Annotated in this window: 44 protein-coding genes; 30 read left to right on the forward strand and 14 right to left on the reverse strand. The window is 50.8% G+C overall.

Going from position 1 to position 47,764, the window contains the following annotated elements:
* The first annotated feature begins 123 nt into the window (after nt 1-123).
* Together RBR60_RS11065 and RBR60_RS11070 are read left to right on the forward strand one after the other, a co-directional pair.
* Nucleotides 124-3,387: a UvrD-helicase domain-containing protein gene (locus RBR60_RS11065; protein ID WP_320356716.1), complete on the forward strand. Its 3,264-nt coding sequence runs from the start codon at nt 124-126 to the stop codon at nt 3,385-3,387.
* 213 nt (nt 3,388-3,600) lie between these two features.
* Nucleotides 3,601-4,029 carry a lytic transglycosylase domain-containing protein gene (locus RBR60_RS11070; protein WP_320356802.1) on the forward strand — a complete coding sequence of 143 codons (429 nt, stop codon included), beginning with the start codon at nt 3,601-3,603 and terminating at the stop codon, nt 4,027-4,029.
* Nucleotides 4,030-4,102: 73 nt separating this feature from the next.
* Here the strand turns inward: RBR60_RS11070 and RBR60_RS11075 are convergent, their stop codons facing one another.
* Nucleotides 4,103-5,164 (reverse strand): branched-chain amino acid aminotransferase, encoded by a 1,062-nt coding sequence (locus RBR60_RS11075; RefSeq protein ID WP_320356718.1) that lies wholly within the window; start codon nt 5,162-5,164, stop codon nt 4,103-4,105.
* Between the two features lie 388 nt (nt 5,165-5,552).
* On the opposite strand from RBR60_RS11075, the gene RBR60_RS11080 reads away from it, so the two are divergent.
* On the forward strand, nt 5,553-6,371 hold the full coding sequence (locus RBR60_RS11080; protein WP_320356720.1) for a YkgJ family cysteine cluster protein: 819 nt from the start codon (nt 5,553-5,555) through the stop codon (nt 6,369-6,371).
* A gap of 78 nt (nt 6,372-6,449) precedes the next feature.
* Here the strand turns inward: RBR60_RS11080 and dapA are convergent, their stop codons facing one another.
* Nucleotides 6,450-7,496: a 4-hydroxy-tetrahydrodipicolinate synthase gene (gene dapA, locus RBR60_RS11085; protein ID WP_320356722.1), complete on the reverse strand. Its 1,047-nt coding sequence runs from the start codon at nt 7,494-7,496 to the stop codon at nt 6,450-6,452.
* A gap of 477 nt (nt 7,497-7,973) precedes the next feature.
* On the opposite strand from dapA, the gene RBR60_RS11090 reads away from it, so the two are divergent.
* The 6 genes from RBR60_RS11090 to RBR60_RS11115 all read left to right on the forward strand — a co-directional run bounded on the left by RBR60_RS11090 (nt 7,974) and on the right by RBR60_RS11115 (nt 14,417).
* The gene (locus RBR60_RS11090; protein WP_320356724.1) at nt 7,974-8,606 is read left to right on the forward strand and encodes a tetratricopeptide repeat protein; all 633 of its coding nucleotides are present in this window, start codon (nt 7,974-7,976) and stop codon (nt 8,604-8,606) included.
* A 120-nt stretch (nt 8,607-8,726) separates the two neighbouring features.
* Complete coding sequence (locus RBR60_RS11095) at nt 8,727-9,863, forward strand: hypothetical protein (RefSeq protein ID WP_320356726.1); 1,137 nt, start codon at nt 8,727-8,729, stop codon at nt 9,861-9,863.
* Between the two features lie 275 nt (nt 9,864-10,138).
* Nucleotides 10,139-11,458: a dissimilatory-type sulfite reductase subunit alpha gene (gene dsrA, locus RBR60_RS11100; protein WP_320356728.1), complete on the forward strand. Its 1,320-nt coding sequence runs from the start codon at nt 10,139-10,141 to the stop codon at nt 11,456-11,458.
* An 18-nt stretch (nt 11,459-11,476) separates the two neighbouring features.
* Entirely contained in the window at nt 11,477-12,625 is a 1,149-nt protein-coding gene (gene dsrB, locus RBR60_RS11105) for a dissimilatory-type sulfite reductase subunit beta (protein WP_320356729.1), read from the forward strand.
* 77 nt (nt 12,626-12,702) lie between these two features.
* Complete coding sequence (locus tag RBR60_RS11110) at nt 12,703-12,963, forward strand: dissimilatory sulfite reductase D family protein (protein WP_320356731.1); 261 nt, start codon at nt 12,703-12,705, stop codon at nt 12,961-12,963.
* Between the two features lie 56 nt (nt 12,964-13,019).
* Nucleotides 13,020-14,417: a cobyrinate a,c-diamide synthase gene (locus tag RBR60_RS11115; RefSeq protein ID WP_320356733.1), complete on the forward strand. Its 1,398-nt coding sequence runs from the start codon at nt 13,020-13,022 to the stop codon at nt 14,415-14,417.
* Nucleotides 14,418-14,665: 248 nt separating this feature from the next.
* Here the strand turns inward: RBR60_RS11115 and RBR60_RS11120 are convergent, their stop codons facing one another.
* From RBR60_RS11120 to sfsA, 4 genes are all read right to left on the reverse strand, one after another.
* Nucleotides 14,666-15,136: a cytochrome c3 family protein gene (locus tag RBR60_RS11120; protein WP_320356735.1), complete on the reverse strand. Its 471-nt coding sequence runs from the start codon at nt 15,134-15,136 to the stop codon at nt 14,666-14,668.
* An 84-nt stretch (nt 15,137-15,220) separates the two neighbouring features.
* Nucleotides 15,221-15,964, reverse strand: a complete 744-nt coding sequence (gene tatC, locus RBR60_RS11125; protein ID WP_320356737.1) for a twin-arginine translocase subunit TatC — start codon at nt 15,962-15,964, stop codon at nt 15,221-15,223.
* A complete protein-coding gene (locus RBR60_RS11130) occupies nt 15,954-16,190 on the reverse strand; it encodes a twin-arginine translocase TatA/TatE family subunit (protein WP_320356740.1) in 237 nt (78 codons plus the stop codon). Before RBR60_RS11130 ends, tatC begins: the two co-directional genes overlap by 11 nt.
* Nucleotides 16,191-16,327: 137 nt before the next feature.
* Complete coding sequence (gene sfsA / locus RBR60_RS11135) at nt 16,328-17,041, reverse strand: DNA/RNA nuclease SfsA (RefSeq protein WP_320356741.1); 714 nt, start codon at nt 17,039-17,041, stop codon at nt 16,328-16,330.
* 83 nt (nt 17,042-17,124) lie between these two features.
* Here sfsA and RBR60_RS11140 point away from each other — a divergent pair, with 83 nt between their 5' ends.
* From RBR60_RS11140 to RBR60_RS11155, 4 genes are all read left to right on the forward strand, one after another.
* Nucleotides 17,125-17,592, forward strand: coding sequence for an NfeD family protein (locus RBR60_RS11140; RefSeq protein ID WP_320356743.1), 468 nt, complete (start codon nt 17,125-17,127; stop codon nt 17,590-17,592).
* Nucleotides 17,589-18,575 carry an SPFH domain-containing protein gene (locus tag RBR60_RS11145; protein ID WP_320356745.1) on the forward strand — a complete coding sequence of 329 codons (987 nt, stop codon included), beginning with the start codon at nt 17,589-17,591 and terminating at the stop codon, nt 18,573-18,575. The genes RBR60_RS11140 and RBR60_RS11145 overlap by 4 nt, the downstream gene beginning before the upstream one ends.
* Nucleotides 18,576-18,584: 9 nt before the next feature.
* Nucleotides 18,585-19,400: a sugar phosphate isomerase/epimerase family protein gene (locus RBR60_RS11150; protein ID WP_320356747.1), complete on the forward strand. Its 816-nt coding sequence runs from the start codon at nt 18,585-18,587 to the stop codon at nt 19,398-19,400.
* A 174-nt stretch (nt 19,401-19,574) separates the two neighbouring features.
* On the forward strand, nt 19,575-20,345 hold the full coding sequence (locus RBR60_RS11155) for a PP2C family protein-serine/threonine phosphatase (protein ID WP_320356749.1): 771 nt from the start codon (nt 19,575-19,577) through the stop codon (nt 20,343-20,345).
* Nucleotides 20,346-20,584: 239 nt separating this feature from the next.
* On the opposite strand, the gene RBR60_RS11160 is transcribed toward RBR60_RS11155, so the two are convergent.
* Complete coding sequence (locus RBR60_RS11160; RefSeq protein WP_320356751.1) at nt 20,585-22,063, reverse strand: YcaO-like family protein; 1,479 nt, start codon at nt 22,061-22,063, stop codon at nt 20,585-20,587.
* A gap of 616 nt (nt 22,064-22,679) precedes the next feature.
* Here RBR60_RS11160 and RBR60_RS11165 point away from each other — a divergent pair.
* The 8 genes from RBR60_RS11165 (at nt 22,680) to RBR60_RS11200 (ending at nt 29,493) form a co-directional block, all read left to right on the forward strand.
* Entirely contained in the window at nt 22,680-23,279 is a 600-nt protein-coding gene (locus RBR60_RS11165) for an RsbRD N-terminal domain-containing protein (protein WP_320356753.1), read from the forward strand.
* Between the two features lie 278 nt (nt 23,280-23,557).
* The gene (gene dsrM / locus RBR60_RS11170; protein WP_320356755.1) at nt 23,558-24,550 is read left to right on the forward strand and encodes a sulfate reduction electron transfer complex DsrMKJOP subunit DsrM; all 993 of its coding nucleotides are present in this window, start codon (nt 23,558-23,560) and stop codon (nt 24,548-24,550) included.
* Nucleotides 24,551-24,553: 3 nt separating this feature from the next.
* Nucleotides 24,554-26,161, forward strand: coding sequence for a sulfate reduction electron transfer complex DsrMKJOP subunit DsrK (gene dsrK / locus RBR60_RS11175; protein WP_320356757.1), 1,608 nt, complete (start codon nt 24,554-24,556; stop codon nt 26,159-26,161).
* Nucleotides 26,162-26,164: 3 nt separating this feature from the next.
* Nucleotides 26,165-26,569, forward strand: coding sequence for a sulfate reduction electron transfer complex DsrMKJOP subunit DsrJ (gene dsrJ, locus RBR60_RS11180; RefSeq protein ID WP_320356759.1), 405 nt, complete (start codon nt 26,165-26,167; stop codon nt 26,567-26,569).
* Nucleotides 26,569-27,393, forward strand: a complete 825-nt coding sequence (gene dsrO / locus RBR60_RS11185; RefSeq protein WP_320356761.1) for a sulfate reduction electron transfer complex DsrMKJOP subunit DsrO — start codon at nt 26,569-26,571, stop codon at nt 27,391-27,393. Before dsrJ ends, dsrO begins: the two co-directional genes overlap by 1 nt.
* A gap of 7 nt (nt 27,394-27,400) precedes the next feature.
* Entirely contained in the window at nt 27,401-28,549 is a 1,149-nt protein-coding gene (gene dsrP, locus RBR60_RS11190) for a sulfate reduction electron transfer complex DsrMKJOP subunit DsrP (RefSeq protein ID WP_320356763.1), read from the forward strand.
* A 183-nt stretch (nt 28,550-28,732) separates the two neighbouring features.
* On the forward strand, nt 28,733-28,888 hold the full coding sequence (locus tag RBR60_RS11195; RefSeq protein WP_320356765.1) for a rubredoxin: 156 nt from the start codon (nt 28,733-28,735) through the stop codon (nt 28,886-28,888).
* 176 nt (nt 28,889-29,064) lie between these two features.
* The gene (locus RBR60_RS11200; protein WP_320356767.1) at nt 29,065-29,493 is read left to right on the forward strand and encodes a peptidylprolyl isomerase; all 429 of its coding nucleotides are present in this window, start codon (nt 29,065-29,067) and stop codon (nt 29,491-29,493) included.
* A gap of 93 nt (nt 29,494-29,586) precedes the next feature.
* Here the strand turns inward: RBR60_RS11200 and lpxC are convergent, their stop codons facing one another.
* Nucleotides 29,587-30,453, reverse strand: a complete 867-nt coding sequence (lpxC, locus tag RBR60_RS11205) for a UDP-3-O-acyl-N-acetylglucosamine deacetylase (protein WP_320356769.1) — start codon at nt 30,451-30,453, stop codon at nt 29,587-29,589.
* 120 nt (nt 30,454-30,573) lie between these two features.
* Between lpxC and RBR60_RS11210 the strand changes: the two genes are divergently transcribed.
* Complete coding sequence (locus RBR60_RS11210; RefSeq protein ID WP_320356771.1) at nt 30,574-32,103, forward strand: YifB family Mg chelatase-like AAA ATPase; 1,530 nt, start codon at nt 30,574-30,576, stop codon at nt 32,101-32,103.
* A 665-nt stretch (nt 32,104-32,768) separates the two neighbouring features.
* On the forward strand, nt 32,769-33,044 hold the full coding sequence (locus RBR60_RS11215) for a hypothetical protein (RefSeq protein WP_320356773.1): 276 nt from the start codon (nt 32,769-32,771) through the stop codon (nt 33,042-33,044).
* 173 nt (nt 33,045-33,217) lie between these two features.
* Here RBR60_RS11215 and RBR60_RS11220 read toward each other — a convergent pair whose 3' ends face one another.
* Both RBR60_RS11220 and RBR60_RS11225 read right to left on the reverse strand, forming a co-directional pair.
* Nucleotides 33,218-34,165, reverse strand: coding sequence for a universal stress protein (locus RBR60_RS11220; protein WP_320356775.1), 948 nt, complete (start codon nt 34,163-34,165; stop codon nt 33,218-33,220).
* Between the two features lie 255 nt (nt 34,166-34,420).
* Nucleotides 34,421-35,662: a diguanylate cyclase gene (locus RBR60_RS11225; protein WP_320356777.1), complete on the reverse strand. Its 1,242-nt coding sequence runs from the start codon at nt 35,660-35,662 to the stop codon at nt 34,421-34,423.
* 361 nt (nt 35,663-36,023) lie between these two features.
* On the opposite strand from RBR60_RS11225, the gene RBR60_RS11230 reads away from it, so the two are divergent.
* Both RBR60_RS11230 and feoB read left to right on the forward strand, forming a co-directional pair.
* A complete protein-coding gene (locus tag RBR60_RS11230) occupies nt 36,024-36,260 on the forward strand; it encodes a FeoA family protein (protein WP_320356779.1) in 237 nt (78 codons plus the stop codon).
* Nucleotides 36,257-38,404 (forward strand): ferrous iron transport protein B, encoded by a 2,148-nt coding sequence (gene feoB, locus RBR60_RS11235; protein ID WP_320356781.1) that lies wholly within the window; start codon nt 36,257-36,259, stop codon nt 38,402-38,404. Before RBR60_RS11230 ends, feoB begins: the two co-directional genes overlap by 4 nt.
* A gap of 218 nt (nt 38,405-38,622) precedes the next feature.
* Here the strand turns inward: feoB and RBR60_RS11240 are convergent, their stop codons facing one another.
* Nucleotides 38,623-39,444: a mechanosensitive ion channel family protein gene (locus tag RBR60_RS11240; protein ID WP_320356783.1), complete on the reverse strand. Its 822-nt coding sequence runs from the start codon at nt 39,442-39,444 to the stop codon at nt 38,623-38,625.
* A gap of 293 nt (nt 39,445-39,737) precedes the next feature.
* On the opposite strand from RBR60_RS11240, the gene RBR60_RS11245 reads away from it, so the two are divergent.
* From RBR60_RS11245 to RBR60_RS11260, 4 genes are all read left to right on the forward strand, one after another.
* Complete coding sequence (locus tag RBR60_RS11245; protein ID WP_320356785.1) at nt 39,738-40,745, forward strand: ABC transporter substrate-binding protein; 1,008 nt, start codon at nt 39,738-39,740, stop codon at nt 40,743-40,745.
* 36 nt (nt 40,746-40,781) lie between these two features.
* Nucleotides 40,782-41,588, forward strand: a complete 807-nt coding sequence (locus RBR60_RS11250; protein WP_320356787.1) for an ABC transporter permease — start codon at nt 40,782-40,784, stop codon at nt 41,586-41,588.
* Complete coding sequence (locus RBR60_RS11255) at nt 41,585-42,361, forward strand: ABC transporter ATP-binding protein (protein ID WP_320356789.1); 777 nt, start codon at nt 41,585-41,587, stop codon at nt 42,359-42,361. Before RBR60_RS11250 ends, RBR60_RS11255 begins: the two co-directional genes overlap by 4 nt.
* A gap of 129 nt (nt 42,362-42,490) precedes the next feature.
* Nucleotides 42,491-43,651, forward strand: coding sequence for an iron-containing alcohol dehydrogenase (locus RBR60_RS11260; RefSeq protein WP_320356791.1), 1,161 nt, complete (start codon nt 42,491-42,493; stop codon nt 43,649-43,651).
* Nucleotides 43,652-43,658: 7 nt separating this feature from the next.
* Here RBR60_RS11260 and RBR60_RS11265 read toward each other — a convergent pair whose 3' ends face one another.
* The 3 genes from RBR60_RS11265 to RBR60_RS11275 form a co-directional block, all read right to left on the reverse strand.
* Nucleotides 43,659-44,192, reverse strand: a complete 534-nt coding sequence (locus tag RBR60_RS11265; RefSeq protein ID WP_320356793.1) for a GNAT family N-acetyltransferase — start codon at nt 44,190-44,192, stop codon at nt 43,659-43,661.
* Complete coding sequence (locus tag RBR60_RS11270; protein ID WP_320356795.1) at nt 44,189-44,791, reverse strand: DsbA family protein; 603 nt, start codon at nt 44,789-44,791, stop codon at nt 44,189-44,191. Before RBR60_RS11270 ends, RBR60_RS11265 begins: the two co-directional genes overlap by 4 nt.
* A 77-nt stretch (nt 44,792-44,868) precedes the next feature.
* Complete coding sequence (locus RBR60_RS11275; protein ID WP_320356797.1) at nt 44,869-45,321, reverse strand: hypothetical protein; 453 nt, start codon at nt 45,319-45,321, stop codon at nt 44,869-44,871.
* A 224-nt stretch (nt 45,322-45,545) separates the two neighbouring features.
* Between RBR60_RS11275 and RBR60_RS11280 the strand changes: the two genes are divergently transcribed.
* Complete coding sequence (locus tag RBR60_RS11280; protein WP_320356799.1) at nt 45,546-47,492, forward strand: aldehyde ferredoxin oxidoreductase family protein; 1,947 nt, start codon at nt 45,546-45,548, stop codon at nt 47,490-47,492.
* Nucleotides 47,493-47,764: the final 272 nt, after the last annotated feature.

The raw sequence follows: 47,764 nt of genomic DNA on the forward strand, positions 1-47,764 counted from the left end.
TTGTGGCGGAAGTTTTGTCCGCAACCTTTTATTTTGAGTTTGATACCCTGATCTCCGTACAATTGGGAGTGAATACGGATGAAGAAGAAAATCCCCTGTGGCCTGTAAAGGATATATAAGCAGATGAAGTTCATTGCGGATCTGCACATACACTCAAAATTTTCCATGGCAACGGCATCTAACCTGGATCTAGAGAACCTTTATATTGCTGCCCAATATAAAGGCATTTCCCTCCTTGCAACGGGAGATTGCACCCATCCGGGTTGGTATGCTGAGCTTGAGAGCAAACTTGTTCCCGCAGAACCTGGATTTTATGCCCTGCATCCGGATATTTGTTCTCGGCTGGATCCCTTTATTCCAGGAGCGTGCAGGGGAAAGGTCCGTTTTATTCTCTCTTCTGAAATCAGTTGTATCTATAAAAAAGATGGAAAAGTAAGAAAAAACCATAATCTTGTCTATTTTCCGGATTTAAAATCCGTCAGGTATTTCAACGAACGTCTCGGGCGTATCGGTAATATTGTATCAGACGGAAGACCCATTCTGGGTCTGGACAGCCGGAATCTCCTTGAGATGGTTCTCAATACCCATGAAAGGGCTTTTCTTGTTCCAGCACATATCTGGACGCCCTGGTTTTCCCTTTTAGGATCCAGATCTGGTTTTAATCATATACGTGAATGTTTTGATGATCTGACGGATCAAATTTTTGCCGTTGAAACGGGACTATCTTCAGATCCGGCCATGAATTGGCGGGTTTCCTTTCTGGATAATCTGGCTCTTATTTCAAACTCCGATGCCCATTCTCCCGGAAATCTGGGGCGGGAAGCCAATATTTTCAATGCGGATTTTGATTATATGGGACTTTACAAAGCGCTCAGAGAAAAGGATCCTGCCCGTTTTCTGGGTACCTATGAATTTTATCCGGAAGAAGGAAAATACCACCTGGATGGTCATAGAAAGTGTGGCGTACGTTTCACACCCAAGGAGTCCGTAGAGCATAATGGGCTTTGTCCTGTGTGCGGAAAGCCTTTAACATTAGGGGTTTTGTACCGGGTGTGCGAGTTGGCGGATCGGTCTTTTGTGGATGAAAAAAATAAAATTCCCTTTCACAGTCTGGTTCCCCTGAAGGATATTCTTTCTGAAATTCTGGATACAGGTTCCAAAACCAAAAAGGTGCAGGCGGCTTATGAGATGATTTTAAAAAGCCTGGGACCGGAGTTTTCTGTTCTCTCCGAAGTGGATACGGAAGCCACCCGATCTTTGGGCATTCCCCTTTTGGGTGAAGCCCTGGCCCGTGTGCGGGAAAATCGCATCAGCCTTGAAGGTGGATATGACGGAGATTATGGGAAAGTATCGATTTTTTCTTCCGAAGAAAAAAAAGAATTGTCCCCTCAAACACGTCTTTTTGTGTCTGATAAAAAGAAGCTTCCTGGGATAAAAGAAAAAGAAATTTTCAATAAGAACATTTCTTTTGGTTTAAAACCGGACAAAAACCCGTTGATATCTGAAAAAAGTATTGGATTAAAAGAAAATAATTTCATTTTGAATCTGAATTCAGAACAAAGCGAAGCGGCCTTTTATCATCAGGGGCCTTCTTTGATCATTGCAGGTCCTGGTACGGGGAAAACCCGGACCATTACCGCAAAGATGGCCTGGCTGATGCAAGAGAAGAAAGTAAAAGGAACCATCCTTGCCATCACCTTTACCCGTAAAGCAGCTGAGGAAATGCAAGAACGTCTCATGCGTCTGTGCGGACCAGCAGCTCCTTTTCTGGTGCATACCTTCCATGGCCTTGGTTATGAAATTCTCCGTGAAGCGGGTTTGCATCCCGTACTGCCGGATTTTTTTGTCCAGGAGATGATCCTTAAGAATGCTGTGCGCAAAAGTGGTCTTTCCTTTTCTTTAAAAGCGGCACGGGAAAATATTTCCAGAAACAAGCGTATTCTGGCAAAGGGAGGATCTGTGGATGGGGAGGATCTTCTCTTATTGACAAGTTATGAACAGGAGTTGCACCATGCAGGTATGGTGGATTTTGATGACCTTGTGGGTAAAAGTATTTCCTGTTTTCTGGAAAATCCTGCATTTCATAAAAATTTCAAGAAAAAATTCGGTGCGCTCTGCATAGATGAATATCAGGATCTGGATGCTGCCCAGTATCGTTTGCTCAGACTTGTGGCTGAGGACATGAGGCTTGTAACGGCCATCGGTGATCCCAATCAGGCTATTTATGGCTTCCGGGGAGGGGATCCCGCTTTTTTTGATGTCTTTATGAAAGATTGGCCTGGAGCCAGGCGCTTTCATCTCATCCGTAATTATCGATCAACGGAAAATATTCTGGATCTGGCGTGGGGGGTTCTTCAGGGTCAAAAAGAGAGGATAGATGGATCTTTCAGGGTTGTTTCCGATATTTCGGGTAAACCCATAGTGCTTAAGGAATGTGTAAGTGAAAAGGATGAGGCTGCGTGGATCGCAGATTGCATACAAAAAAGTGTGGGAGGCACGGGACATCATGCCATTTATGCGGGTAAAGATGATCACAGGGGTGAACGTTGGGGATTTTCGGATATCGGAGTTCTCGTAAGGACACGCAGACAGACGGAAATTTTACAGGAAATTTTTGCAAAAAAAGGTATCCCCTTTGAGACAGCATCAGAAAATTTTTTTGAAGAAAAGGGCATGATCCGTAGTCTTTTGGCTGGATTTCGTCTCCTTGCAGGCTCAGCCAAGGTTACAGATCTCCTTTGCCTTCCCCTTGGCATGAATTTCAGTGAAAGCCTTGTCAAAGAACTTTGGGAAAAAGATCCTCTTGTCACCCCGCACCTTCGGACATGTGATGAACTGCGGGGACTTTCAGATGAGATCGAGAGCCTGCGGGAGCGGTGCTCCTTACCTTGGGATAGTTCTCATCTGCTTGAGGTGCTCATGGAGGCGTCCAATCCTGCGCTGGCTTTGAAGGAAGATCCCACGATATGTCTGCTTCTGAATCAGGCAAAGGGAAAAAAACCAGAAGAATTTCTTTCAGACCTTGTCTTGAAAAAAGAAGGGGATTTTCTGGATTTGAAAGCGGAAAAAGTTCGTATCCTGACCCTGCATGCATCCAAGGGATTGGAATTCCCTTTGGTGTTTATGGCGGGATGCGAAGCTGGATTTTTACCGTATACAGAAACGGATTCAAGCCCGGAAGAAGAAGAAAGGCGACTTTTTTATGTGGGCGTGACCCGAGCGGGAGCTTGTCTTTTTATGAGTTGGGCGAACAGACGTATGGTTTTCGGGAAACCTGAAAACAGAAGGCTTTCCCCCTTTGTCATGGAACTGGAGACAATGCTGGAAAAGGAGGAAAGAAAGCAAAGACAAAGGAAAAAGAAGAATGGACAGATGGAGCTTTTTTAAAAAGGAGCGCCGGTAAACGATCAGAGGATTTGGATTATGAATGGGAAAAAGGGAAAAAGGAAAATCAGAAAAATTGGTAAAACATTGGTTTTCCTGGTCCTTTTCTTTTTTTCATGTCCAGGCCTATCCTTAGGGGATATTTACATGTATGTGGATGAAAGGGGCATTGTGCGTTTCAGTAATACGCCGACATCCTCATCCTATAAGTTATTTATGAAAGAAAAGGAGGAAAAAAACATCCTCCATCTAGGCCCACTTTCCTCTTATGATGATACCATCCGCATAGCAGCAAACTACCATGGCATGGATCCACTGCTTATCAAGGCTGTGATACGTGCGGAATCCTCCTTTAATCCCAAAGCCCTTTCTCCCAAAGGCGCCAAAGGACTTATGCAGTTGATGCCAGAAACCATCAAGGATCTTGGGGTGAAGGATCCCTTTCATCCAAGGGAGAACATCATGGCCGGAACCCGCTATCTGCGCATGATGCTGGACGCCTTTGACGGAGAGATTCACCTCGCCCTTGCAGCGTACAATGCAGGGCCTTCCACTGTGCGGCGTTATGGGGGCGTGCCTCCTTTTCCGGAAACCCAGAGTTACATACAAAGGGTCATGGATTTTTGGGAAAAATACAAAATGTGATACTGGGTAAAAAAGGTTGACATGAAAAAGCCTTTTTACATTCAGGAGTCAATACCCCTGAATGTAAAAAGGCTTATATTTTTTCAACCCAGTGAAAGGGATCCTGTTTTTCTCCGTACTGGATACCTGTGATTTCATCAAACAGCATGGAGGAGATGGGACCTGCCTTTCCTTCACGAAGGGTAAGGATCTCGTCCCCGTAGCGAATGGTGCCAACAGGAGAAATAACAGCAGCTGTTCCTGATCCAAAGGCTTCGCTTAAGGAGCCATTTTTATGGGCCTGGCAGATTTCATCCATAGAGATTCTTCTTTCCGATACCGTCAGACCTTTATGTTTTGCCATCTCGAGTACGGTATTGCGGGTAATGCCGGAGAGAATGCTGCCGTTAAGCTGTGGGGTTACAATGGTGTTGTCAATGACAAAAAAGATATTCATGGATCCAACTTCTTCCACATATCGGTGTTCTTTTCCGTCAAGCCAGAGTACCTGAGTATACCCTTCGCGCTGGGCTTCTTCGGAGGCATAGAGGCTGGCTGCATAATTGCCCGCTGTCTTGGCTTCTCCCACACCACCTGGTACAGCCCGCACATAGTCCTTTGTCACCCAGATTTTTACAGGATTGAATCCTTCCGCATAATAGGCGCCCACAGGGCAGAGGATGATAAAAAACCGGTAGGTATGGGATGCGCGTACGCCAAGGAAGGGGTCGGTTGCAATAATGGCGGGCCGGATGTAAAGAGAAGTACCTCGTGTGGAAGGGACCCAGTCCTTTTCTATGCGGACAAGCTCCTTCAGGCTCTGTAAGGCAAAGGCCGTATCCAATTCAGGTATGCACATACGTTTTGCAGAGCGATTGAAGCGTTCAAAATTATCCTTGGGTCTGAAAAGCTGGATATGTCCCTCTTTGGATCTGTATGCTTTAAGGCCTTCAAAAATGGCTTGGCCGTAATGCAGTACCGCTGTGGATGGGGGCAGGGAGAAATCACCGTAAGGAACAATACGGGGATCGTGCCATCCCTTTTGCGGAGCGTAGTCCATGAGGAACATGTGATCCGTAAATTGGGTGCCAAAGCTGAGGTTGTGGTCTTCGGGTTTTTTTCTGGGGTTTTGGGTGGCTGTAAAGGGGATGTTCATGGGCTTTTGTTTCTCCAGGTCTGGCGGCTTTACAAAAAGTCCTTGAAGAAGAGATTCATCTGGAAAGAAAGATCCTTTGGATCTTTCATCCGAAGGCTTTCCACAAGGATGTGGATACATGTCATGCTGAACGACCTTGATCCGGAGGGGTTGTTCCGGAAGCCGTAAGGTGTGGGGTTGCCATGATAAGGACCGTTACGGCTCGGGTTTTCTTTTTTTTTAAGATTCAAAAGTGCCTTTGAAGAAAAACTGTATTTTTACATCCGTTTCGTTATAAACCCTGGTTTTTGATTTTCAAAATAAATTTATTGCTTTTTGATACGGAAATTCTTTTTTTTCAACAAACCGGAAAGTATGAAAGTCCAAACGCAAGTAAAGGAGAGGATTCATGATAGATCAGGAGTTTCGTAACCAGGCTGTGCCCGTTCAGTTAACCCGGGAGAGCCGTTTTTGTTTTCGTTGTCACCCAGGCGTTTCCTGCTTTACGGATTGTTGCCGTAAAATCAATATCATGCTCACGCCTTATGATATCATTCGGATCAAAAACCGTATGGGAATTTCATCAGAAGAATTCCTTGCCGTATATACAGAGCCTAAAATGCTTGAAAAAACAGGTCTTCCCGTTCCTACCCTGCGTCTTCTGGATGATGAGAAACAGTCCTGTCCCTTTGTAAGGGATACGGAGGGATGTATTATTTATGCGGATCGTCCCAGCGCCTGTCGTTATTACCCCATCGGCATGGCAACCCGCAGTCATGTGGAAGAGCCCGCTGCCGGGGAAAGCGGGGATGATTTTTTCTTTATGATTAATGAGGATCGGTGCAAAGGTCATCAGGAAGAACAGGAATGGACGATTGAGGAGTGGCGCAGGGATCAGGGAGTGGATCTTCAGGATAAAATCAATGAAGGCTGGACGGAACTCATTGTAAGAAAAAAGAGTTTTGGCATGACCATGGATATGACGGAAAAAAGCAGAAAACTTTTTTTCATGGTCTGCTATGATATTGATGGTTTCAAACGCTTTGTGTTTGAGTCAGACTTTTTGAAGATGCATGACATTCATGCTGATCTGGTGGAAAGGATCCGAAGGGATGAGATTGCTCTTTTGCAATTCGGGTTTGACTGGCTGAGGGCTATTCTTTTCAAGCTGGATCCGGAAGGACGCTTTAAGGTGAAAGACAAGGAAGCAGAACGTAGAAAAAAATAAAAAAAGGTCCGATTTTTATCAGTCCCATGCCCGACCCAAGGAGGCATGGGACTGATTTATTTGAAAGGGCCCAAGGGTTCAGGGAGTCGCGTAACTGTCTTTGTAAAACAATCCTTCCCAACAAGAGGGATCGGTGAGACGTCTTTCAATGTTGAGATCAAAGAATTCCCCCACAGCTCCCAGTATCTTCGGATTTTTCTCATGAATTTCCCTGGCTGTGGCCAGAACCAGTTCAAAACCTTTCCGGCTCATCTTTCCAAGCGGTCTTCGGCAGGGGCCCGAAGGCATTCCAAGAAGCTGCATCAGGGTTTTCAGCGCAAGGGGGTTTCGTGCGCGACAGGTTACGGGACCATAGGGGCTTTCTTCCTTTGTGGTAACCGTTACCAGGCGGAACAGAGGCTCAATGTCTGAAAGAATTTTTGTGGCGTTTTCATGATCGCCCTTTGCCAGTGAAAGGGTCATTTCCGTGACAAAGGAAGGGGCGATGTTGGATGCAACGGAGATGATCCCGGAAGCGGCAATGGCTGGGTCCGTCATCATGGGAAAGGTTAAGGCGTCATCCCCGGAAAAGATCATGAAATCTTTTCCGCAGCACTCCCGGGTGCGTCGCATGTTGTCAAGGTTGCCTGTGGCTTCTTTTACACTGCGTACGTTTTTGAACTGATCATGCAGAATGGCCAGGTCTTCGGGCAGCATCTGTGCACCCGTGCGTCCTGGAATGATATAGGGAATAATATCCATATCAGGCAAAGCTTTTGCGACAGGCGCAATATATTCCCTGCGGATTTCCAGAGAACTGGGACCATTATAATAAGGATCCACCAGAAGAATGGCTTCAGCCCCACAGGCTGCGGCATGTTTGGAGGCATGCAGGGATTCTGTGGTGTTGTTGCTGCCTGCTCCTGCGATGCATAAGGCCTTTTGTTTACATCGGGCGGCAACCATTTCGATGACTTTGTTGTGCTCTTCCCAGTTGAGGGTAGGGCTTTCGCCTGTGGTGCCCACGGCAAGAATGCCGGTAACGCCGGATTGGATCTGAAAATCCACAAGACGTTCGAGGCCCGCATAATCCACAGCATTGTTAAGCATGGGGGTGACCAGCGCGGTATAGCAACCTGTGCGCATGTAAAGCTCCCTTCTGTGACGGTAAGCCAAAAAAACAAAGTAAAATTCGGATATAAAATAACCCCGATTCCCATGGAAAAAAATGAGGATTCAAAAATCCTCATTCCGGTTTTGAGTTCTTCAGGACCCAGAGAATCCTGAAGAAGGAGGGGTAATTTTTAAACTTTTTGGATGTGGAAGATATATTTTCATGATGATCCCTGAATATGGCATGGCCTTAATGGTAAAGATGAATCCATGGGTACAGATTTTTTTCATGAACTGCTTTCAGGGAGAATCCGTTTGTCCGCGTATCACAGATTTCAGGCTTTGACAAGTTTTAACCCTTTGGGAATACAGCAAAGACAAATCTTCTTGACATGAAGGGACAGGCCATACTAACGGTTTTTTGTCAAAAGACTTTTATACCATCCAGGAAACCCGGATATCTTGCGGGTCTGTCCGCATTGTTTGACCCTTAATCTTAAAAGGTGAAAAATGAATATGTCCAAGGCGCAGAATGCCGATGAATATATTGCCCAGCAGCGCATGGCCCTGGCGTCAAACGCAGAATGTGGCGCAACACATTATAATCTCGCCGTGGCCCTGATGGGTCAGAAAAAATATGAGGAAGCCGAGTCCCACCTGCATGAGGCAATTTCCTGCAGCCCCAACCTTGCTGAAGCCTTTGTACAGCTCGGGGGCATATGTCTTCAGCGAGGGGATGTGGAAGGCTGTCTGCATTACAATAAGCGCTCCATAAAAGCCCGGGCTGGTTTTGCGCCCGGATATGCAAATATTGGTTTTCTTGAGCTTCAGAATGGCAATGTGGATGAAGCCATCAAAAATCTGCAGAAAGCCATTGTTTTTAATTCTCGGCACATCCAGGCCTACACTACCCTGGCTTCCGCCCTGCTGGCCAAGGGCCTTGTGGATGAATGTATCGAGGCCTGCATGAAGGCCATTGAAATTCAGCCAGATTTTCCAATAAGTTATAATAATCTTGCTGTGGCCTACCTGGAAAAAAAGGATTATGAAAAGGCCATTGAAAATGCGGATAAAGCGGAATCCCTCGGATACCCGATTGCAGAAGGTCTGAAAAAAGAGCTGGAGGCCTATCGGAGAACCTGATCGTGTTCCCCTTTGTCTGAAGAAAAAGATCCTGTTTTCACCCATGAAGTCAGATCTGAAAGCAGGATCTTTCAACCGTGAGGCGTTTTTTATTTTGAATATCTTAAAAACGGAAAATTCATGCCCACATACCAATATGCCATTTCAGGGATTACCGATGTGCTTTTACGTGAAAATCCCTTTTTTTATGAGGCGCTTCCATCCAGCAGGCATCGGGCAGGGGGAGATAAGAATCCGGGGTGTGGGGTTTTTCTGGAAGGCGTTGCAGAATTTCTGAAAAATCATCTTCAGATTCTTGAAGAACACTATGGAGAGAAAATTGAAACCATCCGGATCATTCTTGAAAAGCACGGGGCCTTCTACCATCCCTGCCGGGTGATCCTGAACAATCTTGCCCATCGGCCCCTGGCGGTGAATGGGGCTGTTACGGATGAGGCCAGGACAGTGATGAAAAAGGAGGTGGCAGCACTTCAGAATCTTTGGAGCCAGGGCATGGGAAAAGCGCTCCCAGAAGTTTTTTTCACAGAGGATCTCATCTTAGATGAAGAGGGCAGGGCCTCTTTTTTTGCAGCCCCATGGTTTGAAGGGTTCTGTGAATTCCATTGGTCTTTACAGAAAAAGACCCTGGGAATTCTCCTCTGGGAAGACGGGGGAGAGCAAAAACCCATGAAAAAAGAAGCATTACAGTCCCTGTTCCAACAAGCAGCCGCCATTCTCACCCGGGCCTATGATTTTGACTGTTTCAGACAGATTTTTCCATGGCACCATGCTGCGGGGGATTTTGTGGCCCGCGTTCAGGGTCTGGATGTGGATGTACGTCTTATTACCGTGCGGCAGTATGAAAACCTGTTTTCCCTTGATCCGGGGGGGGCGGAATTTTCCGATAAAGTGGAAGCTTTGATGTATTTTCTATGGAATATGCTACTGCGCATGCGCCTGGATCGTCTGGATGGGATTGGCGAACTTGTATGGGCCCCGGATTTTGTGGTTCCATCGGCCATATCGGGCTTTTTTGAAGGCCTTTCGGAAAAAGCAGCCCGCCGCGAGGATATCGCCATTGTCATGGAAGCCCTGCCTGACATTGTCCTTGCCGGTGGAGAGGAAGGACTTTTTGAAACCCATGAGGAAATCGTTTCTGCTTACAATCCCAAGGCTCCGGAGATTGGACTTATCCGTGATCATTTAAGGTCTCATACCAATCTTGTCCATGAAATATTCAGACAGCAAAAAAGGGAAAAGCGGAGTTCGGATGCATGAAAGCACCAGATAGGGAGATATGAGAAAGTCTGTACCCTATATGAAGGGTTTTATTCGGAAAATTGATAAATAACACTTGTTGGTTTTTTTGAAAAAAACCCTTTTTTATTGACAATGAAGCGATCACGTCCTATATGATCCATCTTTGAATAGACAGAATACATGGTTGTTTGAAAGCTACCAGAAACATAGATGTAAATGATGTTTTACTGTTATGGTGAGTTCCCCCCTGATTATGCATCAGGATTGTAAATCTTTCACATGGAGGTAAGGCAATGGCAAAACACGAAACTCCGTTGTTGGACCAGCTGGAGTCTGGCCCTTGGCCGAGCTTCGTCTCCGACATGAAGCTTGAAGCTGAAGTTCGTGCCAAAAATGAAGCAGGCATTGAATTTCAGGTTCCGGTGGATGTCGTGGATGACCTGCTGGGTGTTCTGGAACTTTCTTATGTACACGGCCGGACCCACTGGAAACACGGGGGTATCGTAGGTGTATTCGGTTATGGTGGCGGTGTTATCGGCCGTTACTGCGACCAGCCTGAAATGTTCCCTGGCGTGGCCCATTTCCACACCGTACGCGTGGCTCAGCCTGCGGGTAAGTACTACAAGGCGGAATACCTGCGTCAGCTGATGGATATCTGGCAGATGCGCGGTTCCGGTATGACCAACATGCACGGTTCCACAGGCGATATCATTTTCCTGGGTACCCGTACCGAGCAGCTTGAAGAAATTTTCTATGAGCTGACCCACAATCTCAATACGGACCTTGGCGGCTCCGGCTCCAACCTCCGTACCCCTGCGGACTGCATCGGTTCTTCCCGCTGTGAGTTTGCCTGCTATGACACCAACGCGCTGTGTCATTTCCTCACCAACCAGTACCAGGATGAGCTGCATCGTCCCGCCTTCCCCTACAAGTTCAAGTTCAAGTTTGACGGTTGCCCCAATGGTTGCGTAGCTTCCATCGCCCGTTCAGACATGAGCTTCATCGGTACCTGGAAGGACGATATCCGCATTGACCAGGAAGCGGTTCAGGCCTACATCGGTGGTGAGATTGCTCCCAACGGTGGTGCCTTCAAGGGTCGTGACTGGGGTGCCTTCGACATTCAGAAGGAAGTGATTGACCTTTGCCCCACCGAGTGCATGTGGATGGAAGGCAAAGAGCTGAAGATTGACAACAAAGAGTGCAATCGCTGCATGCACTGCATCAACGCCATGCCCCGCGCCCTCCGCGTAGGTCAGGAAACAGGTCTTTCCATCCTGGTTGGTGCCAAGGCTCCCATCCTGGATGGTCAGCAGATGGGTTCTCTTCTGGCTCCCTTCGTGGAAGTGAATCCCGAAGATGATTACTCCGCAGTTACGGAAGTAATTGAATCCATCTGGGATTGGTGGATGGAAGAAGGCAAGAACCGTGAGCGCCTTGGTGAACTTATCCGCCGCGCCGGTTTCCAGAAAATGCTGGAAGTCACTGGTATTGCGGCCGATCCCCGCCACGTCAGCGAACCCCGTTGCAACCCCTACATCTTCTGGAAAGAAGACGAAGTACCCGGTGGCTGGGAGCGTGACGTCAAAGAATACAGAAAACATCACAAGCGCTAAGAAGGGGAGGGTTATTCCATGGCTTTTGTATCCTCTGGTTACAATCCGAATGCTCCGCTGGAAAATCGGATTACCGATATCGGCCCGCGGCACTTTGAAGAATTTTATCCCCCGGTCATCAAGGCCAACAAGGGAAAATGGCTGTATCATGAAATCATTGAGCCCGGCGTTCTGGTGCATGTCGCAGAAAGCGGTGACGAAGTTTATACCGTTCGTTGCGGTGGTGCCCGTCTCATGTCCGGCACCCTGATCCGGGAAATCTGTGACATCGCTGACAAACACTGCGATGGCTATCTGCGGTTCACCACCCGTAACAACATCGAGTTCATGGTGGACTCCAAAGACAAGGTGGAAGCCCTCAAGGCAGACCTGAAAGACCGCAAGTTTGCAGGCGGTTCCTTCAAGTTCCCCATCGGTGGCACGGGTGCCGGGATCTCCAACATCGTTCATACCCAGGGCTGGATTCACTGCCATACGCCTGCGACGGATGCTTCCGGCACCGTGAAGGCCACCATGGATGAGATGTTCACGGATTTCCAGGATATGCGTCTTCCTGCCAAACTGCGCATTGCCATGGCCTGCTGCCTGAACATGTGCGGTGCTGTTCACTGCTCCGACATCGCCATCCTCGGTTACCACAGAAAACCGCCGATGATCGACCACGAGTACCTGGACAAGCAGTGCGAAATTCCCCTGGCCATTGCTTCCTGTCCCACAGCGGCCATCAAACCCGCCAAGCATGAGCTTGAAAATGGCACCAAGGTGAATACCGTTGCCATTAACAACGAGCGCTGCATGTACTGCGGTAACTGCTACACCATGTGCCCCTCACTGCCCATTTCCGACACCGAAGGTGACGGTATTGTTCTCATGGTGGGCGGCAAAATCTCCAACCGCATCAACCCGCCCAAATTCTCCAAGGTTGTTGTGGCCTTCATTGAAAATGAGATGCCCCGCTGGCCCAAAATGACCCAGACCATCCGCCGCATGGTGGAAGCCTATGCCAAGGACGCCAGAAAGTACGAGCGCGTTGGCGATTGGGCAGAGCGCATTGGTTGGGAGCGTTTCTTTGAGAAGTGTGAAATCGAGTTTACGCACCACCTGATCGACGACTTCCGCGATCATGCATACTACACCTGGCGGCAGACCACCCAGTTCAAGTTTTAAGAACTGAGTCTTTTGCTTCATAAGGCCGGTACCCTTCAAGGTACCGGCCAAAACTTTTTTCTTATGGAGGCACAGCAATGGCACTTCCGGATAATGCAAAAGAGATGGTTCTGGATTACATCCAGAACAAATCCAAGTCAAAATCTAAGTTCTATCTGAAGGATTTTTACACCATCTTTCCCGAAGAAGGCCCCCGTACTGTAAAAAACTTCATCAACAAGATGGTGGGTGAAGGAATTCTGGAATACTGGTCTTCCGGTTCTTCCACCATGATCGGCCTCAAGGGCGCTGGCAAGCAGGCGGGCGCTGAGGGCGAAGGCGCTGAAGCTGCTGAATAATTTTTTTTGTTGGATTATTTTAAAGAATCTGCTTTCTGAACGGAGCACCCTGCTGCATGTCTTATGATATTCCACGTGTTGCCGTTGCCGCCTTAAGGGGAGGGTCGGGGAAAACCATTCTTTCCATAGGTCTTGCTGCGGCATGGACGCAGGCTGGAAAGCTTGTGGCTCCTTTCAAGAAAGGTCCAGATTATATTGATGCCGGCTGGCTGGCGTTTGCCACTGGTCGGCATTGCTATAATCTGGATACCTACCTCTGCGATCCCGCTGTTGTACGTCATTCCTTTTTCCATCACGCTCAGGATGCCCATATCGCCCTCATTGAGGGAAATCGGGGCCTTTATGATGGCATTGACCTTGAAGGTAACACTTCCACAGCCGATATTGCCAAACTGGTGGACGCCCCTGTGCTTTTATGTCTGGATGTGACCAAAAGCACCCGGACCATGGCGGCCCTGGTTCTGGGGTGTCTGCATTTTGACCCGGATCTGCGCATCTGCGGAGTTATTCTGAACCGGGTGGCGGGTGCCCGTCATGCGGGGATTCTCACCAAAGCCATTGAGTACCACACCGGTGTTCCCGTTCTTGGCGCCATTCCCAAGCTGAGAGATCAGGATTTTCCCGAACGCCACATGGGCCTGGTGCCCAGCCAGGAGCATGGATGGGCTTCCCACTCCATCCGGACGGCTGGGGCTGTGGTGAAGGAACATGTGGATCTGGATAGGCTTTTCCGCCTGGCTCAGCCGGTTTCGGATTCTTCTGCATGGGATGACAGCAGGACTTTTTCTGGGGTAATGCAAGAAAGGGAAGATCGTGTGAGAATCGGTTTTCTTCGGGATGCTGCCTTTCAGTTTTATTATCCTGAAAATCTTGAAGCCCTGGAAGATGCAGGAGCGGAACTGATTGCCATTAACAGTCTTGAAGATGCAACTCTTCCGGATATTGACGCCCTTTACATAGGAGGCGGTTTTCCGGAAACCCACGCAGCAGCCCTGGTAGGGAATGCAGGCTTGCGGGAGGATATCCGCAGAGCCGCCCATGGCGGGCTTCCCATTTATGCCGAATGCGGCGGTCTCATGTACCTGGGAGAAGCTCTGGTTCTGGATGGAAGCGCCTATCCCATGTGCGGAGTCTTTCCCGTGCGTTTTGGTTTCAGTGAAAAACCCCAGGGGCATGGGTATGTGAGGGTCGAGGTAACAGGTGAAAATCCCTTTTATCCCAAAGGCCTCTGCATCCGAGGCCATGAATTTCGTTATTCAAGGGTGGAATTCATAGAAGATAATTATCCCTGCGCCTTTTCCATGAAAAGGGGGGTTGGCATTGCAAAGCGCCAAGACGGCCTTGTTTTTCGCAATACCCTTGCCGCGTATACCCATATTCATGCCATGGGTACACCGGAATGGGCGCCTGCCATGGTGACACAGGCCCGGAATTTCAGATCAGGCCGCGCCTGATACAGATGCAGACCTTGGGGAGCAGCCTTTCCCTTACGCTTTTAAATCTTTCTTTTGAGAAAAACTCTGGCAAGGCCTCTATTTCGAGTTGGGATTTTCCGGGTATAAAGAACAATCATAAAAAAGGGTGAAGGCAAAAATTATTTTTGCCTTCACCCTTTTTTGATATGCACGACCTGATCCCCTCGTTTCCCCTTTTTCCCCTCAGGATCGTGTCGGTTCTTTTTTTTGCGTGTTGCGATCAGTGCCTATCTGGCATGGCACTGATTGCACATGACCGGTGTTCTCGTGCGATCTCCGGTTTTCTGGTTTACTTCCCTGTGGCAGCTGATGCAGTTTTCATGGATGGCTTCAGCGTGGTAGGCCAGGCGTTCCTGTTTGGAAAGCCTGGGAGCATCTTTACCCTTGGGACGCTCACCTGGAATGCTGTGGCACGCTGCGCAAGACTGCACAGGATCTCCCATTTTCAGATCCAGGGGTTGCCCTTTGTCATCATGGTGACATTCACCGCAGGAAATCCCATAGTCTTCGGCGTGTTTTTTGTGGGTGAAAGACACAATGGATCTTTGATGTTCCTGATAAATGGGATTTTTCATTTCAATGACATCACTGACCTCGGTTTTTCCAGGGCCTGAAGCCAAGGCGATGGCTGCTGCGCAGAGCAGGGCGGCGGATCCGAAAACCGCCAGAATGAGTTTTTTCTTTTTTCGTGGATGCATGGGAACCTCCTGATTGTGGGGTGGGAAAAAGAGGAGCGTCCAGCGAGGGGGCCGGAGTTTCCTTAGGATAAGCATGAGGATGAATCAGCCTTGTGGATCGGATGGATCCTTGTTTGTGTTGTGGAAGGCCCTGGCACCCAGAATGCTTATTTCATACAGAAGAACCAGGGGAATGGCCATCATGACCTGGGTGATGACGTCAGGCGGCGTCAGGATGGCGGCTAAAGTGAAAAAAATCAAAAGGGCGTATTTTCTGTTTTTTGCAAGAAAGTTTGGGGTAACAAGTCCGAGTTTTGCCATGCCCGTGAGAATCAGGGGCATTTCAAAGACAAAGCCAAAGGCCAGAAGCATTTTACTTGAGAAGGAAAGGTATTCTTTCATGGAAGGAAGGGCCTGGATATTTTCTGTGGCAAAACCGAGGAAAAATCGGAAACCCCATGGAAAAACGATGAAATACGCAAAGAGTGCTCCGCCCACAAAGAAAATTCCGGAAAGAAAAATAATGGGGATGAGAAATTTTTTTTCTTTTTTATAGAGTCCCGGAGAAACAAAAAGCCAGAATTCCGTAAGAACATAAGGAAATGCGAGAAGAAAACCTCCCAGAAACGCCACTTTGAGATATGTAAAAAAAGCTTCGGGAAGACCGGTAAAGATCATGGCGGATCCCGTCCCCATGGCTTCCTGCAGGGGGGATACCAGGATAAAAAAAAGCTGCTCCTTGAAACCGTAGCAAAAAAGAAAGCCAATGAGGATGGCAATCATACAGCGGACCAGCCGCTTACGGAGTTCGGTCAGATGATCCATGAGGGAGAGGGATTCAGCCTGCATGGTTGTCTTCTTTTTCCTTTTTATTTTCCGGAGCTTTCAGATTTTTTTGGGTCTCAGGAGGGGGGGCTTCCGCATTTAAAGCCTCTTTGAAGTCTTTGGATGCATTTTTGAATTCACCAAAGGCTTTTCCCAGAGAACGGGCAAGGTCCGGAAGTTTTTTGGGACCAATGACGATCAGCGCCAGGGCCAGGATCAGAAGTATTTCCGGCATGCCCATACCAAACATGAAATTCCTCCCTTTTTATAAAAAAAATACGGTGTTTGCCGTATTGATTCAGGTCATATATCTAGCTTTTCAGGGCTTTTCTGTCAAGGAAAGCGCCGAAAGGAGGGGGGAAAACATGCATACCCATTTTTCAGTGTTCAGAGAAAAATGGGCAAAGCCCTGTGAATGCGGATACCTTTAAAATCCATGCGGACATCGTAGCAAAGAATTTCCACGCCAGTTTTATGGGCATTGCGCAAGGATGCGGTATAGGCCGGATCGATTTCTCCGGCTGGCCGGAAACCCTTTGCATCTTCCCTCTGTACGAGAAAGAAGACCACAGCTCTTTTCCCCTTTTTGATGAGCAAGGAAAGTTCGTCCATATGCTTTTTGCCCCGGACTGTGACAGCATCGGGAAAGGCGGCAAGGCCATCGAAGATCTGCGTGCAGTTTTTCACTTCCACAAAGCATTCTTTTTTTTGTGATCCGGAAAGACGTATATCCATGCGTGCGTTTTCTGTGATGACTTCCCTTTCAAGATTTTCGTATCCGGAAAGTTCTGGAATCAGCCCCTTTTCTATGGCAAGGGAGACGAGTTTGTTGGGAATCAGGGTATGGACGCCCACAGGGCTTTCTTCCATTTCAATGACATACCAGGTGTAGGCAAGCTTTCTTTTGGGACCAGGTTGAAAAGCCACCCAAACGGGTCGGCCCGGTGTGCTGCAATGGGTCATGGCTCCGGAATTGGCGCAGTGTGCTGTGATGGTTTTTCCGTTTTCCAGAAGAACATCCGCAAGAAAACGTTTGTAGCGACGCAGGAGGATTCCCTTGGTAAGGGGGGGCCAGGAAACAATATTTTCTTCACAAGGCATGATGAGACTTTCCGGTGCAGGGGCTTCGTGTTAAGGTTTTGGGTACGAATTTTCCATGGATAAAGGGCACAATGGAGGGAAAAATGGCTCTGTTTGAACCTTGGCACCTCTGGGTGCTTTTGGGCATCGCATTAATGGTGGGGGAGATGTTTACCCTGGGGTTTTTTCTGGCCTGCTTTGGTGTGGCCGCTCTGATGGTAGCCCTTGTATCCCTTCTGGGGACAGGCCTTGTTTTTCAGGTTTTCATCTTTTCCCTCATCAGCCTTGTCTGTATTTTTACCGTACGCCCTTTTCTTTTACGGTTTTCTTCGGCAAAAGCAAGGGAGATACGCACAGGCGTGCGTGCGCTGGCAGGAGAGACGGCCCTTGTGGAGGAGGCTTTCGGAGGGCCGGGCAGCCATGGGAAGATAAGAATCAGAGGGGAAATCTGGCGCGCTATGGGAAAAAATGGAGAGGTTTTCTCGAAAGGAGATCTTGTGGTGGTGGAATCGGTCAGTGGCGTGACCCTTGTGGTGCGTCCTGTTCATGAACAAAACAAGGAGAAACGATGATGGAACCACTGTTGATGGTTGTAGGTTTTCTGGCTTTTTTTGTTGTTGTTTTTGCCATTAAGGGTCTGAAAATCATCCAACAGGCAGAAACCATGATTGTGGAGCGCCTGGGCCGTTTTCACCGGGCTCTGGACAGTGGCATTAATATTCTGTGGCCTTTTTTTGATCAACCCCGTCAGGTCCATTGGCGTTATGTGACCCAGGATTCTTCCGGAGAGCGGCGGGTGACCATCACCAAACTGACAGATCGTATTGATCTTCGGGAAACGGTGTATGACTTTCCCCGTCAGAACGTGATCACGAAAGACAACGTGACCATGGAAATTGATGCGCTTTTGTATTTCCAGGTCACAGACGCCATACGGGCGGTGTATGAGGTGGCCAATCTGCCCCAGGCCATCGAAAAACTCACCCAGACCACCTTGAGAAATGTGGTGGGGGAAATGGATTTTGATGAGTGTCTGGCTTCCCGGGAGATCATCAACACCAAATTGCGTAGTATTCTGGATGACGCCACGGACAAGTGGGGTGTTCGGGTAACACGCGTGGAGCTTCAGGATATCACCCCGCCTGCGGAAGTGCAGGAGGCCATGGAGAAGCAGATGCGGGCGGAAAGGGACAGAAGAGCCGCCATCCTCAAGGCAGAAGGGGAAAAACGCGCTGCCATTCTTGAGGCGGAAGGGGAAAAGGAAGCGGCCATCAACCGGGCGGAAGGGGAAAAGCGGGCGACCATTCTGGAGGCGGAAGGCGAGGCTGAAGCAAGGTATAAAATTGCATCCGCAGAAGCCATGGCCATCATGAAACTTGTGGAAGCTTTTAAAGACAGACCCGGTGATCCCGCCAACTACCTCATAGCCGTACGCTATATTGAAGCGCTGAAGGAAATGGCTGAAGGAAAAGAAAACAAGATCATCTACCTTCCCTATGAAGCCACCAATTTCCTGGGATCCATTGGGGGCATTCGGGACATGTTCAAGGGATAGGAAAACAACGTGAACCCATTGGATATTGCAGCCATACCTGAGAAGATCCGGGGGAATGTCCAGGTGAACCTTCCCTTCCGCATGCGTCATCTTTATATGGAAAGTTTTCTCGCTCTGGGATTGAATCCGGAAATCGGTATTGACGCCGAAACGCTTGACAATGTGGGCATGGAAGAATTCAAAGCCGTGGCCAGGGCTTTTCAGAAAAAGGGAAGGCGGATTACCCTGCATGGTCCTTTCATGGACTTGTCTCCCGGCTCTCCTGACCCGGCCATTCGCAGAGCTTCCATGGAAAGAATGCAGCAGTTTCTGGATGTACTTGTTGTATTTGAACCTTTTTCCGTGGTTTGCCATGGGGGATGGGAAAGCCGCCGTTACGACTGGATCCGGGATGCCTGGTACCAGAACGCAGTGGTTTTCTGGAAAGAAGTTGCGGGTTTTGTGAAAAAAAGACGCTCGAGGCTCTATCTTGAAAACGTGTACGAAGATAAGCCCGAAGACATGCTGAGCCTTCTGGAGCTTTTACACTCCGAGGGGGTGGGATTCTGTCTGGATACCGGGCACACAGCAGCTTTCGGATCGAGGGATCTTTCCAGGTGGGTGGCAGTGCTGGGGGCTTTTGTCTGTGAGATCCATCTCCATGACAACAAGGGCGTCAGCGATGCCCATCTACCGCCAGGTCAGGGGAAAATCGACTTTTCAGCTTTAAAAATTTTGTTGCAGGGAAAAGGGGAAAGACCTTTTCTTACCCTGGAGCCCCATGAGGAAAAAAATCTTTATCCTTCCCTGGATTGGATTGCCCGGGAGCTTGGGGATCTTTTTTAACCTGTATGCCCTTTTTTCTCTGAAAGAATGCCTGCCGGGTATGCTTTTTTCGCTATGTTTAAAACCCGTTGATATCCTGGTGACAGCGCCTTATCCGATGTTCACAACCTGTTTACAATCTCTGCTTTATACTGTCAGGCCTGTGCTGCCCTCATGGGGATGGGAGGATGGAGTATGAAACCAATGGGTTTTTTTGATGGAGAGATCCTGGGGAAAAGGGAAGTCCAAGAGGACAGCCGGGTGAATGAAAGACTGGACTCGGGGTTTCGACTCCACGTGCTCGCGGATGGAATGGGTGGAGAAAAGGGAGGGCAGATTGCCAGCCAGACGACATGTGGGGCTTTTCAGGCTTTTTTTGAGACACGGCCTGTTTCCACCAACCCGGAAGAGGACCTCTGGGAAGCGCTGGATGTCGCCAATGGGGCTTTGGCCAAGGTTGTACGTGGGCAGCCGGAGCTGGAAGGCATGGGGACAACCCTGATCGCCCTTCTCCTGAATGAGAAAACCCATGCCTTCAGTTTTATCAGTGTGGGTGACAGTCCTCTTTACCGCCTGTCTTCCTCTGGCCTGAAACGTATCAATGCCAATCACGCCTATGCCGAGGAGCTGGACAGGATGGTACGTGATGGTCGGATACACAGGAAGGAAGCCATGGAGCACCCAAGTCGGCATGCCCTGACCAGTGCGATCATGGGCAAACCCATCCCTCTCGTGGATACAGGATCGGGTGTTCTGAAAGCAGGTGAGCGCTTGCTTATGGCCAGTGACGGTATTCAGACGCTTCGGGATCGTGAAATCGAAGAACTTCTGAAAGGGGAAGGCAGGGATCTGGAGTCTGCGGTGAAGGGATTGTTACGCGCTGTGGAAGAAAAGGATTTTTTTCATCAGGACAATGTGACGGTGATTCTTCTGGAGGCTGCGGATAGGGAGGTTTTTTTAGACTGAGGATGTCTGAAGTTTAAGAAAATTATATAGGGACTGTTCATAAGTATGGCGTTATGAACAGTCCTTTGTTTTTAGAAAGGAAGTGTTGAAAACGTGTTGAAAGAAATGTGTCTTGTGATTTTGAACGTGGTTTTTATCCGATGTTTGTTCAAAAAAGACCGTTTATGAACAATTCCATTCCTCAGGAAAAAAGCGATTCATTTTTTTGAAGTTGAAAAAACCTTGCTCTTGTTTGGTTTTTACCCGTTTTTATCCATGTTGAAAATTTGCTGATACCGTGTGAATAACCTCCGGTTTACTGCTGAAAACCTGTCAAAATCTCCCAGAATTTCAAGCCCAGGAACGAGGGAGCGCACAACGGGAATCCGGAGATCTTCCCGGGTGAGAGGGACATGAATGGGATTGTATCCATTGGCAACCAGGCAATCTTCCACCCGTTTCAGGTCGGCTGCGGGATTGTTTGTTGAAAAGTCGGCAAAGGTTTCAAGATGGCGGCAGGCAAGGGGGAAGTCGGGCCTGCCGCTGGGAGGACCTGGAAAGGGCCAGGGTGTTTCCGTGAGTGCGGAAAGCAGGGCTTTTTTGCCTGAAAGATGGGTTCCGGTTCCCCGGATGACGGCTCCGTCTTTTCCCAGCACAAGGCAGCGGTAAGAAGGGATGCCGAATTCCGTGGTGATGTCTTCAAAAAAAGGATGGATTCCATGGTTTTCATAGGCTTGAAAAAGGTTCTGAACTTCCGGATCCTCGGATTGAATCCGAAAGCAGTTGGAGGGAGTATGGGGCATGGTGGCTTCGGCATCCCGTTCGATGACCTCCAGAAGTCCAGAGAGGCGGGCTCCTTCTTCTGAAGCGCCTGCAGCAAAACCTGTGGATCCCAATGCGGTAAAAAGCTGGGCCTCGGGAAGATTGGAAAAGAGAACCACACACTGCACGGGTACAAGGCAGGAATGCCTGCCCGTATGGGTGATCCGTTCACCGGGCATCCACCACAGGGGAAGGTCTGGCATGGGGGCTTCCAGCAGAAGGGTGTTGGGATCAAGGGCGGGAAGGTTTTCTTGCTGAAGTTCTGAAAACAAGGCTCTGCGGATGGGCGTTGGGTTGAGGCGCAGAGCGATTCGACCTTCGGCGACTCCGGCAAAGGCGGTAATTCTTTCCGCAGCTTCCATGAGACAGGCAACACGGGCGGAATCCAGGGAAAGGCCTCGGCCGTAGCTGGTTTGTAAGCCGGTGAGCCGGTGTTCATATCCAGGGATATCCACAGATCTGTCCAGTTCCCATTCCCGGAGAATGGCGATGGGACTCAATGAGGCCGTGTGTCTTTTTTCTGAGGCAAGAAGATGTCTATGGGGCTTGAGGCGTTCCATGGCGGCATAAAATACATCCATGGGACCTGGTACGGGCGGGCAGGGTGGGGCGTGCAGGGGGATTTTATCAATGGGAACAGGGGCAGAGGGTAGTGCGGGACCCGAAAGTTTTGGCAGGGGCAGCGGGAATGGTTTTTGGGTATGGGGAATCTTCAGCCTGAAAATATTGTCATGGAGCACTCGGATCCATGCTTGTCTGGAGGGATCCTGGGGGATACGCAGGTAGGCCAGGGGGGAGTGGCCGCTTGTTTGATCAGGCTCTGTGGGGATGCCCGTGGCTTCCTGAGCCTCCCTCAGGGCGTGGAGAAAAAAGGGGCTCTTGGAAAAGGGCATCTGGCTGCGATGTTGTGGATCCATGTGAAGAATTTTTTCCAGAAGAAAGCTCCGCAAAAAGGGATCTTCCGGGCGGGCTTGGCATAAAAAAAATAAATTTTCAAATGAGGGTTCCGGCAGAGGGCTGGGGCGAAAATATCCTGTGGCGCTCTGGGTCGTTTTGTGCTGCATGGAAAAATGAATCATTTTTATATCCTGTTTTTTTACTTTTTTATTTTAAATGAGCTAAAAAAGCACCTTTTCTTTCGGGCGAAAGTGTGGCAAAGGCTCTGGGACTACGGAAAGGAAATTTCAGAGTGCCAAAAGATCCTGAACGCATAGCGTGGAACCCATACCATTGTTCCGGAAATCCGAAAAGAAAAAGCCTTTTTCCTGTAATCCGGAAGGAGGGTGGGTGTTTTTGTGGAAGAGGTCTTTTTTCCATATGTAGTGTTTTTTTGAAAGGCAATCTTTGTATGATGTGTTTTTTTCTGAAATCAGGTTTTTTTTGGATAACTCCTTCTTTTTGCTTTTATTCTTGACATATAAAGGAGGCTTCGAGTATAAGTCGCCATTCTAAGATGATAAGTCATTCAGGAGCCACAGGGACGGAGACTGTGGGGTTTCTCCTTAAAAAATCCGGATATTCGAGGTTGTAAAAATGGAGTTCAAAGCCTTACTGGAGCACTGTGGTGCAAAAGTCGCTGAGCGTTGGATCACGCTTGTGGTGAAAACCTATCCGGCAAAACGAAGCCAGGCTTTTTTTCTGAATGAAAAGGATCCCTTTGACAATCCTGTGGGGCACACGCTGCGCACGGCCCTTCCCGCAGTCTGGACAGCGCTCCTGGAAGGTCTTGGGGATGCGGACCTGGAGCGTCTCCTGGATCCTGTGATCCGTATTCGTGCGGTACAGGAGTTTACCCCGAAAGAGGCCGTTACCTTTGTTTTTTACCTCAAAGACCTTGTTCGGGAAGCCTTGGATGAAAAAAAATCCCTTGTGAGCCTTTCCGAGGCACAGCTTTATGCCCTTGACAAACGTGTGGATGATCTGGCCCTGATTGCCTTTACCCTTTATATGCAGTGCAGGGAGCAGATATGGTCCTTTAAGTCCCGGCATGTGCTGGAAAGAAGCATCAATCTGCTGGAAAAGGCAGATATTCTCTGTGAAGTGAAATCTTTGGGCGTGGACATTCTACCCCAGCGGATTTACAGGAAAATACAGCGGGATGCCGCCGCTAAAAAGGAAACGATCACCCAGTAGACGTATCCGAAAGGCCTTTTTCAGAGGCTGCGAAGACGATAAAGGGGGGATGTCTAGGGTTAGAAGGCTGCTGTATGAAAACATAAGGTCTTTTTCGGATTCTCGGGTGGATTCTGAAAAGGCGTTTTTTTACAGAAAGTCCTGTTCATAGGGTTTAAGGGCAGCGGATGCCTGGGGTTTGTGTCGGCAAATTCCAGATCTCCGGTGTCGGCAGAATCAATTTTGGACCGGAGGCAACTCCGGATCGGTGTTCCTTGCCGAAGAGAGAGGTAGTGTCCATGAATCAACACCTGCTTTATTCCCTTGCGGCGGTAGTGGTTCTCGGTTTCATCGGCTATGCCGGTGGAAGCGGACTTCCCTATTTGTTTGGGGTGGTCATACCCTATGCCGCCATGGTGCTGTTTTTTGCAGGGTTCGCCATGCGGATGCTGGGCTGGGTGAAATCCCCGGTTCCCTTCCGCATCCCGACCACCTGCGGACAGCAGCAATCCTTTTCCTGGATCCAGCATTCCAAATACGACAACCCCTCGGATACCAAGGGTGTGCTTGTGCGTATGCTGCTGGAAATTTTCCTTTTCCGATCCCTGTTCCGCAACACGCGAAACGAGATCCGGGAAGGAAAAATCACCTATAACCTGGAAATCTGGCTGTGGCTCTTCGGCCTTGTTTTCCACTACTCCTTCCTTGTGGTTCTGGTGCGGCACCTGCGCTTTTTCCTGGAGCCCCTTCCCGCCGTGCTGAAGGTTGTAGAAACCCTGGACGGCATTCTGCAGATCGGCCTTCCGGGCATCATGCTTTCCGGCTTCATGCTGCTGGGCGCGGTGCTGTTCCTCTTTGCACGCCGTATTCTCATTCCCCAGGTGCGCTATATCTCCCTCATGGCGGATTATTTCCCCCTGCTGCTCATTGTGGCCATTGCAGGTACGGGAATTTCCCTGCGTTACTTCACCAAGGTGGATATTTTCACCGTTAAGCAGATGACCATGAGTCTTGCCACCTTCAGCCCCATGGTTCCCGAAGGCATTGGCGGGCTTTTCTATGCCCACCTTTTCCTGGTCTCAGTGCTTTTTGCCTATTTCCCCTTCTCGAAACTCATGCACTCCGGCGGTATTTTCTTAAGCCCCACCCGGAACCTGGCCAACAACAGCCGGGCTGTGCGTCATATCAACCCCTGGAATCCCAAGCTGAAGTTCGTCACCTATGCGGATTATGAGGACGAATTCAGAGAGAAGATGATCGAGGCCGGTCTGCCGGTGGAAAAGAAGGAGTAAACCATGGTCGATATTCCCAAAGCGGATGAGCTGCTCCAGATCGACAGGACGCCGACCAAGGAGTTCTGGATGGATGTGCCTCCGGATCTGTCCGAAGGTCGATTCTGTTATCCGGCCAAACCCAAGAATCTGGAATACCTGGGGCTTCCCAATGCCCGTGAATGGAGCCCATCGGATGAAGACTGGAAACTGCCTGCGGACTGGCAGAAGATCGTCCATGAAGGCTTCAAGGAGAGACTGGACAAGTACCGCTCTCTGAAGGTGTTCATGGATATCTGTGTGCGCTGCGGAGCCTGCGCGGACAAGTGCCACTTCTACATCGGTTCCGGTGATCCCAAAAATATGCCCGTTCTGCGTGCGGAACTTCTGCGTTCCATCTACCGCAACGATTTCACCATGGCGGGCAAGATCCTTGGCCGCATGGCCGGTGCCAGGAAGCTGACACCCCAGGTGATCAAGGAGTGGTTCAGCTATTTTTACCAGTGCACGGAATGTCGTCGCTGTTCCGTATATTGCCCCTACGGCATTGATACGGCGGAAATCACCATGATGGGCCGTGAGCTTCTGAACCTTCTGGGCTTGAACATCAACTGGATCAAGGAGCCTGTGGCCAACTGCTCCCGTACCGGGAACCATCTCGGTATCCAGCCCCAGAACATGGTGGAAATCATTGATTTCTTCTGTGATGACATTGAAGAGATCACCGGTGTGCGGCCCAGCCCCACCTTCAACCGCAAGGGCGCTGAAGTGCTTTTCATCACACCTTCCGGTGATGCCTTTGCCGATCCTGGTACCTATACCTACATGGGGTATCTGATGCTCTTTGAGGCCATCGGCCTTGACTACACCATCAGCACCTATGCTTCCGAAGGCGGGAACTTCGGCCTTTTCACCTCTTCAGACATGATGAAGAAGATCAACGCCAAGATGTACCATGAAGCCGAACGCCTGGGTGTGAAGTGGATCCTTGGTGGGGAATGCGGTCATATGTGGCGCGTGATCAACCAGTACATGGACACCATGAACGGCCCCACAGGCCCGAAAATGGAAATTCCCAAGTCTCCCATTACAGGTACAGTTTTTAAAAACGCAGCCTCCACCAAGATGGTACACATTGCGGAATTCACCGCAGATCTCATCCGTCACGGCAAACTCAACCTGAAGCCCGGTCGCAATGATCATCTGAAGGTGACCTACCACGACTCCTGCAATCCGGCCCGGGCCATGGGTCTTCTGGACGAGCCCCGCTATGTTCTGAAGAATGTCTGCAATAATTTCTATGAAATGCCCGAAAACGCCATTCGGGAGCAGACCTTCTGCTGCGGCTCCGGTTCCGGTCTCAACACCGAAGAGATCATGGAAATGCGCATGCGTGGCGGCCTGCCCCGCGCCAATGCCGTGAAGCACGTCCATGACAAATACGGCGTGAACATGCTTTCCTGTGTCTGCGCCATTGACCGTGCGGTGCTGCCTCCGCTGATGGATTACTGGGTTCCCGGTGTTTCGGTTACGGGCTTGCATGAACTGGTCGGTAACGCCTTGGTTCTCGACGGGGAACATGAAAGGGAAACCAACCTTCGTTTTGAACCCTTAGAAAATGCGGAGGGGTAGCAGATGAATGACAAAATCAAAGTCCTTGCGGGACTTCTTGTTTTTGCCGCACTCATTGCGGCCCCCTTCTGGCTGAATGCCGGAAAGCCTTCCGGTCCTGCGCCGGAGGTGGTGATCGCGGAGAAGGCAAAAAAAGCAGGAACCTGTGTGGCTTCTAAAGAGTGGATGGCCGCCAACCACATGATCCTTCTCGATACCTGGCGGGATGCTGTGGTGCGTGAAGGAAAGCGCATCTATGTGAATGAGAAAGGGCAGGAATTCAACATGAGCCTGTCTTCAGGCGAAAACTCCTGCCTGGGATGCCATACCTCCACCGCAGAGTTCTGCGACCGCTGCCACAATTATGCCGGGGTGGATACGCTCTACTGCTGGGATTGCCACATCGACCCGACAAAGGAGAACAAGTGATGAAGGAAAGCAGACGCAAGTTTCTGAAGATCGCCGGTATATCGGCCATCGGTATCGGAACGGGTTCTGTGCTGAATGCCTTTGCTTCTTCGGCTCCGAAGGTGGAAAAGGCAGCAGCGGATGCGGCTCCCGAAGCCGAGGATTCAAAATTTAAAAAACGGCCGGAATCCCTCAAGGCCGGTCACTGGGGCATGGTCATTGATACCCGCAAGATTGATGAGGCAATGGCTGCCAAGATTCAGGAAGTATGCCACAGAATTCATAATGTACCGAGTTTTGAGGGCAGGCCGGATCTGAAAAAGCAGGAGCTGAAGTGGATCTGGACATCGGATTATAAGCATGTCTTTCCCATGCAGGCCAATCCCTATGTGTCGGAAAAACTGAAAAAAGCCCCCATTCTGGCTCTGTGCAACCACTGTGAAAATCCGCCCTGCGTGCGGGCCTGCCCCACCAAGGCTACCTTCCAGCGGGAAGACGGCATTATCATGATGGATTTCCATCGTTGCATTGGTTGCCGTTTCTGCATGGCCGCCTGTCCTTACGGTGCCCGGAGCTTTAACTTCCGGGATCCCAAGCCTTATATTGCGGAACTGGATCTGATGTACCCCCATCGCATGAAGGGTGTTGTGGAAAAGTGCAACTTCTGTGATGAGAGACTGGCCAGGGGGCAGATGCCCGCCTGTGTGGAAGTTTCCAAAGGGGCCATCGTTTTTGGCGATCTTGAGGATCCCAACTCTGATGTGCGTAAGGCCCTGAAGGCCAACACCACCATCCGACGGAAGCCGAGCCTCGGCACCGGCCCTTCCGTCTATTACATCGTGTGAGGTGACCATGCTGGAAAAAGCGATCAAAGGAAGTAGTAAATACTGGATATGGATCGCCTCCCTTCTGCTTGTCATCGGGGTGGCGCTGTTGTGCTGGATGAAGCAGCTTGACTATGGTTTGGGCATTACCGGCATGAGCCGGGACGTGACCTGGGGCTTCTACATTGCCCAGTTTACCTTTCTTGTGGGGGTTGCCGCAGGGGGGGTTATGCTGGTGCTTCCCTATTATCTCCATGATTACAAGGCCTTTGGCAGAATTACCGTTCTCGGTGAGTTCCTGGCCATTGCCTCCATCGTTATGTGTCTGCTTTTCATCATCGCAGACATGGGCTTTCCCTCACGCCTTCTCAACGTGATCTGGCATGCCAGCCCGGATTCCATGCTTTTCTGGGATATGATTGTTCTGAACGGTTATCTCTTTTTGAACATCCTTGTGGGCTGGAACGTGCTGGAAGCGGAGCGCAACGGGGTGCATGCCAAAAAATGGGTGAAAATTCTGGCCCTCATTTCCATTCCCTGGGCCTTTGGCATCCACACGGTTACGGCTTATCTGTACTGCGGCCTGCCCGGCAGGGGCTTCTGGCTTTCCGCCATCATTGCCCCCCGCTTTCTGGCCTCCGCCTTTGCAGCAGGTCCGGCTTTCCTCATCATCCTGGCTACCATTGTGAAAAAGACCACCAACTTCGATCCGGGCGACAAGGCGCTGAGAACGCTTTCCAAGATCGTCTGCTATGCCCTGATCGCCAACGTGTTCTTCTTCCTCTGTGAAGTCTTTGTGGTCTTCTACAGCCAGAATCCGGAGCACATGGATCATTTTGCCTATCTCTTCTGGGGGAAAGGCAACCTTGTGCCCTTCATGTGGACCTCTATGATTCTCATGGTGACGGGGATTGTGCTGCTGCTCATTCCTAAACTCAGAAATAACCTCTCCCTTCTGCCCTGGATCTGTGGCATTGTCTTTGTCGGCACCTGGTTGGACAAGGGGCTTGGTTTTGTGACGGGCGGTTTTGTTCCCAACCCCCTGCATGAGTACACCGAGTATGCGCCCACAGCCCTGGAGCTTGTTATCAGCCTCGGGATCTTTGCTGCGGGCTTTCTTGTGCTTACCCTGCTCTTCAAGATGGTGGTAGGGGTCAAGGAAGAAGTGGGAGCTTAAACGTTTTTTTTGTATGGACCTTTCCGGAGTCCTGAAAAATGGGTTCCGGAAGAGGTCTCTGGATGGAATAAGAAAGGGGAGTCCTTTTGAGGCTCTCCTTTTTTATTCTCTGAACACCGTACTTGTGTATGTCCTGATCCTGTGCCAGAATGGAAAAAAAATTACATAAAGGAGGACATTATTATGGATAAGTATGAATGCCCCTGTGGTTATGTGTATGACCCTGAGCTGGGAGATCCCGATCATGGCGTGGCCCCTGGCACTCCCTTTGAAGATCTGCCGGAAGGATGGGTTTGTCCCGTATGTGATGCAGAAAAGGAATTCTTTGAAAAAATATAGGCTGAGAGGCCTGATTTCTTGCGGGTAAGGGCCTGGTTTGTACGGCCGTGTGGGTCCTTTGCGACAGGATTTTTCGGTTTACGCCTGTCGTCTTGTTGTTTTTATCAAAGAAAAGGGAGGCATCCCGCTGGCCCCTCCCTTTTTTATTCCTTGGGCCGGCTGGAAATGGATTTTTGATGCGTAAGGCGGAAAAAGGCGATCGGGTGCAGGTGCATTACACGGGAAAATTTCCGGAAGGTGAAGTCTTTGATTCTTCCGAAGGCCGTTCGCCCTTGAGCTTTGAGCTGGGCGGTGGGCAGATGATTCCGGGATTTGACGCGGCTGTTCTGGGAATGTCCGTAGGAGAAAAGAAAAGTGTGACCCTTCTACCCGAGGAAGCCTATGGTCCTCATAACCCGGATCTTGTGGCTGTTTATGAAAAAAGTCTTTTTCCTGAAGGCATGGAAATTCAGGAGGGGATGATTCTGGAAAGCCGCATGGAAGATGGTACGGTTATTCCCATCCGCATTGCCGCCATTGAGGGGGAGAATGTTACGGTGGATGCCAATTTTCCCATGGCAGGCAAAACCCTTGTCTTTGATCTCGAACTGGTGAGTATTGCATAAAAAAAACGGCCTTTCTCAGCAAAGGACGTTTGTTGGTAGGAACACGGCCCCTTCTGAAAAAGGGGCCGTTGCCGGTTGATCAGGCGACGGTGTTTATTCGGGTGTCATGGTTTCCCAGGAGCTGCGGTTTTTAAAAAATTCCGTGATAAAACGGTGGTTAAAAAGGTGGCCGGATTTTACGGTCTTGATGTGTCCCCGGATGGGCATTCCGATCAGAGAAAAGTCCCCGATGCAGTCCAAAAGTTTATGCCGGACAAACTCATCGGCAAAGCGAAGCCCTTCTTGATTAACGATGGTATCCCCGTCCACGACCACAGCGGTTTCCAGGGAACCGCCCCTGCCGAGCCCAAGCTGTTTCATGAAAGCCACTTCATGGAGAAATCCGAAGGTACGCGCCGGAGCGATTTCTCCTATGAACTGATTGTCTCCGAGATCAATACTGATACTCTGGCGACCGATGAGGGCGTTGGGGAATTCAATGGTACAGGTAATGCGGAAGCTGTCATCGGGATAGGCGCCCACAAATTTATCCCCATCAGCGATTTCGATGGGGTGGGTTACCACAAAGTGGGAGCGTGGGGCCGTCTGGATAAGGATGCCTACAGCATTAATTTCTTTTGCAAAAACAGCGGCGCTGCCATCCATGATGGGCATTTCATAGTTGTCCAGCTCCACCCGTGCGTTATCAATGCCCATACCGGCAAAGGTGGCCATGAGATGTTCAATGGTGGAGACAATGACGCCATTTTCTCCGATGACTGTGGCAAGGCTTGTATCCACTACACGGCTGAAAAGCGCTGGAATACCCTGAGTGCCGGGAAGATCGGTTCTGAAAAACCGGATGCCGTGGTTTTCCGGAGCTGGCTTTAAGGTCAGCGTTGCGGTTTTTCCGGAGTGTACGCCAATACCCGTACAGGTAATGGGCGCGGCGAGGGTTTGTTGTCGGGTTCGAATGGCCATAAAATGGTAAAGACTCTTTCATTGTTGCTTGCATCGGTCCATAGCTCGGGGTATTAAACCACACATTCTTGATGAAAATCCATATTTTTATCCAAAAAAGGGAAAACGAGAGGCAAAAGGATGCTTGCCAGGAGCTGTTGTGCCGCCATTGTAGGGGTGGATGCCATCCCCGTGACCGTTGAAGTAGATGTGGGACGCGGGCTCCCTGTATTTCAGATTGTGGGCCTTCCGGAAGCTGCTGTCCGGGAAAGCCGAGATCGCATCCGCACGGCCTTGCGCAATGGAGGCTATGGTTTTCCCAAAGGTCGCATTACAGTCAACCTTTCTCCTGCGGATATCCGTAAAGAAGGCACAGGATTTGATCTGGCCATTGCCCTCGGCATTCTGGCGGCTTCAGGTTTTTTGCCCCAGAAGGCTGTGGCTTCTCACCTGGCTTTGGGGGAGCTTTCCCTGGATGGCCGAGTGAATCCGGTTCGGGGAGTTCTGGCGGCATCGGCCCTTGCGGATCCGGAGCGGATCAGGGGGATCCTGGTGCCCTTTGCTAACGCAGCAGAGGCTGCAGCTCCAGGAAAAATTCCTGCCTATGGAGTCAGTGACTTAGGTGCTGCTGTGGATCACCTGTCAGGGCAGGTTTTTTTGGCAGCACAAGAGCCGGTGAATTTTTTACGGCTTTCGATGGGGGAAGTGGAAGGGGCGGATCTAAAGGATGTGGCAGGCCAGGACCATGCCAAGCGGGCATTGGAAGTGGCCGCCGCAGGTGGCCACAATATCCTGATGACTGGACCACCAGGGTCGGGAAAAACCATGCTGGCCCGACGGCTTCCGGGAATCCTTCCTCCACTTTCCTTTGAAGAAGCCCTTGAAACCAGCCGGATCTATTCTGCCGCAGGCCTGTTGGACTCTGGAACCGGGCTTGTGGTGAAAAGGCCCTTTCGGGCTCCCCATCATACCATCAGTGATGCGGGCTTGGTGGGAGGGGGAAGCTATCCGAGGCCTGGGGAGGTAAGCCTTGCACACCATGGGGTCTTGTTTCTGGATGAATTTCCGGAGTTCCGTAAAGGACTCCTCGATATGCTGCGTCAGCCTCTGGAAGACCGAAGACTGACAGTCTCAAGGGCGTGCGCCACTGTGACCTTTCCTGCATCCATTATGCTGGTGGGCGCTATGAATCCCTGTCCCTGCGGTTATGCGGAAAGTCCGGAAGGTCGGTGCCACTGCAGTCCCACAGCCGTGGATCGGTACAGGGCAAGAATATCCGGCCCTTTGATGGACCGTATGGACATTCAGATCGAAGTTCCTGCGGTTGCCTATGGGGATATTCGACGTGCGGGGAATGGCGAGTCGTCTTTGGCGGTTCGTGAGCGAGTTCTGTTGGCACGGGAGCGTCAGGCAAGGCGTTTTTCCGGTATCGCTGTTTCCTGCAATGCAGGGATGGAGGCAGCGGAAATTCGGGCATTCTGCAAGATCGATGATGCAGGCGAAGTGCTTCTGGGGCGGGCTGCGGAGAAGCTCCTCCTTTCTGCGCGGGGGATTTCCCGGGTGTTGAAAATTGCAAGAACCATAGCAGATCTTGAAGAATTTCAAGATATTCATGTGGGACACCTGGCTGAGGCCCTGCAGTATCGACGTTTTCGTCCGGAGTCTGCGTAAGCTTCTGGGAAAAAGCCCCATGAAAATAAGAGGATCACCCCATGGACACGGAACAGCGTTTATGAAAAAAGAGACTTAACTTCTTCGTAAAGGAGCGTTCCTCCACACGCTCCGGGAAAGTAGGCTCCGGTCCCCCCCGCCTTCCGGAAGTAAACTTTCCTCGTCAGTTCTTTAAGAGTCCGGATATTTCCGTGCCGCCCACCTACCATTTTGCGGAAAAATTCGGATTTCCCCGTTCCGTCCTTAGAAAGCCTGATATCCTGCAACATGCGGGGTATCAGGCTTTCTATGTTTCTGGGCTGAAAAAATGCTACAAGCGTTCAATTTATTATTGATTCTTTTCTAACGACCTGATAGCAAAGCACACACAACTTAAATAAACGGGCCGCAAACGGGGGTGCGGCGCACAAAAACCAACGACGCGTGGAGGGCAAAAGAAATGCTGGCACGAAGAAGTGTGGAAGAGGAGGCGCAGGTCAAGGAAGTACAGGATCGTCAGGATGAATGTTTCTGGAATTGGTTGGAATGTACGGAAAAGGCCATGGGGGAGGCCTTGGAAGACGGCAAAAAAAGAAGGGTTGGTTGATCGGAGATATTGCAAGCTCTAAAGGTTTCCGGTAAAATTTTTTTTGGCCTTCTGAAATTGAGATACCGGAGACACGGACGTGATATTTTATAAGTATTCTGCCATTCAGTGCACGGACAGTGGTGTTTTCCTGTTCATGGACAATGAAATTGAAGTGCCGACCATGGGCAATTGCTCTTGGTTGCGTCAATTTGATGAGGGGGGACGGAGTGAAGCCTTTTCTTTTGCCATTCGCTGGACTTTGGTGAAGGTCAGTGAAGTGCTGATCACCAGCAATGGGAAAAAACAGATCAAGCTTCTTTATATCCGAGATCCCAAAGACAAAACGCGTCCGTATAAGAGTCGTTTTTGGTAAAGCCAGGTTTTGCAGCATTGGTGGAGGATCGAAATTTTTTGTTCAGCCACGGTGATGCGTTTTTTTATTCAGATAATTTTTTTACCCCACAGATAAAAACAATCCGGATTTCTGGGTGAAGCAGGTGCTACCCGGATTCCGGATTGTTTTTTTATCTGGATACAGAAGAATGGTCAGGCAACAATCCAGATGGCTTGGTCCCTGGCCATCTCCACAAGTTTTTCTCCGACCCTTCCGATAAAGAAATCCTGAACTCTGGATATTCCCCTCCTTCCGACAAAAATGGTACCCCATTTTTCCTTTTCAGCGGTATCCAGAAGCCCCAGGGATCGGCTCATATACCCTTCGATGAGCAGGGCATCCGCGTTTTGGGGAGAAAAACCTTTTTCTTTAAGAATCTTCATAGTTTTTTCCATAGCCGCGTCTATTTTGGTATTCCGGATTTTTTCCTGTTCTGAGAAAAAGATCGTATTGAGATCAGAGCTTGCCGGATAGGGATAAAAGTTTCCGGCCAGGGGGTCGAGGGCCCGGATTACGTGGCGGATGTGGAGTTTTTTATCACTGCCCGCAAAAAGGGACGCGGCAAGACGGACACAGATCCGTGCGCCATGGGAATCATCAAAACCCAGAAGAATGTGTTGGGTTTCCGGGGTTCCTCCCACCAGAATCAGGGGAATATGGTGAATGCGGGATATGAGTTTACGGGCGACGCTGCCGATGGGGAGACGGGATAGGTTGGAAAAGCCGGTGCGACCGATAAAAAGGCCTGTATACCCATCAAGGCTCTCGGTCACAATATCCCGGGTAACCCCGGTTTTTCTGCGCTGAATTTTAATGCTGACCGCATGATGAGGGAATCCAGCATCCAGAAAAGCGGCTTTTGCCGTCTCAAGGCTGTTGATAAAGCGTTTGTTCTGACGATCAATCCATGCTCCCAGGTCGGGCTGATGGCCCGGAGATTCTGGCTGCGGGTCAAAATCCCAGAAAGACTCGGGAATATCGCATTCCACAAGAAAAAGAACTATTTTGGAGCGATTTTTGGGGAGAATGGCTGCTGCATAGCGCGCCGCTGCCATGGAGGGGTCAGAGCTGTCCATGGCGATAAGGTATTTGTTTTCCATAAAACCTCCTTACATAAGGGGTTACAAAGGTCTCATGCCTTCTGCTTTTTAGCTATGCATGGGATGTGCCAGAATGGATGGTGTTAAGGATGTCTTGTTTATGTTTTTGTAAATAAAGCATATATTCGCCTCAAGGTATGGAAGATATGTGCATCTTCTCTGGGCGCTGGAGCCATGAAAGCCAGGTGCTGCATGATGGTGTCGTTTTGTTTTTCACGGTGTAAAAAGAATGGGAAAGATGCGTGATGCAAGCCTTTACCCCGCGACTGCGCGGTTTTTTCCCTGAGTCTTGGCTTGATAAAGGGCCTGATCCGCCCGGGTAAGAAGACTTAAAGCTTGTGTACCGGGGTCGGGCGTTGCGGTAGCTACGCCGATACTCAGGGTTATATGGGGGGCGACTTGGGAATAGGCGTGGGGAATGGCAAGCTTCTCCATGTGCTCAAGGATGCTTTCTGCGATGCTGAGGGCCTGATCCTCTGTGGTGTGGGGTAGGAGCAGTACAAACTCCTCACCTCCGAAGCGTGCGGAAAGATCGGAGGGCCTTCGGCTGTGGGTTTTGAGGATGGAAGCAATGGCCTGCAGGCAGCGATCTCCAGCAGGATGACCGTATTGGTCATTGTAGGCTTTGAAATTATCCACATCCATGAATAAAAGGGAAAGACAATCTCCGGAGCGTGCGGCCATGCGCCATTGGCGTTTCAGATTTTCATCAAAATGTCTGCGATTGCCAAGACCTGTGAGAGGATCGGACAGAGAAAGGCGGGTGAGCTTCTGATTGGCATAACTGAGACGCAGTGCGTCTATTTTTTTCATCTGGGTTTCCAGATAGTCGCGTCGCTGGCGGTATTCCATCTGGTAGCATCCCACAAGGCAGAGGACAATGGCCGTGAGCAGAACAAGAAGGCTGTTGAGTTTTGCCGGGGTGGGCATGGTGGTGATCATGGGCAGGGCTGCGGCATAGGAAAGGAAAATCACCAGACAGCCTGTGAGATTCAGCCGGAACCGTATGCGGGTTCCAATGGTAAGGAATATGACGGAAAGCAGAATGCCGGTGTGGTAGTGGGCGGCCATGGGAGATTGGCTGCGTATGAGAATGAAGATGATGAACAGGGTCCCTGCGAGTAAGGCGATCAGCATGAGGATGTCGATATTTTTCTGGATCTTCGGGCTGTTTATGGCCAGAAGGATGAGGGTGCAAAAGGGGGCGATGATGAAAAATCTGAGTCCCCAGGCTTCGGTGTAGATATCCGGAATGAGAAAATAGTCTGGAATGGCGTATAGGAGAAAAAGAAGGAGAACACCGGCTCCCAGGGGAGGAAAAAGGCGTTTTTGACGCCTTGTTTCCTTTTCCCGGTAGGCTGTTTCCAGAATTTCGGGAAAGTACAGGCGAGCAAACCCCTTTTCCAGGGTTGTCTGTAAGGCTTCTTCCAGAGGACGCAGGTTGTCCGGTCTTATATGCGTATCTGATTTTCTGATCTGCTTATGGAAAAGGGTCATGATAAAAAAAAGAATACCACGGGCCGAATCAAGAAGAAAGTCTTTTTGGGTTGAAGCCTTTGACATCCTTTGAAATACGGGTTTTTTATGTGAATGCGAGGGGCTTTTCCTGTATGCTCCTGAATCCAGAGAAGCCAAAAGGAGGCATGAAACAAAAAAGAGCCTGTGTATTTTTTTTGGCAGGCAAAAATTGTATTGACACTCAGGCTGCAGGTGCATAAAAACAGCCAGTATTTTGGGACTTAAAAGATTTTTTTGAAGCCGTAGACATAAGCGGACTCTCCATAAAGGAAATGACTTACAGGTCTGCCATCAAAGGATTTTCTGCCCACAGGAAAAAGGCGGAAGGAGGTTTTGTAAGATGCCGGTAAAACCCCTGCGTGCTTTGCGCGTTAACGAAACAGCCATTATTCACCAGGTGCGTGCGGAAGGGGAGTTAGGCCGCAGAATCCGGGATATGGGGCTGGTTCCCGGAACCAAGGTCAAGGTGACGGGCCGAGCTCCCCTGGAGGATCCTGTGGCCCTGCGCCTGAGGGATTTCACCCTGACCCTGAGAAACAATGAGGCGGATTGGATCAGCGTGGAGGTGTCTTCATGAGTGTTACGGTGATCGCCCTGGGAGGCAACCCGAATGCGGGAAAAACCACCCTTTTTAATGCCCTGACCGGAGCCCGACAGCGTGTGGGCAACTATCCCGGTGTGACCGTGGAAAAACGGGAAGGGGATGTATTATATGGTGAAACCCGGATTCGGGTGGTGGATCTTCCTGGAACCTATTCTCTTACCTCCTGGTCCGATGAGGAGCGGGTGGCCCGGGACGTGCTGGTGCAGGAGCGTCCTTCCGCAGTGATTGATGTGGTGGATGCCACCAACCTGGATCGCAACCTCTACCTTGCCGTGCAGTTCATGGAGCTGGGAGTGCCCCTGGTTCTCTCTCTCAATATGATGGATGAAGTACGCAAAGGGGGGCGCACCATTGATACCCCCAAGCTTTCCGACCTCCTGGGGGTTCCGGTGGTGGAAACCGTGGCCAGGAAGGGAGAGGGAAAGGCGGCTCTTCTTGCCGCTGCGGTGGAGCTCTCGGAAACCCGACAGGCTAAATGGCAGCCCATCCAGATTTCTTACGGTCCGGATGTGGATCCTGTGGTGGAGCGCATGACGGACCTCATTGAGGAGGACGGACGTCTCACCCTGCGGTATCCGGCGCGCTGGCTTGCCATCAAATATATTGAAGGAGATCCGGAAGTCCGCAGGATCTGTGATGGGGATGAGATCCTGGGCCGAAAACTCAAAGACATGGCTGACCGGCTCACAGCCCATTGCCGCAGCGTGCTGGAAACCCATCCCGAATCCATCATTGCGGATTACCGCTATGGTTTCATCACATCGGTGACCCGTCAGGTGGTGAGCCGCGGAGAAGAAGCCCTTGAAACCCGTATCCGGGTTTCCGATGCCATGGACAGGGTATTGACCCACAAAGTGGGCGGGCCTTTGATCATGCTGGGCGTGTTTTATCTGCTTTTTGAACTTACCTTTGCCATTGGCGAGATTCCCATGGGATGGGTGGAGGCCTTTTTCGGTCTGCTGGGGGGCACGGTTTCCACCATCCTGCCCGAAGGCCTGCTCCAGTCCCTCCTGGTTTCCGGGATCATCGACGGTGTGGGGGCTGTGATGGGTTTTGTGCCCCTTATTCTGATCATGTTCCTTCTTGTGACCTTTCTTGAGGATGCGGGATATATGGCCCGCATGGCCTATATGCTGGACAGGATTTTTCGCATTTTCGGTCTGCACGGAGCTTCGGTCATGCCCTTTGTGGTTTCGGGAGGTATTCCGGGAGGCTGTGCTGTTCCCGGTGTCATGGCTGCAAGAACCCTGAAAAGTCCGAAGGAGCGTCTTGCCACCCTGTTGACGGCTCCTTTCATGAGCTGCGGGGCCAAGGTGCCTGTTTTCCTTTTACTCAGTGCGGCTTTTTTTGGAGCCTATGCCGCGCAGGCCATGTTCTGGATCACTCTGATCTCCTGGTGCATGGCCCTTGTTGTGGCAAGGGTTTTGCGCTCCACTGTCATCCGAGGTGAAGCCACGCCCTTTGTCATGGAACTGCCCCCCTACCGTATGCCCACCCTGCAGGGGGTTCTGTTGCATACCTGGGAGCGCGCCTGGCAGTACATTAAAAAAGCGGGCACCATTATCCTTGCCATTGCCATTCTCATCTGGGCTGCCATGACCTTTCCCAGACTTCCGGAAGCTGAGCTGGAACGCTTTGAGGCAGAGCGGGCTGCGGTGTCAGAGCTTTCTGATGCCGAAGAGCAGCTTGCGTTTATTGACAATGCGGAAGGTCAGGCGGCTCTGCGCCATTCTTTGGCAGGCCGGGTGGGGACAGCCCTTGAACCCCTTTCGGAGCTGGCGGGTTTTGATTGGCGCACCAATATCGCCCTGATCGGGGGGTTTGCTGCCAAGGAGGTCATTGTAGCCACGCTGGGTACGGCCTATTCCATGGGGGAGGTGGATCCTGAAGAGAGCGAAGGTCTTGCGGAGCGTCTGGCTTCGGATCCCTCCTGGACCCTGGCCACGGCCATGGCCTTGATCGCCTTTGTCATGCTCTACAGCCCTTGTTTTGTCACGGTGGTGGCCATTGCCCGGGAGTCGAGCTGGAAATGGGCGGCCTTCAGCATGGGGTTTAATACGGTGCTGGCTTTCATGGTTTCCGTTTTTGTCTTTCAGGTCGTTTCCCGGATGCTCTGAAAGTCCGGTTTTTAACCAATAAATATCTGAAAAAAGGGAGAGTTGCCATGCAGCTTCTCCCTTTTTTTTTCGGGCAGAATGGGAGTCCACTGTGAGGAATGCGGGGATACCGCCAAGGGCGTTCGGATTTCAGCTCAGGGAGGAAACCCTGCGAGAGGGGGCGTGTGGGAAAGATGGGCAGCTACGCCCCCCTCTGTCATGGGTACGTTTTGAAAAATTTATTTTTCTACCTTATAGAGGTGTACATCCTGCTGAGGGAAGGGAATGGATATTTTTTCTGCGTCAAAGCGTTTTTTGATGGCTTCATTCAGGTCAAAGAGAACGGGCCAGTAGTCGCCGCTTTTGACCCAGGGGCGCACGGAAAAATTCACACTGCTGTCCCCAAGGGAAGAGAGGGCGATGAGCGGTTTGGGGTCTTCCAGGATGCGGGTTTCAGCTTCCAGCACTTCCTGAATGATCCTTTTTACTTTGTCGATATCATCACCGTAGCTGACGCCAAAAATCATATCCACCCGCCGGGTTCCGGTGACAGAGTAATTGACAATGTTGTCGCCCGTGAGTTTGGAGTTGGGCACAATGACCTTTTTGTTGTCCGGAGTGGTGAGTTCTGTGGTGAAAATACCGATATCCCGAACCGTTCCAGCAGTACCGCCGCCTTCGATATATTCTCCCACACGGAAGGGGCGGAAAATGATCATGAGTACGCCTGCGGCGAAATTGGAGAGGGAACCCTGGAGCGCGAGGCCTACGGCGAGACCCGCAGCACCGAGGATGGCGATGAAGGACGCGGTCTGCACACCCAATTTGCCCAGGGCTGCAATGACCACAAAGGTCAGGATGCCAAAATACACCACACTGGTGAGAAAACCCGAAAGGGTGGGATCCACCTTGGATTTGTCCATGGCCTTTTTCATGACTTTACGGATGGAGCCTGCGATGATGCGCCCAATAATGAAGATGGCAAGGGCCGCAAGGACCCGGAGACCGTAGAGAGCCAGAAAACCCTGAATTTGGACGAGAATAGAATCAACGGATGGCATGACGCACTCCTTTGTCTGGGTTTTGAACGGGTTTTGAACACTTTGGCAATATAAACCATGTTATGAACATCCTATGGGGATTTGCAAGGGTTTTGTTCCGGCTGGTATGGGACTTCTGCAAATTTATGTGGAAAACTTTCAGGTTATGAACATTTTATAAAAAAAGAGATCCCTTGTGTTCAAAACGCTGACAGAACATGTTCTTTATCCATATTCTATGAACCGGACTTGCCCGGTGGAACAAGGTATGCCAAAACAGAAAAAGGAGGAAAACCTGTACATAAGGGGGCCGCATGGGAGCTATGGACAGACGTCAGTTTCTCAAGTGGGGTGCGACAGCCCTTGCTGTGGGCGGATTGGGGTTGGGATTCTGGGCGGGGAAACGGGGAGGAAAAGACGGCGGGATTCCTCTGCGGCTAGGTTATCTGCCCATCACGGACCACTTGACTCTCATTGCCCATGGTCTGCGGACCTTTGAAAGGCTTAGGCTTATTCCCGTAAAGTACGGGGCCTGGCCGGAGCTGGCTGAAGCTCTTCGCGCAGGCGCTGTGGATGCGGCTTTTCTCCTCACCCCTCTGGGGCTGACCCTCAGACGCCAGGGGGCTCCTGTGCGGGCTGTGCTTCTTGGGCATCGCAATGGCAGTGTGCTGACGGTTTCCTCCAGGGCGACTTTTGAAACGGTGTTGGATTTACGGGAGAAGAACATTGCCATTCCCAGCCGCTTTTCCACCCATTACCTGCTTTTAAGACGGCTTCTTTCGGATCATGGCATGGAGGCCGGAGTCATCCGGTATACGGATATGGCACCCCCTGAGATGGTGCAGGCCCTGGCCACAGGCCGCATTGACGGATTTATTGTAGCGGAGCCCTTTGGGGCCCAGGCCGAGATGCTGGGTGTGGGAAGGGTGATGCTTTTATCAAGGGATATCTGGAAGGATCATATCTGTTGCGTGCTGAATATCCGGGAGTCTTTCTTGGAGACATATCCGGATGCGGTTCAGGAGCTGGTGGACGGGCTTGTGGACACAGGTCGTTTCATTGAAAGTCGGAGGGAAGAGGCCGCTGTTCTTTCCCTTCCCTACCTCGGGCAGAACCGGGAGGTCATGGACTTTGTTCTGAACAACCCCAAGGATCGGGTTACCTACCAGGATCTTTTTCCTTCGGAAGACGATTTTGCAAAGACCTTTGAAGACATGCGACGTTTTGGGGTCTGGGATGGGGCTCCTCTGGATTTGGGCCGTTATCTTGAACCTGTGTTTGCCCGGAAAGCTTATGAAAAAATTGCAGATCCTCAAACTTGAAAAACTTTTTTCGCGGCATCATGCAAAAGGGAGTAGATGCACTCTGATGGTGCCATGGTGATCAAAAAAAAGAGTTTTCCCACATTTCCGGGGGAGGGTGTTATTTTGCCCCTTCTCCTCTTCCTGGCCCTTTTGGCCGTCTGGCACTTCGTAGCCCGCAACTACGGCAACCCCTATCTCATGCCAGGTCCGGAGCGGGTATGGCAAGCCTTTCTTGAAATCTGGCGGGAAGGAAAACTCGGGACGCATATCCGGGCGAGTCTTTTTAGGATGATGACAGCATATCTGATGGCTGTCGCCATGGCCATTCCCCTGGGTCTTCTTCTGGGCTGGTACGGACGGATGCACCGGGTGCTGGATCCCTTTATTCAGCTTGTAAGGCCCATATCCCCAGTGGCCTGGTTTCCCCTGGCTGTTCTCTGGTTCAATATCGGGGATCTTCCGGCCATCTTCATTATTTTTATTGCGTCATTTTTTCCCATTCTTCTCTCTACTGTGGCTGCTGTGCATGGCGTTTCTCCCCTTTACCTCAAAGTGGCCAGCAATTTTGGATCCTCCCATATGGAAACCCTCTGTAAGGTGGTTTTGCCAGCGGCCTTTCCTCGGATTGTCGTAGGTCTTCACATTGCCCTGGGTGTGGGCTGGATTCATGTGGTGGCAGGAGAGATGCTGGGTGCTCAGTCGGGCCTTGGGTATCTCATCATTGACGCCCGTAATTTCCTGCGTACGGACAAGGTTATGGTGGGCATGGGGCTGGTGGGATGTCTGGGACTGATTCTGGACAGACTGATTGCATGGGTGGAAAGGAAGATGAAGGCCCGTTGGGGAGGTGGCGAGGCATGAGGGAAAAGGGGGAAGTGGCAAGGGAAGAAGTTAAAATCCGTATCCGGGGCGTGGAAAGAACCTTTCACGAGAAAGAAGGGGACAACCAGGCCCTGGATCCGGTGGATCTGGATATCCGGAAAGGGGAATTCTTCTGTCTTCTGGGCCCCAATGGTTGTGGGAAAACCACGCTTTTGCATCTGATCGCCGGATTTGACAACCCGAGCAGGGGCCTTATCGAGATGGACGGCAGGGTCGTTGTGGAGCCTGCTTCCCGATGTGTGATGATCTTTCAGAATTACGGCCTCTTTCCCTGGCGCACTGTGCTGGACAATGTGGCCTATGGCCTGGAGGTGCGGGGAGTTGGAAAAAAAGAGCGTCAGGAAAAGGCGCGTAATGTTTTGCACATGGTAGGGCTTGGAGATGTGGCGGGGCGTTATCCCCGCACCCTGTCCGGTGGGATGCAGCAGAGGGCGGCCATTGCCCGCGCCCTTGCCGTGGAACCGGAGGTACTGCTCATGGACGAACCCTTTGCCGCGCTGGATGCCATGACCCGGTCTGGAATGCAGCGGGAGCTTTTGCGGATCTGGCGGGAAAGTGGGTGTACCATCGTTTTTGTCACCCATGATCTGGATGAGGCTCTGCTTCTGGCCGACAGGATTGCCATCATGACGGCCCATCCGGGCAGTATAAGGGAGATTGTGCCCATTGACGTCCAGTGGCCAAGGAGCATGGCGGATTCTGCCTACCTGGAATTCAGGGGAAAAATTCAGAAAGCCATGGGGCTTTTGTAGTCTTTTTGATTTTGCGCAGAGCCAAAGATACATTTTATCATTGTATTTTTATTTAAGATCTTGGAGATTTGCAGAGAATAAAGGGCGCTTGCCCCCTGCAAGCAGGCATCCCCAGAGGAAGGAGAACTGATGAGATCCTTTGCATTTTGCAATCCCGTTCACATTGTTTTTGGCAAGGGTAAGATTGCAGAGCTGGACCGGCTGATCCCGGAGGACGCCTTTGTGCTTGTTCTCATGGGGGGAGGTTCGGTGAAGAAAAACGGGGTGTATGACCAGGTTGTCCAGGCGTTGAAATCCCGGAAGCGGGAGGACTTCTGGGGTATAGAGGCCAACCCGGATTACGATACATGCATGAGGGCTGTGGAAAGGATCCGCAGTGAAAAAATGAATTTTGTCCTTGCTGTAGGGGGCGGGTCCGTTGTGGATGCGGCAAAATTTATCGTGGCTGCGGCTTGCTATGAGGATGGGGACCCTTGGGATATTGTGACGGGAAAGGGTCGGATAAAAGCCGCCCTGTCCTTTGGAGCGGTGCTGACCCTGGCGGCGACGGGGTCGGAGATGAATGCAGGGTCGGTTATTTCCAGGCGCTCCATAGGAGCCAAGCTTCCCTTTTCCTCGGATAAGGTTTTTCCGAAGTTTTCCATCCTGGATCCGGAAACCACCTACTCTCTTCCGGCTCACATCAGTGCCTGTGGCGTGGTGGATGCTTATGTGCATGTCTTGGAACAGTACCTTTCCCATGACCTGCCAGCACCTTTGCAGGATCGCCAGGCAGAGGCGATTTTATTGACCTTGCTGGAAGAAGGTCCCAAGGTATTGGAAAGTCCTGAAGATTATCATGTCCGGGCCAATATCATGTGGTGCGCAACCCAGGCCCTGAACGGTCTGATTGGTTGTGGTGTTTTGCAGGATTGGGCCACCCACATGATCGGTCACGAGTTGACCGCAGCTTTTGGGATTGCCCATGCCGAATCTCTGGCCGTGGTGCTTCCGGCCCTTCTCCGGGAGCGGAGGGAGAAAAAAGAAGCCAAGCTTGTGCAGTATGGGAGGCGTGTATTGGGCGTTGGAGAGGCAGAAGATGTGGCTGAAGCCGCTGTGGCTGCAACGGAAGTTTTTTTCAGAAAAATGGGGCTGGGCACCCGACTTTCGGATTATGGAATCCCGGCGGAGGCGACGTTCATGCTTGGGGATATTCTGGATAACCGGGGATTTCGCCTTGGAGAAGATCGGGCCGTGAATGGGGTGATGATTCAGAAGATTCTTGGCAGGGCGGCGGAACCCTGGAACTGAGGTTGTTTCAGCGGTATCGGATATAGCGGTCAATGGCGGGTTTGAGAGGGTCTGGATCCGTATGCTCAAACCCGCATCTTTTAAGAATACGACCGGATGCGAGGTTGCCCCTTGCGATTCTTGCCCGGATGAAGCGGACTTCCGGGTGCAGGAAAGCCCAGTCCACCAGAGCCAGGGCTGCTTCCGTGGCAAGTCCCTGGCCGCGCCAGGGATCCATCAGGGCATAACCGATTTCCACTCCGCCCTGAATGTCCGGCGGCTCGAGAAAACCGGTGCTCAGGATGAGAACATCTGACAAGGCCCTTCGTAGGATGCCGTACCAGAGAAACCAGCCTGTTTTTTCTGGGTGCAGGAAAATTTGCTCCCGAAACCAGGGTTTCAGGGGAATGAGGCTGGGAGGGGGCCATCCTTCGGGGATTTCAGCGTCCAGCATTGTGGAGAGCACCGTATATCTTTGCGTTTCCGCTTCAAGAAGTTGAGGGCTGACCGCAACAAGACGCAACCTGGGTGTTTCAATCTGAAGGCAGGGTTGTTGATTCACAAAGAGGTCGCCTTTTTCAGAATCTCCATCATTTTCTCTTTCGAAGGAAGTCCAACAAAAGGAGCCATGCCCGGAGCCACAAAGGTGGGAGCCATGCGGATATTGCGTTCCGCAGCCTCAATGGCTGCTGTGCGCAGGCGGGATTCAAAGCGACCGCTGTCTATGGCCTTATCCATGGCGTCGGGGTCGAGGTTGTGTTTTCGGGCAATTTCCCGGAGAACTTCAGGATTGGCGATGTTTTGATTTTTTTCGAACAAGGCCTCAAAAACGCTTTTGTGAAAGGCTTCAAAGCAGGCGGCATCCCGTGCAAATTCTGCTGCGCGTATGGCACGCCCGGAATTCACCATTCTGCTGTTTTCACAAAAGGAAATTCCGTACGCTTGACCTTTGTGATTCATTTTACGGATAAAAGCCTGGACATCGAGGCCAGGATATTTTTCCTGAAGTTGTATCCCGGCCGGAGGGATTTCCGGGTGAAGCTCCATAGGAATCCAGAGAGGATCGATGTGAAGGTTTTTGGCAAGAGTTTCCACCATGGCTTTGGCCAGGTAACAATAGGGACAGGCAAAATCTGAAAAAATGCGAAGGGAAGCAAGCATGCTGTCTCCTTAGAGAAATACGGGTTGAACATCAGCATAGCGATTTTCAGGGGGAGCAGCAAGAAGGTGAACAAGGATCATGTTTCTGCGGGGTGATTTTTTCGAAGAGCAAAAAAACCTATAAGGAGAATCAGCAGATTCACAGCATACCCGATCATCGCGGAACACAGCAGTATGAGCATGTTGAGGATGGAAAAAAAGATCCAAGAAAGGCCTTGGTCCATATGGGTTTCCATAAGGGCGATATCAAAGGGAATGAAGAGGGCTCTGGGAAAAAAGACGAGAAAAAAAGCAAGGTCGGCAAAGGTGAGTATGAGTGTTGCCCGGATGGCCCAGTTTTTACGATTCCATACGGCCCGCCAGAGGATAAGAAAGGGCAGGGTGGTGAGAATGTGCTTGATTCCCAGAAGGGGAGCCTCAATGAGGGGATTGGCAAAGAGCCAGAAAAGCGCCTTGAGAAGAAGGAGCAGGCCCAGCAGCCAGAAGGATGCGGGGTATTCCGGGTAAAGACGGGTATGGGCGGGTTTCACGAGGGCTCCTTGCTTTTTGAACGTGTGGAATGTGAGTTTTTTTTTGGGCATATGTGCAAGCAAAAAAGGTATGGATTTATCCGATTTTATTCGGATCAAGAATATAAAAGGCCAGGCTTCATGTAAAGTCTTTGACGTTCAGAAACGTATTATAGCAGAGTTTTGTTCTTGTTGCCTTAAAGATGTGATGTTTGACTTCCCCGGATAAAATAAAGGAGGGACCGATGAGGGGCTGGTGCGGCAGGATTCTGGATATTGATCTTACAGGAAAAACCCTCGAACCGAAAGCCCTGAATGCCGGGGATGCGGAAAAGTTCATTGGGGGGAGGGGGCTGAACGACAAAGTTCTTTTTGATCGCATTCCGCCGGGGTGCGACCCCCTGGGCCCGGAGAATGTTCTTTGCTTTGCACCGGGTCCCCTTTCCGGAACTGTGCTGAGCCTGACCAGTCGCGTGGAGGTGAGTACCCTTTCTCCCTACAGCGGTATTCTGGGAGACGGCAATGCGGGCGAGCGTCTGGCCCATGTGATGAAGCTTGCGGGCTGGGATCAGATTGTTTTTACGGGCCGGTCTGAAAGCCCGACCTATCTTCTCGTGGAAGAGGATCGTGTGCGGCTTGTTCCCTGTCCGGAACATTGGGGCTCAGATACCTGGGCCTTCACCGAGGCCATGCGGGAGCGGCATGGCAGGGATGTGAGTGTGGCCTGTATCGGCCAGGCCGGGGAGTGCCTGGTGCGGTTTGCTTCGGTGATTGTGGATAAGTATGCCTCCGCAGCCAGGGGGGCCGGGGCGGTGATGGGATCGAAAAATTTAAAGGGCCTTGTGGTGAAGGGTGGAAAGAAGGTGGCCCTGGCAGACCCCGAAACCTTTAAGGCCCTGGCGAGAGAGGATCGGGATTTTTTCAAAAACGATCCCTTCCAGAAGGGAGTGGCTTCCTGTATCGGCTCCCATCACGGTATTTTGAACTGGTATCCGGGTTTTCGGAATTATGAAGCTTTCTGGAACAGGGATCAGATTCCCGAAGCCATACGGCCCGAAGCCTTTAAGCAGTATGAGGTGCGGCGCACGGGATGCCGCAACTGCACGGTGCAGTGCAAAAACCGCTTTGAGATTCCCACAGGTCCAAGGGCGGGAGAGCAGGGGGAGGCCATGGAATATGAATGCGTCTTCTGCCTTGGCACCAACTGCGGCATCACCGATCCTGTGGTGATCATGGAAATGGAGAATCTTTGCGATCGTTACGGTATGGACGTCATTGCCGCAGGCAACACCCTGGCCATGATCAAAGATCTTTTCAACATGGGAGAAATTACCCTGGAGGATACGGGAGGACTGGATCTTTCCTGGGAAAATGCGACGGATCAGGTGGAACTGTTGCACAGAACAGCCCTCCGCCAGGGTTTTGGTAACATTGTGGCGGAAGGACTCTACCTTGCGGCCAAAATCCTTGGGAAAAGGGCCATGGATGTCTGTTATCACGTGAAGGGACTTTCCCGAGGGCCTTATAAATCCGGCATGTTTGCCCTGGCCCATGCCACCAGCACCCGGGGGGCGGATCATCTTCGGGGCCGTAGCTGGGCCTATGGAGAAAATGATGGTGATCTTTTCAAGAGGCTGAAGGCCGCAGGGAAGCTGCCTGCGGACATGGATGTGAATCCTGTTTCCGCCCTTATCGTATCGGAAAGGGCCTGTACTCTGGCGGACTGTATCGGGCGATGCAAGGGAGCTGTCAATTCCTGGAGCTGCGCTCTTCCCCTTGTGAACCACTATCCACTCATGGAAGGTCTGGCCCGGCTCATGACGGCGGCAACGGGTCTTGTTTTCACCGAGGCCAGGCTTTCGGAAGTGGCGGATCGGGTTTACCTCCTGGAAAAGGCCTTTAATGCGAGGTTCGGAACCCGACGGGAGCATGACCGTCTGGTGTTGCACAAGGATCTTTTGGGAACCCCGGAAGCAGCGGAGGAATATGAGAAACATGAGGCCATGCTGACGGAGTATTACAAAGCTTCGGGTCAGGATCTTGTAACGGGAATTCCTACCCGTAAAAGACTGGAAGCCCTGGCCCTTGGTTTTGTCGCAGATGTCCTGGAAAAAGAGCTGCCCGTATCTTTCTGGGATGGGCCTGAGCCTTGGCCTTTGACGGCCTATCCTGTGGGACAGAAAAGGGCGTAGTTTTTTGCCATATATAATGATGGAAGACCTTCCTTTGCCGGGGGCATGAAAAAACGAGAGGTCCGGCGCCGGAAAAACAGGCAGGATTTCCGGTGTCAGACGGATTTATGGTGTAGGGGTGGTTTTGTTGTCGAAATAAAAGCTTTGTTTTAAGCGGGTTAAGAAAAAAATAAAAAGAGATGAAAAAAGTCGTTGACACCCACAGAGCAAATGGGTAGTTTGCGCCTCGTTGCTTACGGCGACAGATCGAAAAGCGTAGCTGAAAAAATAAG

Source organism: Desulfobotulus sp. (assembly GCF_034006065.1).
GTDB lineage: Bacteria > Desulfobacterota > Desulfobacteria > Desulfobacterales > ASO4-4 > Desulfobotulus.

What these genes read in the sequence shown, in the direction of transcription:
- RBR60_RS11065 (WP_320356716.1), top strand. Translation starts at nt 124, where the DNA reads ATGAAGTTCATTGCGGATCTGCACATACACTCAAAATTTTCCATGGCA.
- RBR60_RS11070 (WP_320356802.1), top strand. Translation starts at nt 3,601, where the DNA reads ATGAAAGAAAAGGAGGAAAAAAACATCCTCCATCTAGGCCCACTTTCC.
- RBR60_RS11075 (WP_320356718.1), bottom strand. Translation starts at nt 5,164, where the DNA reads ATGAACATCCCCTTTACAGCCACCCAAAACCCCAGAAAAAAACCCGAA.
- RBR60_RS11080 (WP_320356720.1), top strand. Translation starts at nt 5,553, where the DNA reads ATGATAGATCAGGAGTTTCGTAACCAGGCTGTGCCCGTTCAGTTAACC.
- dapA (WP_320356722.1), bottom strand. Translation starts at nt 7,496, where the DNA reads ATGCGCACAGGTTGCTATACCGCGCTGGTCACCCCCATGCTTAACAAT.
- RBR60_RS11090 (WP_320356724.1), top strand. Translation starts at nt 7,974, where the DNA reads ATGAATATGTCCAAGGCGCAGAATGCCGATGAATATATTGCCCAGCAG.
- RBR60_RS11095 (WP_320356726.1), top strand. Translation starts at nt 8,727, where the DNA reads ATGCCCACATACCAATATGCCATTTCAGGGATTACCGATGTGCTTTTA.
- dsrA (WP_320356728.1), top strand. Translation starts at nt 10,139, where the DNA reads ATGGCAAAACACGAAACTCCGTTGTTGGACCAGCTGGAGTCTGGCCCT.
- dsrB (WP_320356729.1), top strand. Translation starts at nt 11,477, where the DNA reads ATGGCTTTTGTATCCTCTGGTTACAATCCGAATGCTCCGCTGGAAAAT.
- RBR60_RS11110 (WP_320356731.1), top strand. Translation starts at nt 12,703, where the DNA reads ATGGCACTTCCGGATAATGCAAAAGAGATGGTTCTGGATTACATCCAG.
- RBR60_RS11115 (WP_320356733.1), top strand. Translation starts at nt 13,020, where the DNA reads ATGTCTTATGATATTCCACGTGTTGCCGTTGCCGCCTTAAGGGGAGGG.
- RBR60_RS11120 (WP_320356735.1), bottom strand. Translation starts at nt 15,136, where the DNA reads ATGCATCCACGAAAAAAGAAAAAACTCATTCTGGCGGTTTTCGGATCC.
- tatC (WP_320356737.1), bottom strand. Translation starts at nt 15,964, where the DNA reads ATGCAGGCTGAATCCCTCTCCCTCATGGATCATCTGACCGAACTCCGT.
- RBR60_RS11130 (WP_320356740.1), bottom strand. Translation starts at nt 16,190, where the DNA reads ATGTTTGGTATGGGCATGCCGGAAATACTTCTGATCCTGGCCCTGGCG.
- sfsA (WP_320356741.1), bottom strand. Translation starts at nt 17,041, where the DNA reads ATGCCTTGTGAAGAAAATATTGTTTCCTGGCCCCCCCTTACCAAGGGA.
- RBR60_RS11140 (WP_320356743.1), top strand. Translation starts at nt 17,125, where the DNA reads ATGGCTCTGTTTGAACCTTGGCACCTCTGGGTGCTTTTGGGCATCGCA.
- RBR60_RS11145 (WP_320356745.1), top strand. Translation starts at nt 17,589, where the DNA reads ATGATGGAACCACTGTTGATGGTTGTAGGTTTTCTGGCTTTTTTTGTT.
- RBR60_RS11155 (WP_320356749.1), top strand. Translation starts at nt 19,575, where the DNA reads ATGAAACCAATGGGTTTTTTTGATGGAGAGATCCTGGGGAAAAGGGAA.
- RBR60_RS11160 (WP_320356751.1), bottom strand. Translation starts at nt 22,063, where the DNA reads ATGGATCCACAACATCGCAGCCAGATGCCCTTTTCCAAGAGCCCCTTT.
- RBR60_RS11165 (WP_320356753.1), top strand. Translation starts at nt 22,680, where the DNA reads ATGGAGTTCAAAGCCTTACTGGAGCACTGTGGTGCAAAAGTCGCTGAG.
- dsrM (WP_320356755.1), top strand. Translation starts at nt 23,558, where the DNA reads ATGAATCAACACCTGCTTTATTCCCTTGCGGCGGTAGTGGTTCTCGGT.
- dsrK (WP_320356757.1), top strand. Translation starts at nt 24,554, where the DNA reads ATGGTCGATATTCCCAAAGCGGATGAGCTGCTCCAGATCGACAGGACG.
- dsrJ (WP_320356759.1), top strand. Translation starts at nt 26,165, where the DNA reads ATGAATGACAAAATCAAAGTCCTTGCGGGACTTCTTGTTTTTGCCGCA.
- dsrO (WP_320356761.1), top strand. Translation starts at nt 26,569, where the DNA reads ATGAAGGAAAGCAGACGCAAGTTTCTGAAGATCGCCGGTATATCGGCC.
- dsrP (WP_320356763.1), top strand. Translation starts at nt 27,401, where the DNA reads ATGCTGGAAAAAGCGATCAAAGGAAGTAGTAAATACTGGATATGGATC.
- RBR60_RS11195 (WP_320356765.1), top strand. Translation starts at nt 28,733, where the DNA reads ATGGATAAGTATGAATGCCCCTGTGGTTATGTGTATGACCCTGAGCTG.
- RBR60_RS11200 (WP_320356767.1), top strand. Translation starts at nt 29,065, where the DNA reads ATGCGTAAGGCGGAAAAAGGCGATCGGGTGCAGGTGCATTACACGGGA.
- lpxC (WP_320356769.1), bottom strand. Translation starts at nt 30,453, where the DNA reads ATGGCCATTCGAACCCGACAACAAACCCTCGCCGCGCCCATTACCTGT.
- RBR60_RS11210 (WP_320356771.1), top strand. Translation starts at nt 30,574, where the DNA reads ATGCTTGCCAGGAGCTGTTGTGCCGCCATTGTAGGGGTGGATGCCATC.
- RBR60_RS11220 (WP_320356775.1), bottom strand. Translation starts at nt 34,165, where the DNA reads ATGGAAAACAAATACCTTATCGCCATGGACAGCTCTGACCCCTCCATG.
- RBR60_RS11225 (WP_320356777.1), bottom strand. Translation starts at nt 35,662, where the DNA reads ATGACCCTTTTCCATAAGCAGATCAGAAAATCAGATACGCATATAAGA.
- RBR60_RS11230 (WP_320356779.1), top strand. Translation starts at nt 36,024, where the DNA reads ATGCCGGTAAAACCCCTGCGTGCTTTGCGCGTTAACGAAACAGCCATT.
- feoB (WP_320356781.1), top strand. Translation starts at nt 36,257, where the DNA reads ATGAGTGTTACGGTGATCGCCCTGGGAGGCAACCCGAATGCGGGAAAA.
- RBR60_RS11240 (WP_320356783.1), bottom strand. Translation starts at nt 39,444, where the DNA reads ATGCCATCCGTTGATTCTATTCTCGTCCAAATTCAGGGTTTTCTGGCT.
- RBR60_RS11245 (WP_320356785.1), top strand. Translation starts at nt 39,738, where the DNA reads ATGGGAGCTATGGACAGACGTCAGTTTCTCAAGTGGGGTGCGACAGCC.
- RBR60_RS11250 (WP_320356787.1), top strand. Translation starts at nt 40,782, where the DNA reads ATGCACTCTGATGGTGCCATGGTGATCAAAAAAAAGAGTTTTCCCACA.
- RBR60_RS11255 (WP_320356789.1), top strand. Translation starts at nt 41,585, where the DNA reads ATGAGGGAAAAGGGGGAAGTGGCAAGGGAAGAAGTTAAAATCCGTATC.
- RBR60_RS11260 (WP_320356791.1), top strand. Translation starts at nt 42,491, where the DNA reads ATGAGATCCTTTGCATTTTGCAATCCCGTTCACATTGTTTTTGGCAAG.
- RBR60_RS11270 (WP_320356795.1), bottom strand. Translation starts at nt 44,791, where the DNA reads ATGCTTGCTTCCCTTCGCATTTTTTCAGATTTTGCCTGTCCCTATTGT.
- RBR60_RS11280 (WP_320356799.1), top strand. Translation starts at nt 45,546, where the DNA reads ATGAGGGGCTGGTGCGGCAGGATTCTGGATATTGATCTTACAGGAAAA.